This is a genomic window from Streptomyces sp. NPDC002104, from assembly GCF_053593795.1.
Map to the genome: position 1 here is coordinate 1 of NZ_JBSFDF010000060.1, position 42768 is coordinate 42768.

The following is a 42768-nucleotide window of genomic DNA, read 5'->3' on the forward strand; positions in this document are numbered from 1 at the left end:
CCCCGCACACCCGCGGGCCCCCCCTTGACCGGGCCAGGACACGGGGCGACCGGCGTTCCGGGGGAGATGCGGTTCGGGCGCCCAGCGGACTTCGGGCGCCCAGCGGACTTCGGGTGCCCAGTGGATTTCGGGCGCTCAGTGGATTTCGGGCGCTCAGTGGATGCGGCGGATGTCCCGGCGGCGCAGGGCGTAGCCCAGACCGACCAGCCCGCCGAGGACGAGCCCCGCTCCGGCGCCGAGTTCCAGGGGATCGAGCCGGGCGATGCTGCCGCCGAGGCCGCCGCGTACGCCGAGGGTGGCCGCGCGCGAAGCGCCCGTACCGGTGCCGGTTCCAGTACCTGTGCGCGTACCGGCTGCCGTGCTCGCGCTCGGGGTCCTGCGGGCGCCGACGGTGGAGCTGGTCGTGGGCCTGCCCGTGCCGCCGGAGACGGTGAGGTCGGCCGAGCCGGTTTCGCCCGCGCAGGTGAAGGAGACGGAGTACTGGGCTCCGCGCCGCGCGTCCCGGTCCACGGTGACCCGTGCGGTCTTGCCCCGTTCGATGCTCACGGTGTCGAAGATGCCGGAGGAGACGGTGGCGAAGGCGGCGTTGCAGCCGGTGACGGACAGCACCACCTGGCCGCCGGGGGCGACCGTCGAAGGGGTGATGGCGAAACCGAAGGAAGTGATCGGCGCGGCCTCGGCCGCACGCGCGGCGGGGGCGGCCACTGCGCCGCAGAAGAGGAGGGCGCCCGCCGCGGCGGCGCCCAACAGGGCTGTGGGGGAGGTGGGTATCGCGCCCATGGATGATTCTCCGGATCCCCGAGGAGCAGCCGCGGAACGGTTTCCGCACGTGGGGGGTCGTGCGCCTCGATGTCCGCCACGCTAGGTCCGGGCGCGGCGACCCGCGATCAGGAACGGGCGAATGGGGCATGGCCGTAGGCCGAACCGGGGACGGGAGGCCCGTCCCCGGTTTGCCGTCGCCGGTTTGCCGCCGCCGGGCCCTGCCGGGGCGACGTGGCGTCAGTCGCCCAGGCCCAGATGCGGGAACTGGGAGAGGAACGGCTCGGCGGTGGCGGCGATGCCCCGCCCGAAGGGTGCGTCGAAGTCCCAGATGAGGAACAGCAGGAACGCGATCAGCGCGCTGAACAGCCCGGCGAGCAGCAGTTCCCGGAACGAGCGCCTGATCTGCAAGGTGAAGATCAGCCCCACCGTTACCAGGGCCCCGGCGATCAGGCCGAACCAGACCACCCCGGGCATGGTGGCCCCGGCGCTCTGGCCGCGCGCGTTGCGCGCGTCGTCGACCACGGCGACCTGGTCCACGAGCGGCTGGTACGCCTGGCCCTCGTGGTCGGTCCGCGGTTCGTAGTCCGTCACATCACGGCGGATGCGTTCCAGCAGCTCCCCGCTGCGGTCCGTCAGCTCACCGTTCTCGGCCATCTCCTTCCATTCGGTGTCGACGACGTAGCTGACGTAGGCGTCCACGTCGGCCCTGATCTTCTTGCGCACGTCGGCCGGGTAGACCTCGGAGCGGACGCTGATCTCGTGCAGGGCCTGCGATTCCTGGCGCACGTATTCCTGGGCGGCCCCACGGCCCTCCCAGACGCCGGCGATCGCCAGGCCCAGCACGATCGCGTAGATCACGCCGATCATCATCGTCATGTACTCGATGACGTCCGGGGTCTCGCTGGGATCGTCGTCCTCGCCGATCCGGCGCTGGTTGAAGAAGGCGATGGACAGCACCACGGCACACGCGGCGGCCATCGCGAGGGACAGGACGAGCCATTCCGACAAGATGACTCCCAATCGATTACGGGGGTGGAATGCGGCGGCTCTAGCGCGGGCGCAGCGCGACGATCGCGAGCACCGCGGGGGCCGCGGTCATCAAGGTGAAGGTCACCGGTGAGATGTGGTGCTCGAGCGGCTTGCGGGCCGCCGCGTGGTAAGCGGGGCGCGCGACCGGCTTCTTGGGCGCGGCCACGTTGATCACCGGGGGCGGCGGAGCCGGTGGCTCCGCGACGGGTTCCGGAATCGGCTTCGGGGCCGGCTTCGGAACCGGCTTCGGAACGGGCTTCGGGGCCGGCTTGGCGGCCGGGGGAGCGGGGGCCGGGCGCGCGGGGGGCGGGGCCGGTGCGGGGGGTTCGGGCACCGGCTTCGGAGCGGGGGGTGGCGGTGGTGGGGGAGGCGGTGGCGGGGTCGGGACGGGCGTGGGCTTCGGGTGGGGCGGGGGAGGAGGAGGTGGTGTGGGCTTGGGCGGGCACGGAGGGGGAGGCGGCGGGGGCGGAGGGCAGGGCGGGTGGCCGTGGTGGCCACCGTGCCCACCACCGTGGCCGTGCCCGCCGCCGTGGCCGCCGCCGGGTCCGCCGTGGCCTTGACCATGGCCTTGACCATGACCTTGACCGGATCCGCCCCGGTTGTCGCGATCACCCCGGCCGTCCTGGTTGCCCCGGTTGCCGTGGTCGCCCGGGCCGCCCTGGCCGGCCCGGTCACCGTGACGTCCGCCACCTCGGATGCCCCCGGTCGCGCCGTCCAGGGCGGACAGGGCCTGCCGGACGGCGGCCGTCCCGTCGCCGGGGTCGATCGTCGCGTATGCGCTGCTATCGGCCATGGCCGGTGTCGTGGACAGGGCCGCCCACAGGAGGACCGGTACGGCCAGCAGACGCCTGGAAGAGGCTCTTTTCACCCGGGGATCATGGGGTCGCGCGCGCCCGCGCGCGGGAAGGTTGCCCTTGGTTCGCCTGAACGGGTGAGGCTTTGGCTACGGAGGTTTGAGCCAGATTCGCTTCGCCTCCGATCGTTCATCGACCTTTTCTCAAAAGGTATTTGTCGGTTTCGATCATTCCCTGGGCGACGGCCGTCCGGTCTTTGACGTGTGACGAAGAACGGATCGCCAATTTCCGCTTTCGCTCGCTCCGTTGGGCAATGATCAGTACATTCGGCTCGGACAGGAGTCCGATCCGTCCGGACCGCTGCAGGACTACGGCTTGGAGACCCCGATGGAGCGCCCCGCCTGGGCCCCGCCAGGCATCGACATAACGGTGCCGAGCGTGTCCCGCATCTACGATTACTACCTGGGCGGCTCCCACAATTTCGAGGTCGACAGGCAGGCAGCCCGTCGGGCCATGGAATTCATGCCGGGCCTGCCCAAGATCATGCAGGCGAACCGGGCATTCATGCGCCGGGCCGTCCGCTACGCCGTCGCCGAGGGCGTGACGCAGTTCCTCGACATCGGCTCCGGCATCCCCACCTTCGGCAACGTCCACGAGATCGCCCAGGCCGCCTGCCCGGAGGCGCGCGTGGTCTACGTCGACCACGACCCGGTGGCCGTCGCCCACAGCCAGGCCGTCCTGGCCGGCACCGAACGGACCGGGGTCGTCGCCGCCGACCTGCGCAAGCCGCAGGACATCCTGGCCGCCCCCGAAGTCGTGCAGGGGCTCGACCTGAGCCGCCCGGTCGCGCTGATGCTGGTCGCCGTCCTGCACTTCCTGGAGGACTCGGACGAGCCCTACGCGGCGGTCTCCGAGCTGTGCGACGCGCTGGCACCCGGCAGCCTGCTGATCCTCACGCACGCCTCGTACGAGGGGATCCCCCTCTCGGAAGAGGTCGCGAGCGGCACCGTCGGCGTCTACCGCGAGATCCGCAACCCGCTCGTCATGCGGGACGCGGAGCAGATCCGGCGGTTCTTCGACGGCTTCGGCCTGATCGAGCCCGGGCTGGTCTCCATGCCCAACTGGCGGCCCGACACGACCGGCGGGCAGGAGGGCGAGTCCGCGGACGAAGACCCCTACGCCTTCTCGGGATTCGCGGGCGTGGGACGCAAGGCGTGAGACTGCCGACGCAGACGGCGGAGGACCCGGCCGCGCCACAGGGCGGTCTGGAGGACCGGATCGGGCGGTTCGCGACGATCTGGGGAAGAGCCATCTTCCCGGTCACCGCGACCTCGCTCACCCGTGCCGAATTCGAACGTCACCTCGTACCGCTCACCCGCACCCTCGTCGAGGCCCTGCGGGCCCGGCCCTTCGACTCCTCCGCCGGCCAGCGGGTCGGGGAGGAGCTCGTCGCGGTCCACTGCACCGACCCGGAGGCGCTCGCCGGCACCCTCGGCGTCGTCGAGTCCTACCTGGTGCTGTACTGCGGTCCCGGCGGCCCCGACGCCGAGAGCGTCGAGGGGACCGAGGAGTACCGGTCCCGCTGCGCCCGGCTCCAGCACGGCATCGCGGCCGGATTCGCCCGCGCCCTGCGCGAACGCACCCTCAAGGAGCAGGAGGCCATCGCCCGCTCCGCCCTCACCGCCCGCGCCGACGCCCAGCAGGCGCTGCACGCCAGCGAGGCCCGCTTCCGGGCGGTGTTCGAGGGGGCGGCCATCGGGATCGGCATCGCCGATCTGGACGGCAACGTCCTGGAGATCAACGACGCGCTGCTGCAGATGTTCGGCGGCATGGACGGGCACGTCCGCGGCCGCAACGTCAGCGAGTGGAGCCATCCCGACGACACCCCGCACGTGTGGCGGATGTACGGGGAGCTCGTGCGCGGCGAACGCGAGAGCTACCGCGTCGAGAAGCCGTACTACCGGCACGACGGAACCGTGCTGTGGACCAACCTGACGGTGTCGCTGCTGCGCGACGCCGATGGCGTGCCGCAGTACCAGCTGGCCCTGATGGAGGACACCACCGAGCGCCGGCTGCTCAACCTGCGCCTGCGCTACGAGGCCACCCACGACGCCCTGACCGGCCTGCCCAACCGGACGCTCTTCTTCGAACGCCTGGAGAAGGCCCTGAGCGGGGCCGGCGGCTCCCGCTTCGGCCTGTGCTACCTCGATCTCGACGGTTTCAAGGCCGTCAACGACAGCCTCGGCCACTCGGCCGGCGACCGGCTGCTGGTGGAGGTCGCCGACCGGCTGCAGAGCTGCGCGACCGGACCCGGCGAGGTGGTCGCCCGGCTCGGCGGTGACGAGTTCGTGGCGCTGACCACCGGCCCCGACACCGAGGAGAAGGCCACCGAACTGGCCGTCCGGATCCTCTCCGCGCTGTCCGTCCCGATCCGGCTGGAGGGCCGCGAGCTGACGGTCCGGGGCAGCATCGGCATCGTCGAGGGCCCGGCCCGCGAGCGCACCCCCGCGGAGGTGCTGCGCAGCGCGGACATCACCATGTACCGGGCCAAGGCGGCCGGCGGCAACCGGTTCGAGTTCGCCGACGCCGCCGCCGACGCGCGCGCCATCACCCGGCACGGGCTGACCAACGCCCTCCCCGCCGCGCTGGAACGCGGCGAGTTCTTCATCGAGTACCAGCCGCTGGTCCACATGCACGACGGCAGCGTGCACGGCGCCGAGGCGCTGGTGCGCTGGTCGCACCCGCAGCACGGGGTGCTCGGCCCGGACCGGTTCATTCCGCTCGCCGAACGCACCGGACTGATCGTGCCGCTCGGCCGCTGGGTCCTGGAGGAGTCCGTCCGCCAGGCCCGCGCCTGGCAGCACCAGCAGGGCGGCGCCACCCTGCGGATCAACGTCAACCTGTCACCGACCCAGCTGCACCATCCCGGCCTGGTCGCCGACACGATCCGCGTCCTGGAGTCCTCGGGCCTGTCTCCCGGCACGCTGTGCCTGGAGGTCACCGAGTCGGCCCTGATCGGCGCCGACGACGAACTCCTGGAACCGCTGCGCCGGCTCGCCGCTCTGGGCGTGGACATCGCCCTCGACGACTTCGGTACGGGCTACTCGAACCTGGCCAATCTGCGCCGCCTGCCCGTCAGCGTTCTGAAGCTGGACCGCTCCTTCACCAAGGGCATGCAGCAGCACCCGGCCAACCCGGTCGACGTCAAGATCGTGGAAGGCATAGTCGCCCTGGCCCACAGTCTCGAACTCGCCGTCACCGTCGAGGGCGTGGAGACCGGCGCCCAGGCCGCCCAGCTCAGGGCGCTGGGCTGCGATACGGCCCAGGGCTGGTACTACGCCCGCCCGGGCGCCGCGGACCGCATCCACACCCTGTCGCTGTCGGACGCCGTGCCCACCCTCTGACCCCGTCCCGGGCCGGCCGCCGACTCCCGCACGCCCCGCCGGCCTGGGCGGGCCCGGCCCGCGCGGTCCGTGAGCAGCCGGGGGTCCGTGAACAGGGTGTCCGTGAGCAGGGGGTCCGTGGGCCGTTCCGGGGTCACTCCAGGCCCGCCTCCGTGCCCCGGCCCGGTTCACGGACGGCCGCCACGACCCGCTCGTAGCGCCGTGCCGTGTCGGCCAGGAGCTCGGCGGCCACCGGCAGCCGCTCCGCCTGGTACGCCTCGAGCGCTTCCTCCCCGGCCGCCCCGGAGAGGACGGCGGTCAGGGCCCGGCCGAGGGCGGCGGCGTCCTGGATGCCGGTGTTCATCCCCAGCCCGCCGGCTATGGGGTGGACGTGTGCCGCGTCGCCCGCGAGGAGGGCCCGGCCCTCCCGTATCCGGGTGGCCATGCGGACGTTGACCCGCCAGGAGGAGAGCCAGGTGGGCTCGGCCAGCCGGATCCCCGGCATCCGCGCATACCGGTCGAAGAGCCGCTGGAAGCTCTCCAGCGAGGGTGGCAGCGACTCGCCCCGATCGTCCGTCTCGGGCGGGGCCTGCAACTGGAAGGTGTCCGTCCCCGGCATCGGGCAGAGCAGGATCCCGCCCCCGTCCGACGTGAACCACTGGTGCCAGAACGCGCGGCTGAGCCCCGGCGCCCTGACATCCCCGAGCACCATCGCCGGCTCCACCTCCCCGCTCCCCTCGAAGGGGATGCCGAGGAGCCCCCGGGTGGAGCTGTGCCCGCCGTCGCATCCCGCCAGGTACCCGGCCCGGATCGTGGCGCCGTCCTCCAGATCCGCCCGGACGCCGGCCGCGTCCTGGGCGATTGCGGTGAGCCGGGACCCGTACTCGACGCGCACGCCGAGCTCGGCCAGCCGTTCGCGCAGGACCTCCTCCACCTGCCACTGCCCTACGAGCAGGCCTCCCTCGACGGCCGTGTCCCTGACGTGCTCCCCGTCGAAGTACTTGCGCAGCACCACGCGCTCGCGCCCCCTGGCGGTCACGGCCGCGGCCACACCGAGTTCCTCGAAGACGCCGAAACTGCCGGCCTGGAGCCCCTTGCCGCGCGATTCGCGGTGCGGTGCGGTCCGGCTCTCCAGGACCCGTACCGCGATGCCCCGCAGGGCCAGGTCGCAGGCGAGCGTGAGCCCGGTCGGCCCGGCGCCCACGACCAGTACGTCCGGTGCTTCAGGCGGCCGGACCGGACCCTGCCGTCGCTTCGTGTCGGTCGTCATCGGATGTCCCCTCGTCGTCGATGTCTCAAGGAAAGCGCGTCATGACAGAAAATGCAACCCGGTTACGAATTTAACTGGGTCACTCATTCGTGTTATGCTTTGCCCATGGAGAACACGTCGGGTCTGCGCGAGAACAAGAAGCTCCGTACGCGCCGCCAGCTGGCGGCCACGGCGCTGGAACTCTTCCTGGAGCGGGGCTTCGACGCCGTCTCGGTGGCGGACATCGCGGCCGCGGCGGAGGTCTCCAAGCCGACGCTGTTCCGCTACTTCCCGAGCAAGGAGGACCTGGTCCTCGACCGCTTCGCCGACCACCAGGACGAGGCGGCACGGATCGTGCGCGACCGGGCCGTGGGCCAGACCCCGGTGGCGGCCGTGCGCGCCCACTTCCTTGCGGCGCTCGCCGAGCGGGACCCGATCACCGGCCTCTGCGACCACCCGAACGTGCTCGCCTTCCAAGGGCTGCTCTACGGCACCGCCAGCCTGGAATCCCGGCTGGCCCACTACACCGCCCGCGAGGTGGAGCTGCTCGCCGCCGTGCTCGAAGCCGAAGCGGTCGACCCGCTCACCGCCCGCCTGTCGGCCGGATACCTGGTGGCGGCCCGTCAGGAGCTGGGCCGGGAGAACTGGCGCCGCATCGACGCCGGCCGGAGCGCCGACGAGGCCCACCCGGCCGCCGTGGCCGACGCGGAGCGCGCCTTCGCCCTCCTGTCCGACGGCCTGGACCGCACCCTCCCGGCCCGCCGGGCGCACTGAAGCCACGGCGCGCCGCCTGCGAACCGGTCCCGCGAACCGGTCCAGTGGATCGCATCACCGGACTGCACCGGACTGCACCGGATTCATGTGATTCACCGGATTCACCGGATTCGCCGGACTTCACCGGTCCGCGGCTGCCCGCGGAACGGGGCCCGGGAGGCCCCGGTTGTCGGACCGGTGTGTGCCTGGCCCTGGCAGGGCCAGGCAGCCATCCCTCCCGACCGGCCACAATCCTCGTATGAGCACAGCCATTCACCTGGGCGAGTTCCTCCGCTCCCGCCGCGCCCTCCTCCACCTCGACGACGTGGCCCTGCCGGACTTCGGAGGCCGGCGCCGGGTCGCGGGCCTGCGCCGCGAGGAGATCGCGCAACTCGCCGGAGTGAGCGTCGACTACTACACCCGGATGGAACAGGGCCGCGTACCCAACCCCTCGGGCGCGGTGCCCGACGCCCTGGCCCGCGCACTGCGGCTGGACGGGGATGCCGCACGGCACCTGCACCGCCTCGCCCGGCCTGAGCCCTCCGCCCGGCACGCTCCCCGGAGCCAGGACCGGCCGCAGCTCGTGCGCCCCATGCTCCAGCGGCTGCTGGACGATCTGGTGGACATGCCGGCGATGGTGATGGGCCGGCGCATGGACGTACTGGCCTGGAACCCGGCGGCGGCCGCCCTCTTCGGCGACTACGCGCCCCTGGACCGGTCCGAGCGCAACATCGCCCGGATCACCTTCCTCGACGAGGCGTCGCGGGATCTCTACGCCGACTGGACCGCCTGCGCCCGTGAGAACGTGGCCTACCTCCACATGGACGCGGGACGCCACCCCGAGGACCCGCGGCTGGCGAGCCTGATCGGCGAACTGTCGATGAAGAGCGCGGACTTCCGCCGCTGGTGGGCCGAGCATCCGGTGCAGGACAAGACCTCGGGAACCAAGCGGTTCCACCATCCGGTGGTCGGCGACCTGGAACTGGCCTACGAGACCCTGCGCGCGACGGACGATCCCGATCAGGCCCTGATCACCTACGCCGCCGAGCCGGGCACCCCGTCGCACGACGCCCTGCGGATGCTGCTGGCCTGGGCCACCGAGGATCCCTCCTCCGTGCCGGAGGACGGCCACGCGCGCTGACCGTCCCTCGGCGTGGTCAGCCCAGCAGGATGCGTTTCAGTTCGCGGGCCGCCCGCGGGGGTGCCACGTCCGTGCGGTGGGCCAGGGCGATCGTGCGGCGCAGCGGGGAGCCCGCCAGGGGGGTGGAGCGGAGCCCGGAGCCCGCGTTGCCCACCACCATCGCCGGGACCACCGCGATGCCGAGCCCCGCGCGGACGAAGCCCAGTACGGCGTCCATCTCGCCGCCCTCCACCGTGAACGCGGGCTCGAAGCCCTCCGCCCGGCAGGCCGCCACCGTCAGGTCCCGCAGGTCGTAGCCGTGCCGGAACATCACCATCGGCTCGTCGCGCAGCGCGGCCACCGTGAGCGGACCACCGCCCGCCGGAGGCGGCAGGGCCGCCGAGGAGACCACCACCAGGTCCTCCGTCAGCAGCTCCATCGTGGTCAGCGCCGGAGCCGAGGGGGGCAGCGGCAGGGCGATCAGCGCGAGGTCCAGGGACCCGCGCGCGAGCTCCCGTACGAGGTCCAGCGAACCGCTCTCCTCGATCAGCAGCTCGATCCCCGGATGGGCGGTGTGGAAGGCGCGGAGCACGCCCGGCAGCAGGCCGGTGCACAGGCTGGGGGTGGCGCCCAGACGGATCCGGCCGCGCCGGAGCTGCGCCAGCTCCTGCACCTCCAGCCGGGCCGTGTCCGCGTCCGCGAGGATCCGCCGGGCCAGCGGCAGCAGGGTCTCGCCGGCGTCGGTGAGGGTGATGTTCCCGCGCGCCCGGCTGAAGAGCTCGGCGCCCAGTTCCCGTTCGAGCGCCTTGATCTGCTGCGACAGGGAGGGCTGCGCCACATGCTCGCGCTCGGCCGCGCGGGTGAAGTGCCGGGTCTCGGCGACGGCGACGAAGTAGACCAGCTGCTGGAACTGCATCACCCCAGGCTAGCGCCTGCATAGGTGCAGGCTATCGACTTCAGCTCCGCCATGTCTTGGACCTTTCGGGACCTTGGTCCTTACCGTCGGTGTCATGGCTCTGGCAACGCGGACGGATCGACGGCCGTCCACCACGCGCACGCTCTGGGACTCCTCCGTCGGCAAGAAGTCCGTGATGGCCGTCTCCGGCCTGATCATGCTCGGCTACCTCGTCGTGCACATGCTCGGCAACCTCAAGATCTTCTTCGGGGCGGACGAGTTCAACGGCTACGCCCACTGGCTGCGCACCCTCGGCTCGCCCTTCCTGCACCACGAGTGGGCCCTGTGGATCGTCCGCGTGGCGCTGGTCGCGGCCGTCGTCGCACACGCTGTCTGCGCCTACCAGCTCAGCCGCCGCGACATCAAGGCGCGCCCGGTGAAGTACGCCCACAAGCGCCGCCGCGCGAGCTACGCCACCCGCACCATGCGCTGGGGCGGCATCATCCTTGCCCTCTTCATCGTCTGGCACCTGCTCGACCTCACCACGCTCACCGTGAACGAGCGGGCCTGGGCCGGGCACCCGTACGAGAACGTCCTCGCCACCTTCTCCACCTGGTACGGCAACACCATCTACATCGTGGCGATGGCCGCCCTCGGACTGCACGTCCGCCACGGCTTCTGGAGCGCCGCCCAGACACTGGGCGCGGGCAACGCCCGGCGGGACAGGACGCTGAAGTTCCTGGCCAACGCCCTCGCCCTCGTCCTCTTCGCGGGCTTCGTGTCCGTGCCCGTCGCCGTCATGACCGGAGTGGTGAGCTGACATGAGCAACGATTACGCCGACTACACCACCGGGGCCCCGATCGCCGACGCCAAGGCCCCCGAAGGCCCCATCGCCGAGCGCTGGGACCGCCGCCGCTTCGAGGCCAAGCTGGTCAACCCGGCCAACCGGCGCGGGCACACCGTCATCGTCGTCGGCACCGGCCTGGCCGGCGGCGCGGCCGGGGCCACCCTCGCCGAACAGGGCTACCACGTCGTCCAGTTCTGCTTCTCCGACTCCCCGCGCCGCGCCCACTCCATCGCCGCCCAGGGCGGCATCAACGCGGCCAAGAACTACCGCAACGACGGAGACTCCGTCCACCGGCTGTTCTACGACACCGTCAAGGGCGGCGACTTCCGCGCCCGCGAGTCCAACGTCCACCGACTCGCCCAGATCTCCGTCGAGATCATCGACCAGTGCGTGGCCCAGGGCGTCCCCTTCGCCCGCGAGTACGGCGGTCTCCTCGACACCCGATCCTTCGGCGGCGTCCAGGTCTCCCGCACCTTCTACGCCCGCGGCCAGACCGGCCAGCAGCTCCTGCTCGGCGCCTACCAGGCGCTCTCGCGGCAGATCGCCGCCGGCAACGTCGAGATGCACGCCCGCACCGAGATGCTGGACCTGATCACCGTCGACGGCGTGGCCCGCGGCATCGTCGCCCGGGACCTGGTCACCGGCAAGATCGACACGTACTACGCGGACGCCGTCGTCCTCGCGAGCGGCGGCTACGGCAACGTCTTCTACCTCTCCACCAATGCCATGAACTCCAACGCGACCGCCGTCTGGCGGGCCCACCGGCGCGGCGCGTACTTCGCGAACCCCTGCTTCACCCAGATCCACCCCACCTGCATCCCGCGCACCGGCGACCACCAGTCCAAGCTCACCCTGATGAGCGAGTCCCTGCGCAACGACGGCCGCATCTGGGTCCCCAAGGCCAAGGGCGACACCCGCCCCGCCGCCGACATCCCGGAAGCCGAACGCGACTACTACCTGGAGCGGATCTACCCCTCCTTCGGCAACCTCGTACCCCGCGACATCGCCTCCCGCGCGGCCAAGAACGTCTGCGACGAGGGCCGCGGCGTCGGTCCCGGCGGCCAGGGCGTCTACCTCGACTTCGCCGACGCCATCCGCCGCATGGGCAAGGAGAAGGTCGCGGAGAAGTACGGCAACCTCTTCGACATGTACGAGCGGATCACCGCGGAGAACCCGTACGAGGTCCCCATGCGGATCTATCCCGCCGTGCACTACACGATGGGCGGACTGTGGGTCGACTACGACCTCCAGACCACCGTCCCCGGCCTGTTCGCGATCGGCGAGGCCAACTTCTCCGACCACGGCGCCAACCGCCTCGGCGCCTCCGCGCTCATGCAGGGACTCGGCGACGGCTACTTCGTGCTGCCGTCCACCATCAACGACTACCTCGCCCGCCATCCGCACCGGGACACCGTCGACGACACCCACCCCGAGGCCGCGGCAGCCGTCCGCGAGACCCGCGACTGCCTCGCCAAGCTGCTCGCCGTCGACGGCGACCGCACGCCCGACTCCTTCCACCGGGAGATCGGCGAACTGATGTGGGAGTACTGCGGAATGGCCCGGACCGAAGAGGGCCTGCGCAAGGCCCTCGCCCGGATCCCCGAGATCCGCGAGGAGTTCTGGCGGCGGATCAAGGTGCCGGGAAGCGGCGAGGAGTTCAACCAGTCGCTGGAGAAGGCCAACCGCATCGTCGACTACCTGGAGCTCGCCGAGCTGATGTGCCTCGACGCCCTCCACCGCGCCGAATCCTGCGGCGGCCACTTCCGCGAGGAGTCCCAGACCCCGGACGGCGAAGCCGCCCGCCGCGACGAGGAGTTCGGGTACGCGGCCGCCTGGCAGTACACCGGAACCGGCGCCGCGCCCGTCCTGCACAAGGAAGACCTCGTCTTCGAGTACGTCCACCCCACCCAGCGGAGCTACGCATGAAGCTCACCCTGCGCGTCTGGCGCCAGAAGAACGCCGACGCCCCCGGCGCGATGGCCTCGTACGAGGTCGACGGCATCTCGGAGGGCATGTCCTTCCTCGAAATGCTCGACACCCTCAACGAGGACCTCATCTTGAGCGGTGAGGACCCGGTCGCCTTCGACCACGACTGCCGCGAGGGCATCTGCGGCGCGTGCAGCCTCGTCATCAACGGCGACGCCCACGGGCCGGAGCGCACCACGACCTGTCAGCTCCACATGCGCTCCTTCGACGACGGCGACACCATCGACGTCGAACCGTGGCGGGCCTCGGCCTTCCCCGTGGTCAAGGACCTCGTCGTCGACCGCGGCGCCCTCGACCGGGTCATCCAGGCCGGCGGCTACATCACCGCCCCGACCGGCTCCGCGCCCGAGGCGCACGCCACGGCCGTCCCCAAGCCCGACGCCGACTACGCCTTCGAGCACGCCGAGTGCATCGGCTGCGGGGCGTGCGTGGCGGCCTGCCCCAACGGCTCGGCGATGCTCTTCACCTCCGCCAAGGTCAACCACCTGAACGTCCTCCCGCAGGGCTCGCCGGAGCGCGAGACCCGGGTCCTGGACATGGTGGCCACCATGGACGCCGAAGGCTTCGGAGGATGCACCCTGACCGGTGAGTGCGCCACCGCCTGCCCCAAGGGGATCCCGCTGCCGTCGATCGCCGCCATGAACAAGGAGTGGCTGCGGGCCGTCCGCCGGGGTCCCCGCTGACGGGTCCGCCGATCGGATGATCGCAGCGGTTCCCGTCGCGCCGTGCCCGGACGCCCCCGCGGGCATGGGTGACAGTGGGCGCATGCCTCACGCCACTGCCGGACCCGGGCCGCGCCGCCGTACCGTGCTGGCCGCCGCGCTCGCACCGCTGGCGGCGGCCGGCTGCGCCGGGGAGGGACGGGACCCCGCGCCGCGCCCCGGCCCCGAGGCCGCCAACGACGTACTGGTCATGATCATCCGGCATGCGGAGAAGCCGTACGCCGGAGACACCGGCGAGGACGACGACGGCAACGAGACCCCCGGTGCCCTCGCCGTCCGGGGCCTGCGCCGCGCCCAGGAGCTGCCCGCCCTCTTCCCGCCGGCCAAGGGCGCCGCCCTGCCCCGGCCGGGAGCCGTCTTCGCGGCCGGCGGCAAGGAAGGGGCGCCCGCCCGGTGCCGCCAGACCGTCGAGCCGCTCGCCACCGCGCTGGGTACGCCGGTCCGCGCGGAGTTCGCCCTCGGAGCCGAGGCCGCCCTGGCGAGGGCGGTCCTGGCGGCGCACCTGCCCGTCCTGGTCTGCTGGGAGCACCAGGGGATGCCGCGCCTGATCCGGGGCCTCGGAGCCCAGGACGTACTGGGGCTCCCGGCCGCCTGGCCCGACCGCTACGACCTGGTGTGGATGCTCAGCCGGAGACAGGGCCTCTGGAGCTTCCGCGAGCTTCCGCAGCACCTGCTCCACGGGGACGCGTAGCGGCCCCCGCAGGGGCGTACGCTGAGAAGTGGACTCGGGGCAGTCGTGCGCCGGAGGGTGGGCGATCATGTCAGGAATCGTGCGGCGGGCTTTCGATGCTGCCGATGAGACACGTCCGTTCGAGGACGGCATGGGCAGGCTCGACCTGCTGGAAACCGAGCAGGGACTCGTGGGGCGAGCCGTGTTCGAGCCCGGATGGCAGTGGTCGAAGCACGTCAAGCCCATCGCGGGAACCGACAGTTGCGAGGCGCCCCACGTGGGCTACGTCGTCAGCGGCCGGATGAACATCGTCATGGACGACGGAGAGGACACCGAGGTACAGGCAGGGGACTTCATCCAGATCGCCCCCGGCCACGACGCGTGGGTGCTCGGCGAGGAGCCGTGCGTGGTTCTCGACTGGCAGGGATACGGGGACTACGCCAAGCGCACCTGAACTACCGCTGCGCGTCGAGGGCCCGGGCGAGGTAGGCGGCCGTACGGCTGCCCGTGGCACGGGCCACCTCGGCGGGCGTGCCGGCGGCCACCACCCGGCCGCCGTCCGCACCACCGCCCGGGCCCAGGTCGATGACCCAGTCGGCGCCCGCCACCACCGCCATGTCGTGCTCCACGACCACCACCGAGTGCCCGGCGTCCACCAAGCCGTGCAACTGCCGGAGCAGCACCGCGACATCGGCCGGATGCAGACCGGTCGTCGGCTCGTCCAGCAGGTACAGGGTGTGGTCCCGGCGCACGCGCTGGAGTTCCGTCGCCAGCTTGATGCGCTGGGCCTCGCCGCCCGAGAGTTCCGTGGCGGGCTGCCCGAGCCGCAGGTACCCCAGGCCGATGTCCGACAGCGCGCCGAGGCTGCGGGCCGCCGCCGGGACCCCGGCGAAGAAGGAGACCGCCGATTCCACCGTCAGGGCGAGCACCTCGGCGATGTTCAGTCCGGAGTGACGCACCTCCAGGGTCTCGGAGTTGTACCGGGCGCCCCCGCACTCCGGGCACGGGGCGTACGTGCTCGGCAGGAACAGCAGCTCCACCGAGACGAAGCCCTCGCCCTGGCAGGACTCGCACCGTCCGCCCGGCACGTTGAAGGAGAAGCGGCCCGCCTTCCAGCCCCGCGCCTTCGACTCCGGCGCCGCCGTGAAGAGCCGCCGGACCACGTCGAACAGCCCCGTGTACGTCGCCAGGTTGGAGCGCGGGGTCCGGCCGATCGGCTTCTGGTCCACCTCCACCAGCCGGCGCACCGGGAACTCCGCTTCCGCCAGCCGCTCGTGGACCTCCTGGGCCAGCGCCTGGCCCACGAGCGTGGACTTCCCGGACCCCGACACCCCGGTCACCGCCGTGAACACCCCGAGCGGGAACTCCGCGGCCACGTCCCGCAGGTTGTGCCGGTCGACACCGCTCAGCCGGACCGATCCGGTCGCCTTCCGCGGGGTCCCCGAGCGCCACTCGTCCGGCCGGCGGCCCCCGAACAGGTAGGGGGCCGTGGCCGACTCCGCCACCGCGGCCAGAGCCTCCGGAGGGCCGCTGTGCAGCACCCGCCCGCCGTGCTCACCGGCCAGCGGGCCGACGTCCACCAGCCAGTCCGCGTGCCGCACGACCGCCAGATCGTGCTCCACCACGAACACGGTGTTCCCGGCCTCCTTGAGCCGGTCCAGGACGCCGAGCAGCGCCTCCGTGTCGGCGGGGTGCAGCCCCGCCGACGGCTCGTCCAGTACGTACACCACCCCGAACAGCCCCGAGCGCAACTGCGTCGCCAGCCGCAGCCGTTGCAGCTCTCCCGCCGACAGGGTCGGGGCGCCGCGGTCCAGGCTCAGGTAGCCCAGTCCCAGCTCGGTGACCGGGCCGATCCGGGAGCGGAGGTCCTCCGTGAGCACCCGCGAGGCCTCGCCGCCGCCACTCGCGGCGGCCAGTACGCCGTCCAGCTCCGTCAGTGCCAGGGCCGCCAGCTCAGCGATGGTCCGGCCCGCGAAGGTCACGGCCAGGGCCTCCGGACGCAGCCGCCTGCCCTCGCACACCGGGCACGGCGCATGGCTGAGGAAGCTCTCGGCGCGGGCCCGCAGGGTGGGGCTCTTGCTGTCGGAGAAGGTCCGCATCACGTACCGGTGGGCGCTCATGTACGTGCCCTGGTAGGGCCGTTGGATCCGGTCGGCCTCCCGCACCGGGTGCACGGTCACCACCGGCTGCTCCTCGGTGAACAGGATCCACTCGCGGTCCGCCGCCGGGAGCTCCCGCCAGGGCGCGTCCACGTCGTGGCCGAGGGCCTCCAGGATGTCGCGCAGGTTCTTGCCCTGCCAGGCTCTCGGCCAGGCGGCGATGGCACCCTGACGGATCGACAGGCCGGGCTCGGGCACCAGCAGTTCCTCGCTGGTGGCGTGCACACGGCCCAGGCCGTGACAGGAAGGGCAGGCCCCCGCCGCGGTGTTGGGGGAGAAGGCGTCGGAGTCCAGGCGCTCGGCGCCCGCCGGGTAGGAGCCCGCCCGCGAGTACAGCATCCGCAGCGAGTTGGACAGCATGGTCACCGTCCCGACCGAGGACCGGGAGCCGGGGGAGGAGCGCCGCTGCTCCAGCGAGACGGCCGGCGGCAGTCCGGTGATCGAGTCGACCTTCGGCGCGCCGATCTGGTGGATCAGCCGGCGGGCGTACGGTGCCACGGACTCGAAGTACCGTCGCTGGGCCTCGGCGAAGAGGGTGCCGAAGGCCAGCGAGCTCTTCCCGGAGCCGGAGACCCCGGTGAACACCGTCAGCGCGTCGCGCGGAACGTCCACGTCGACCCCGCGCAGATTGTGCTCCCGGGCTCCGCGGACGCGGACGTAGGGATCATGGGCGTGCGGGGTGGCGGACTGGTGCATTCGCCCTAGTTTAGTGTCCCGGTCTCCGGGAGGCCCGCGAGCTCGGCGAGCCGCTCGAAGGAGTCCAGCAGCGCCGTCCGGTCGTACGTGGACGTGGTGACCAGGAGTTCGTCGGCCCCGGTCAGCTCCGCGACCTCGGACAGCTCCGCCGCGACCTGCTCCTGCGTGCCGTGGATGTGGCCGGCCAGGGCGCCCTCGTACAGCTCCCGCTCCTTGTCGCTCATGGGCAGGGCCTCGATCTCCTCGGCCGGGCGCAGGGCCGGGAAGCTGCCCCGGGTGCGGGAGTACGCGAGCGCCCAGGCCTCGGGCACCAGGATCCGCCGGGCGGCCTCGGCGGTCGCGGCCACCGCGACCGTGCCGGAGGCCACGACGTAGGGCCGCGCGCCCCAGGGCGACGGCCGGAACTCCTCGCGGTACGCCGAGATGATCTCCGCGACCCGGGCCCGGCTCCGCAGGTCCCCGACGACCAGCGGCAGTCCGGCGCGGGCCGCGATCCCCGCCCCCTCGCCGGTGGCCAGTACGTACGCCGGGATCCGCGTCCCCTCCGCGGGGAGCGCGTGCACCTCGGGGTGCGCCCGCTGCGAGCCGTCGAACCAGCCCAGCAGCTCCGCGAGCTGCTCCTCGAACCGGTCGGCGTCGGCGGTGTCCCGCCCGAGCGCGCGGCGGATCCCGCCGGTGAAGCCGACCGAGCGGCCGAGCCCCATGTCGATCCGGCCGGGGAACAGCGACTCCAGGACCCCGAACTGCTCCGCGACGATCAGTGGCTGGTGGTTGGGCAGCATCACGCCCCCGGTACCGACCCGGATCCGGGACGTCGCCCCGGCCACGGCCGCGGCGAGCACCGTGGGCGCGGATCCGGCGACCCCGGGCACGCTGTGGTGCTCGGAGACCCAGAACCTGCGGTATCCGAGCCGCTCGGCGGTGCGCGCGAGCTCCACGGTGTCGCGCAGGGCCTGCGCCGCGGGGTGCCCCGCGCGGGTGCGGGACCGGTCGAGTATCGAGAGGGAGCGGATCACACAGGGATCAACGCACGGAGGGCGTCAGGATTCCCCGGGCGCCGGGAATTCCGGGCGCCAGGGTTCCCGGCGCCCGGATTCCCTCGCCTCAGCGTTCCCCGGGCGCCGGGCCGGCGGCGGTCCGGCCGCGCAGCCAGCGGGCCGCGGCTTCGAGCGTCCGGTCCTGGCCGCTGCCGAGGTCGCGGGAGTCGTCCGGGACCTCCTCGTCGGGCGGGAGGGGGCCGTTGTGGATCCGGCCCGTGCGATCCGCCTCCCGGGCCTGGGTGAGCAGGATGAGCGCGCCGTCGGGGAGGGCGTGGGAGTCGTTGCCCGTGGGGACGCCTCGGGTGGCCTGTCCGAAGCTGCGGGTACCGGGGCGGCCGCGGAAGGCGATGGTCACGGCCTCGGCCGCGCTCGCGGTCCGGCTGCTGGTGAGCACCGCCACGGGAGGCGCCGCATGTGCCAGCGGCTCGGCGGGGCCCCAGGTGGCGAGGTACTGGCGCGGCGTACCGTTCTCGATCGTCCACGGAGTCCGCTTTCCGTCGGCCTCCACGAACGCCCCGACGACCCCGTCGCCCAGGACGGACCCCGCCGCGGCCAGCGGCCCCCACATGTCCCCGCCCGGGTTGCCGCGCAGGTCCACGATCCACCCCAGGGCCCCCTGTCCGTCGGCCTGCGCGACGGCCTTGCGGCCCTGGCGCACGTAGGCCGCCGCCGCCCGGTCGGAGGACACCGCCGGCAGGGACAGGTATCCGAGGGAACCGGCGAGCACCTTCGCCATGGGCACCTCGGTGCTACCGGGTGCCGGGCTCAGCGCCCGCTCGGCCTCCTGCGGGGTCATGAACTGGCTGTGCCGGTCGCCCAGGGCCCGCAAGGCCTCCTTGACGGCCCCGTACGTGTCGGCGGGGACCTGCGCGCTTCCCGCGCGGGCGAAGGCCTCGCGGCGTACGGCCGTCCAGTCGATGTCCGCCGCGAAGAGCGAGTTGCCCTCCATGACGTCCAGCGCGCCGGTGAGGTATCCGCGCGCTTGCGACGACATGGCCGTTCCCTCCGCCCCGTCCCGGCCGGCGCAGCCCGTCGTGGCGAGGAGGACCGCCGCTGCCGCGCCGATCAGCCGGCGGCGGGCCAGTGGCTCCGTGGTACGTGTCATGCGGATCAGCCGTCCTCCCGCCGTGCGGGCCGGCGAGGTGTGCCCAGGTCAGGCCAAAGATACCGAAGGGTCCGACGCGCTCACCGGCCCGTCCCGGCTTCGCGGTCGACCGACGGCGCCAACGTGGCCACGAGCCGCTCGATCACCTCGGGATCCAGAGCGGGATTGGCCGCGGCCGCGTGGGCCAGTTCCTCGTCGTCGAGGAGTTCCGCCAGCCGGGCTCGCGGAAGGTTCGGGTGGCGTGCCAGCGCGCCGCGCACGGCGGGGTCCGGGTCCCGGGTGAGGCGCTCCACGGTCGCCGGCGCGGTGTCGGGGTCGCGGGCGGCCAGGGCGCGGACCTCGGGGTCCGCGTGGTCGGCGAAGGCCGCCAGGCCGGCCGTGGGGAAGTTGGGCCGGGTGGTGAGGTGTGCGCGCTGGTGGCCGGTGTACTCGAGGAAGCTGCGCAGCAGGAGCGGGGCCGGGGCGTCCGGATGGTACTGGGCCAGCAGGACGCGTACGCCGAGATCCTCGTCGGTGCCCAGGCGTTCCAGCAGGTCGGGCGGCAGAGCGCGGTCCTCGGCCGCTCTCCGGCGCATCAGCGGGTGCCCGGAGTTCGCGTCGCGGCGCACGTCCCGCGGGTCCCGGGGCTCCAGGGGCCCGGGCCAGGCTTGGAAGGGGCCGTCCACGGGGACCTCGTAGTCGATCGCGGCCCGTTCGCGCTCGCTCAACTCGGGGTGCACGGACAGGGCGAGGCGCACCTCCGGAGCGGGGTCCACGGCGAGCGCGCGGCGTTCGGCGGGGCCGAGGTCCGCGCGGTACGCGATCCGCTCGCGCACGGCGGGGGCCGGATCGCCTGCCAGGAGGACCACCACGTCGGCGGGCAGGCTGGGGTTGCCGGCGATGGCCTCCCGTTCCTCCCCGGCGTCCGGGTTGGTCAGGATGGTGTCGACGACGGTCCTGCTCAGGGCCTGGTACATCAGCATGTTCCAGCGTGCGTGGCACGGATGGCCGGGCAGTTCGCGCTCCACCCACGCCGGATCCCGGGATTGCGCGGAGAGCTCTGCGCTGTCCCGCGCGCTCTGCCGGACCTCCTTGTCGGGATCCGCCAGCAGCGCGGCCTGGATCTCGCCGGGCAGCGCGTCCCACCGGCCGATCCCCCAGCGGCGGACCTTCGCGACCGGGTGGGTGGGCATGGACCGCTGCAGCGCGGTGGAGATCTGGCGATAGAGGGTGCCGTGCAGGCTGTCGTCGTCATAGGTGTCGATCATGCGGACCACGGTCTCGTCGGGCAGCGGCCTGCACGTACTACCGAAAGGCAGCTCGGGACCATTGGCGAGGTGGGCGCGGACGAACCACTCCGGATCGTCGACCAGTCGTGCCCGTTGGGCCGGATCGGCGTGGGGGTTGCGGGCGAAGAAGCTACGGGTACGGGTGTCGGGGTGCCGGAGCACGGCCTCGACGACGGCGTCCGGCAGGATCCGGTCCCGGCACAGCACCATCCGTACGGCCGGCGGACCGTCGGCGAGCAGGCGCAGCAGCACGTCCTGCGGAGAGGACGGATTGAGGGCCACCCCGGCGAGCCGGCGCGCGGGCAGGTCGGCTGCCTCCCAGATGTCCTGCGGCGTGGGCATGTGCCGTGACCCCCGTGTGTCGGGCCCTCCCCCGGGACCACCAGGTCAGGACCCTACCGGCCGTCCCGGCTGCTTAGGCTGGCGGAGTGACCGAGACTCAGAACCGAAGGCCCCTGGCCGTCTTCGACATCGACAACACCCTGGCCGACACCGCCCACCGCCAGCACTTCCTGGAGCGCCGGCCGCGCGACTGGAGCGGCTTCTTCGGGGCGGCCCCGGCCGATCCGCCCCTCGCCCGCGGGATCGCGCTCGCGGTGGAGAGCGCGGCCGACTGCGAGGTCACGTACCTCACCGGCCGCCCGGAGCGGTGCCGCGCGGACACGGAGGACTGGCTCGTCCGGAACGGGCTGCCCGAGGGGCGGGTGTGGATGCGCGGGAACCAGGACCGGCGGCCCGCCCGGACGACCAAGCTGGAGGTCCTGCGGCGGATCTCGCGGGGCCGCGAGGTGCGGATGCTGGTGGACGACGACGAGCTGGTGTGCCAGGCCGCGCGAGCGGCGGGCTTCCGGGTGGTCCTGGCGAACTGGGCGGCGGACGCGCCGGAACTCAAGGACGCGCAGGAGGGCGAGGGGCGCACCTGACGGGCCACCCGGGCGCCCGGGTGGCCCGGCGCGCCCCGGGTGACTCCGGGCGTCCGCGGTGACTCTGGGCGTCCGCGGTGGCTCCGGGCATCCGCGGTGCTCCGGGCGTCCGTGGTGGCTCCGGGCGTTGCGGCGAGCCCGGGCCCGCGGCGACCCCGGCGGGCACCGCGGGTGCCCCGGGGAGCCCGCGGGCCCGTACCGCCCCGGGGATCGGCTCTCAGGCCTCGTCGGCGCCGTCGAGACGGAAGCCGACCTTGATCCCCACTTGGTAGTGCGCGATCTCGCCGTTCTCGATGTGCCCCCTGATCTGAACGACTTCCAGCCAGTCGAGATGGTGGAGGGTCTCGCCCGCGCGCGCGATGCCGTTGCGGATGGCCTGATCGATGCCCTCGTGGGACGTGCCCACGATCTCGGTCACCCGGTACGTGTGATTGGACATGGGGGTCTCCCGACACTGGGGTGGCTGTTGCCTTGTTCTACGGTGCCCCAGTAAGTCCGGGTCCGCGAACTATGCGTGAACAATCCATAGCGATACCCCCTTGACCCACCCATTGGTCTATGCCAATTTCAAGCCATCTGAGATCAATCCCCCAGAAGGTGACCCCTCGTGAAGATGCGCTTCCTCGCCGTGTCCACCGCTCTCGCGGCCGCGACCGCCCTCACCGGCTGCAGTTTCACGGGGTCGGGCGGGGGTGCGCAGAAGGTGACGCTCTGGCTGATGAAGGGCAGTGCCTCCGAGGAGTTCATAGGCAAGTTCACCGCCGCCTTCGAGAAGGAACACCCGGGTGTGGACCTCGACGTGAAGATCCAGGAGTGGAAGGGCATCGGCGACAAGGTCAACGCCGTCCTGTCCGGCACGGGCGAGGAGAGCGCGGACGTCATCGAGGTCGGCAACACCCAGGTCGCGCAGTACGTGGAGGGCGGCGGAGTCTCCGAACTCACCCTGGAGGCCCTGCGCGAGTGGGACGGCAAGGACTGGCTGAAGGGCCTCTCCGAGCCCGGCAAGGTCAACGGGGCCCAGTTCGGGGTCCCTTGGTACGCCGCCAACCGCGTGGTGATCTACAACAAGGACCTCTTCGCGAGTGCCGGGGTCAAGGCGCCGATCAAGACCCGCCAGGAATGGATCCAGGCCACGCAGAAGCTCGACAAGGGCAGCCAGCAGGGCATCTACCTCGCCGGGCAGAACTGGTACGTCCTCGCCGGGTTCATCTGGGACGAGGGCGGCGACCTCGCCGTCGAGAGCGGCGGCCGCTGGATCGGCACCCTCGACGAGGAGAAGGCCCTGGCGGGCATGGAGTTCTACAAGCAGCTCCAGGCCCTCGGTGACGGCCCCAAGGACGCCGACGAGGAGACGCCCCCGCAGTCCGACGTCTTCGCCCGCGGCGGGATCGCCCAGATCATCGCCCCGCCCGGCCAGGCCGCCGCCATCGAGGCCGCGAACCCGGACCTCAAGGGCAAGCTCGGCTTCTTCCCGATCCCCGGGAAGACCGCCGACAAGGTCGGCTCCGTCTTCACCGGCGGCTCGGACCTGATCATCCCCGCGAAGACGAAGCAGCGTAAGCACGCCGTCGACGTGATCACGGCCCTGGTCAGCGAGACGTGGCAGACCGAGCTGGCCGCCACCATGAGTTACGTCCCCAACAAGAGCACCCTCGCGCACGTGGTCGCGGGCAACGAAGGTGCCACGGCGATGGCCCCCGGCGCCGCGCAGGGCCGCGCCACCCCGCAGTCCCCCTTCTGGGCCGAGGTCGAGGCCAAGAACCCGATCAAGCCGTTCATGACGGCCGTCCTCACCGGCGGGGATCCCGAGAGAGCGGCGAAGGCGGCCTCCGACACCATCAGCAAGGTCCTCAGCTCCGACCGCTGATCCCGGGGCACCGGTGGGCGGGCGGGCCCCGCGGGGAGACGGCCCCGGAGAGGGCCCCGGAGGGGTCCGCCCGCCAAGTTCAGCGTCCGCACATCCGAGGGCCGCGAAGCGGCCATGTCGAATCCAGCCGGTCACGGAAGAAGTAAAGAAGCCAGGCCACACACCTGCCGGCCTGGCTTCCCGTGCCGGACCAGGAGCCGTCATGACCATCGCCCCGCTGTCCCCGTCGGTCGTCGCCCCCACCTCCACCGTGCCCCCCGCCTCGGTCTTCACCCCTGCCCAGGCGCCCGCCCCGCAGGCGGCGGAGACTCCCGCACCGCGCTACGCCGTCCGTCTCGCCCGCGACGAGAACGAGGTGCGCGCCGCCCAGCGGCTGCGCCACCAGGTCTTCGCCGGAGAGCTCGGCGCCCGGCTCGACGGCCCCGAGCCGGGCCTGGACTCCGACGCCTTCGACGCCTACTGCGACCACCTCCTCGTCGTGGAGGAGGAGACCGAGCAGGTCGTCGGCACCTACCGGCTGCTGCCCCCGGAACGCGCCGCCATCGCCGGACGCCTCTACTCCGAGGGCGAGTTCGACCTCTCCGCCCTCGCTCCGATCCGCCCCGACCTCGTCGAGGTGGGCCGCTCCTGCGTCCACCCCGACCACCGCAACGGCGCCGTCATCGCCCTCATCTGGGCCGGCCTCGCCCGGTACATGGACCGCTCCGGGCACAACTGGCTCGCCGGCTGCTGCTCCGTACCGCTCTCCGACGGCGGGGTGCTGGCCGCCGCCACCCGGGAGAACGTCCTCACCCGCAGCCTCGCGCCCGTCGAGTACCGGGTCACCCCGCACCTCCCGTGGAACCCCGAGGGCATCACCTTCCCCTGCCGGATGGAACTGCCCCCGCTGCTGCGCGGATACCTGCGCCTGGGCGCCTGGGTCTGCGGCGAGCCCGCCCTGGACGCGGAGTTCGGCTGCGCCGATCTGTACGTCCTGCTCTCGCTGCGGCGCACCAACCCCCGCTACCTCAAGCACTTCCTCGCGCTCGCCCCGGCCGCATGAGCGCCTGGCTCCCGACCTCGCCCTGCACCCCCGAGGACTGCGCCGGCCACGAGGGACGCACGGCGAGCGTGCCGCGCGCGGTACTGCGGCTCGCCGGCGCCATCGCCCTGGTCCTGCTCGGGATCCTGGGCGCCCCGCCGCTGCGGCTGCTTCCGGAGCGCCCCCGGCACGTCCTCGTACGGTCCTGGGCCGCCGCCCTGCTGGGTTCCCTCGGCCTGCGGATCACCGTGCACGGGACACCCGGCCCCGGCGGTGGCCGGCTGATCGTCGCCAACCACATCTCCTGGCTGGACATCCCGCTCGTGGCCGCCGTCCTGCCGTCCCGGATGCTGGCCAAGAGCGACATCCGCGGCTGGCCGGTCCTCGGACCGCTCTCCCGGCAGGCCGGCACCCTCTACATCGAACGCGACCGGCTCCGGAGCCTGCCGGCCACCGTCGGCCTCCTCGCCCGGGCCCTGGCCGACGGCGACCGCGTCACCGTCTACCCCGAGGGCTCCACCTGGTGCGGACGCGCCCAAGGGCCCTTCCGCCGCGCCGCGTTCCAGGCCGCGCTGGACGCGCGGGTGCCCGTACAGCCCGTACGGATCAGCTACCTGCTCGATGACGGGGGGCCCGCCGGGGCGCCCGCCTTCGTCGGGGACGATCCGCTGACCGCCTCCTTGTGGCGGATCGCGCGGGCCCGCGGGGTGCGGGCCGAGGTCCGGCTGCTGCCGCGGATCCCGCCGGGCCGGTACGCGCACCGGCGGGACCTCGCGGCGGCGGCTCAGACGGCCGTGCTCGCCGAACCGGTGCCCGCGTCACCCGCGTCACCGACGGCATCCGCGTCACCGACGGCACCCGCGTCACGGCCGGCGCGGCTGCTGCCCGGCGTGCCCTCCCAGCCGTCGGTTCCGATACCGTCCGCCACCGACAGCGACAGGGCGAAACGGCCCCCCGCATCCGTCCACCAGTGGGTCAACTCCAGTCCAGCGGAAGCGAGTTCCCTACGGACGCCCTCCTGACGGAACTTCGCCGAGATCTCCGTCAGGATCTCCTCGCCCGCCTCGAAGGGCACCTCCAGATCCAGTGCCCGGACCTTCACCACCGACTGCCTCCGCGCCCGCAGCCGCATCTCGATCCACTCGTGCTCCTGATTCCACACCGCCACGTGGTCGAAGTCGGCGGTGTGGAAGTCCGCGCCCAACTCCCTGTTGACCACGGTCAGTACGTTCCTGTTGAACTCGGCCGTCACTCCCTGGGCGTCGTCGTACGCCGAGACCAGGACGGCCGGGTCCTTCACCAGGTCCGTGCCCATCAGCAGCGCGTCCCCGGGCGACAGCATCGCCCGTACGTCCGCCAGGAACACCGCCCGCTCCGCAGGCAGCAGGTTCCCGATCGTGCCGCCCAGGAACACCACCAGCCGGGGCCCGGGGGAGTCCGGCAGCCGCAGGGCGCGGGTGAAGTCGGCCAGCAGCGCGTGGACGCGCAGCCCCGGATGCTCCTCCAGCAGGATCTTCGCCGCCCCGGCCAGCGCGCTCTCGCTCACGTCCACCGGTACGTACGTGTCCAGCGCGGGCAGCGCCTCGATCAGGTGCCGGGTCTTCTCCGAGGAGCCGGAGCCCAGCTCCACCAAGGTGCGGGCTCCGCTCACCGAGGCGATCTCCCGGGCGCGTTCGAGCAGGATCTCCCGCTCGGCGCGCGTCGGGTAGTACTCGGGCAACCGGGTGATCTCCTCGAAGAGTTCACTGCCCCGGGCGTCGTAGAACCACTTGGGCGGAAGCGACTTGGGGGACCGGGTCAGGCCGTCGTGCACATCCGCGCGCAGCGCCGTCTCGGCGGCGTGCTCGTCGAGGGTGCGGGTCAGCTGGAAGTCGTTCACTGGCCGTCGTCTCCTTGGTGCGGTGCGTGCGGTGCGTGCGGTGCGTGCGGTGCGTGCGATCCGTGCGGTGCGTCGGCGGGGGTCTCCTTCAGCGGGACGAGGTCCACCCGGGTGCGCGTGGCGGTCAGCAGGGTCCGGTCCGGCACCTCGCACCAGCGCGGGTCCTCGTCGTAGGGCTCCGAGGCCACCACCGTCCGCTGCGCCGCGGTGTCGGCCAGGTACCACAGGGAATCCCCCCAGGCGGTCGCCGCGACGGCCCGGCCGTCGGTCAGCAGCAGGTTCAGCCGCGATCCGGGCGCGGCCCCGGCCAGCTCCCCTACCGTCCCGGCCAGCGCCGCGCCGAGGTCCGGGTCCTTCCGCAGCCGGTGCAGGACCAGCGCCCAGATCAGCGCCGAGTCCGTCCGGGCGGCCAGCGACAGCAGCTCCTGGGGAGGCAGCCCGGCCGCGACCGGGGCCACGGCGTCCGGCCAGTCCCGCAGCGAGCCGTTGTGGCTGAACAGCCAGTGCCCCTCCGCGAAGGGGGCGGCCGCCGCCTCCCCGTCGGCGCCGGGCCGCGTGGCGTCCCGTACGGCGGCCAGTACGGCCCCGCTGCGGATCACCCGGGCGAGGTCGCCGAAGGTGAGGTCGCCCCAGATCGGCCCGGCCCGGCGGTAGCGGGCGGGCACCGGGTCCCCCTCCGCGTACCAGCCGACGCCGAAGCCGTCGGCGTTGACCGTGCCCGAACGCTGGCGGCGCGGCTCCCAGGACTGCCGCACCAGCGAGTGCTCGGGCTCGCTCAGCACCCGGCCGAGGCTCACGGGCGCCCCGAGATAAGCGAGGTGACGGCACATCAGGCCTGCCCGGCGGAGCCTGCGGGGACGGCGCCGCGCGCGGTCCGGAACCCGGAGAAGATCTGCCGTCGCACCGGCAGGTCCCAGTTGCGGAAGGTGCCCCGGCAGGCCACGGCGTCCACGGCGAAGGAACCTCCGCGCAGCACCTTGTGCTCCGGGCCGAAGAACACCTCCGAGTACTCGCGGTACGGGAACGCCCGGAAGCCGGGGTAGGGAAGGAAGTCCGAAGCCGTCCACTCCCACACGTCGCCGATGAGCTGGCGCACTCCGAGCGGGGACGCCCCCGCCGGATAGGCGCCCGCCGGGGCCGGCCGCAGGTGGCGCTGGCCGAGGTTGGCATGCGCGGGCGTGGGGTCCGCGTCGCCCCACGGGTAGCGGGTGGAGCGCCCGGCCCGCGGATCGTGGCGGGCGGCCTTCTCCCACTCCGCCTCGGTGGGCAGCCGCCGCCCCGCCCAGCGGGCGTACGCGTCGGCCTCGTACCAGCTCACGTGCAGCACCGGCTCGTCCCCGGGCACCGGCTCGGTGACCCCGAACCGGCGGCGCAGCCAGGTGTCGCCCTCGCGGTGCCAGAACAGCGGCGCCTCGATCCCGTGCCGCCGGATCTCCGCCCAGCCGGCCGGCTCCCACCACCGCTCCTCGCGGTAGCCGCCGTCCGCCATGAACTCCTGGTACGCGGCATTGGTCACCGGAACGGTGTCGATCCAGAACGCCTCGACCTCGCGCTGGTGCGCGGGCCGCTCGTTGTCCAGCGACCAGGGCTCCGCGGAGGTGCCCATCGTGAACGGGCCCGCGGGTACCAGCACTTCGGCGGCGGCAGGCGGCGGGCCCTGCGGGGGCCGGGGGTCGGGCGCCGTCAGCACCGGTGCGCCCTGCCTCAGCTGATGGGTGATCAGCATCGTTTCGTCGTGCTGCTGTTCGTGCTGGGCGATCATCCCGAAGACGTAACCGCCGTCCAGCAGTGCCGTGCCCTCCAGGGGGGTGCGCTCCAGCAGGTCGAAGACCCGGCCGCGCACCTCGGCGGCGTACGTGCGGGCCTCGCCGGGGCTCAGCAGCGGCAGCTTCGGGCGCTCCGCGCGGGGATGCTCGAACGCGTCGTAGAGCGGGTCTATCTCGGGGTGCATGGACTCGCGGCCCGCCACGTTGCGCAGCAGCCAGAGTTCCTCCATGTTCCCGATGTGCGCGAGGTCCCAGACCAGCGGGGACATCAAGGGGGAGTGCTGGGCGGTCAGGTCCGCTTCGTCGACGGGATCGGTGAGCCCGGCCGTGCGGACGCGCGCCGCGGTGAGGGCGGCGGCGGCCCGCTCGCGCAGGAGCTCCGGGTCGGCGGTCATGAGCGTGCCTCCTCGCCCGTCGGCTGCGGTCGCGTTCGCGGGTGCGGGCGCGCGGGCTGCTGCGCCTGCTGCGGATGGGGATGCGGGCCGGCCTGCGCGTGCTGCGGTTCGGCCCGGTCGTCTGCTCGGTCGTCTGCGCGGTCGTCCGCCGGGCAGCGGCCGCGGGACACGTAGCGCTCGGTGAACTCGCCGACGGTGTCGAGGACGTGGCCACTGGCTCCCAGCCGGGGCAGCGCCGAGACCGCGGCCCGGAAGCAGGTGCGGGCCGCGGACCGCAGTTCCGGATCGGACAGCGCGTCACGGGCGGCGGAGCGCCACAGCGGATTGCGCGGCGCGGGCCCGGCGCCGTAGGAGTCGGCCAGCCCCTTCGCCACCCGGTACGCGGTCTCCGCGGCCTCCGGGTCGTCGAACAGCGCGTGCACCACCGCCACCGGGACCAGCCAGCCGTCCTCGCCGGGCTGCGCGTCGATCATCCGCAGCTCCAGATGGCCCCGGGGCCGTACCGGCGGGAAGAGGGTGGTCAGGTGGTACTCCAGATCGGCGGCGGTCGGCGGCCGGTGGCCCCCGTCGGAGCGCAGCCAGTCGCGGAAGGTCAGCCCGCGCGGTACCGCCCAGGGCGCGCCCTCCTCGAGCGTCCGCACGCACATCACCTCGGTGTCCAGCGCCTGCCGCGTCCACGCACCGCGCGGCTCCGCCTCCAGTGGCGGGGCGAGGGAGCGCCGGGTGTCGATGTCGCTCCAGATCCCCTGGCGGGAGCACCGCCAGCCGGCGTACGGACCTTCGTGCGCGGGGGAGTTGGCGAAGGAGGCGACCAGTACCGCACCGAGGAGGTGGGCCAGGCGCCAGCGCCTGCCGTGGCCCAGCGGGCCGGGCTCCTCGTGACCGGCGTCCACATTGACCTGGACGGACGCCGAGGCGCGCATCATGGCGCGCCCGGCCGGGCCGGTGCGGTCGAAGTAGGTCTCCATCGCCTCGTACCGCGGGCTGGCCAGCATCCGCCGCAGGGGGCGGCGCGGATCGTGGCCGAGTCCGCGCAGGACCAGCCCCTGCTCGCGCAGGGCGCCCCGGACAGCGGTCAGATCGGCCTGGAGGTCGTCGACGCAGCCGGTCAGGGAGCCGGCGGGGGCCGAGCTGAGTTCCAGCTGGCCGCCGGGCTCCACGGTGACGCCGGAACCGAGCGGGAGGGCCCGGGCCGCATCGTGCGCGGCGGCGAGGCGGTCGTGGGAAACGGGCCGGCCCGGTTCCTCGGCGTCGAACACCAGCCATTCGAGCTCCGCGCCCAGCAAGCGGGGCGGGCCGGTCTTGAAACAGATGCCGTGGATCAGCTCCTCGGCGGAGGTTTCGGTCAGTCGGGTGAGTGAGTCCTGGGGCATGACGGGGCCCTCGTCTCCTGTCGTCGGTTCTGACATCACCCGTGCCTACCCGTCCTTTGGGGCACAAACCGCTGGGGCACAAATCCATTGCGAGCGCCCTGCCGAAGCGCCGAGGATCACCACATGAGCGGCAGATTGCGCGAGATCGCGCGGGAAAATGCGGAGATCGTGGCGGCCGGTGGGTACCGGACGCGGTCGGGACGGCAGGTGTCGATCGCCGCCGCCGTGGCGGAGGCCAAGGCAGGAACCAGAATATATGGCCCAAACCGTGTCATTCCAGGCGAGCCGGACGTGCGGGGGCCCCACCGGACCGTCGTCGAGGTCACCGGCGAGAGCAGCACGGCCGCCGCCCGCAGGCTCGCCGGGGACCACCCCGGAACCGTTTCGGTGGCCGTCCTGAACTTCGCTTCGGCCCGGAATCCCGGGGGCGGCTACGTCCGCGGGGCCAAAGCCCAGGAGGAGGCCCTGTGCCGCGCCTCGGCGCTGTACGAGACCCTCCTGGAGGCCCCGGAGTACTACGCGATCCACCGCGCGGAGGTCAGCACCTTCTACACCGACCGGGTGATTCACTCACCCGGGGTCCCCGTCTTCCGCGACGACCGGGGCACCCTGCTGGACACCCCCTTCCGGGCCGGGTTCCTCACCTCGCCGGCTCCGAACGCGGGCACCATCCGCCGCCAGGAACCGGACCGCGAGCCCGAGATCCCCGCCGCCCTGGCCCGCCGCGCGCAGCTGGTGCTGGAGGTGGCCGCGCTGCACGGGTACCGGGGGCTGGTCCTGGGTGCCTGGGGGTGCGGGGTCTTCCGGAACGACCCCGCGCAGGTGGCGGAGGCCTTCCGCGGCCTGCTGGCCGGCCGGTTCGCGGGAGTCTTCGAACGGGTGGTGTTCGGCGTCCTCGACCGCGATCCGAAGCCCCGGGCCACGTTCGAGCGGGTCCTGGCGGGACCGTGGTCTCCCTGATGGTTCCGATCCTGAGGAAGATCCGCGACGCCGGCCAATGACGGGCGCGCACAAACACAGAACAGGTGATCGAGGATGTCCTTCTTCATTCCCGACTTCGACGACTCCGTCGTCGTACGGGCAGCCGACGCCGAGCTCATCGGAGACGGCGCCCCGGTCCAGAACCACCTGCTCGTGGACAGCGCCCAGGTGGGCGGCGCGCTCTCCACGATGCGGGTGACCCTGGCCAAGGGCGCGAACGGGGCCCGTCCCCACCATCACGGCAAGTCCGCGGAGATGTTCTACGTCCTCGACGGGACCGCGCAGCTGCTCGCCGGCGACCAGGTCGTGACGGCCGAGCGCGGCGACGTCGTCGTGGTACCGCCAGGCATGCAGCACGCCTTCGCCGCCGCCCCGGGCGAGATCGCCGAGATGCTCGTCATCATCACGCCGGGCGTCGAGCGCTTCGAGTACTTCCGGCACCTGGAGCGGATCCGGTACGGGAAGGTCCCGCCCGAGAGCCTCCTGGAGGTGCAGGAGCTGTACGACTCCTACTTCGGCACCAGTGCGCTCTGGGAGGCCACGCGCAACGGCTGACGGAGCCGGGGCCCGGGCCCCGGCTCCGTCCGACGGCTACCGCCAGCCGTACCGCTCGCGCAGCCGGTCCACGACGAGCTGGAACCGGCCCCGGTCCAGCGCGCACGCTTCGCGCCGCATGCCGTCCTCGTGGACGCGCAGCACCCGGTCCACGTCCACCCAGGACTCCCGTCCCGCGCCGTCCCAGGGTCCGGTCCCGATGGGGACCCACTCCCGGTCGTGGTCGTGCCGCTTGCTGGACAACTGCACGGCCAGGAGCGTGCCGCCCTCCTCCCGCGCCACGACCAGGACGGGCCGGTCCTTGCCCCGCCCGTCGTTCTCCTCGAAGGGAACCCAGGTCCAGACGATCTCGCCGGGATCGGGATCCCCGTCGCGATCGGGGGCGTACGAGGTCTGCACCGGCCCGATGGCGTTCGGATCGGCCTCGGCGGTCGCGGTGACCCCGTCCCGCCCGGGCTGCTCGACGTGACCGTTGCCGTGATGCGAAAGTGCCGTCATTCGGGCGAGGTTACCGGGTGCCGGGGTGCACGTGGGAGCGTGTGCCGGCGGGTCGGGGGGCGGGTGGCGGTCCCCCCTTCAGATCCACCCCTCCAGCGACGCCATGAAGCCGTCGAAGTCGTCCCGGTGGATGGTGTGGCCGGCGCCCGGAACCGAGCGGACCTCGAAGCCCCGCTCCTTGAGGAGCGTCGCCCGCTCCGGCGTGATCAGGAAGCTCGGGTCCGCCAGTTGCACGAGCGAGGGGACCACCGGTGCGGCCGGCAGCAGGTCCGTGCCCGTCAGCGGAAGCAGGCCCAGGGCGGTCGCCTCGTCCCAGAGGGCCAGGGTGGCCAGTTCGACGTCCACGTCGGCCTCCTCCCAGCGCGGGTTCATCGCCTGGATCTGCTCCTTGGGGGCCGACTTGAACCGGGCGAACATCTCGGGGCCGAAGCCCTCGGGAAGCTCCGCCAGGTGCCAGGCCGGGTCGGAGAACACGGCGCGCTTCGGCTTCAGCCGGTCCACGGCCTTCGAGAGGGTCAGGCCGCCCAGGGAGTGGCCGATGGCGAGTTCGGCGCCGGCCGGGAGGGTTTCGGCCACGTCGTCGGCGAAGGCCTCCGGGCTGTACTCGCCCCGGCCGCTCGCGCCGTGGCCGCGCAGGTCCACCGCGATGACGCGGTAGCCGCGCTCGGCGAGGGCGGGGCCGACCCGGCGCCAGGTGCGGTGGTCGGCCATGATCCCGTGGATCAGGAGGGCGATGCGGTCGCCCTCGCCCCAGGTGTGGGTGTGGAGCTGCACGGTGGTGCCTTTCGTTTTCGTTTCTGTCTTCGTCTTCAGGGGTGACGCAGTCTTCAGGGGTGACGCACGAGGCGTCGGTCAAGGGGAACGGGGTGGCGGGCAGGGCTCGCCCGCCTCAGCGGACGCCGCGGATCGGCTTGACCGCCAGGGCGCCCGCCACGGCGAGGGCCGCGGCCGCGATGAACAGGGCCGTGTAGCCGCCGCTCACGGAGACGATCACCGAGGCGATGAAGGGGGCGACGATCTGCGGGCCCGCGTTGGCGATGTTGAGCACGCCCATGTCGCGGGCCGCGTCCTCGGCCTTGGGGAGCACCATCGTCACCAGTGCGGTGTCCACCGCCATGTAGCAGCCGAACGCGAGGCCGTTGATCACGGCGAAGGCCAGCATGGCCGTCCAGCTGGTCGACAGGGCCGGGATCACCAGGGCGATGGCGGACAGCAGGGCGGAGGCGCCGACGAAGAGCTTGCGGCGGTCGTACTTGTCCGAGAGCCAGCCGCCGAGGACGGTGGAGACGACCATCGCCACGCTCGTCAGCGGCATCAGGACGGCGACGGCCGCCTCCGGCTTCATGCCCTCGGGCAGCACGGTGTGGTCCTGGAGGATGTACAGCTGGTAGCCGCTCACCGCGAAGTAGCCGAGCACCAGCAGCGCCCGCCCGATGAACGCCCAGCGGAAGTCGTGGTCCTTGAGGGCGCTCGCGAAGGCGGCGAGCTGCTCCTTGACCGGCATGGAGGGCTTGGCCGGGCGCCGTTCCTCGCGGGTGCAGACGGTGAACAGGACGGCGGCGCCGGCGACGAGCGCGCCGAAGACCAGGTACCCGGTGCGGTAGTCGTCCGAGAACGCCGCGCCGATCAGGGCGCCGACGGTCGAGCCCAGCGGCAGGCCGAGGCCGACGGCGGCGGAGGCCTTGCCGCGGGCGCTCATGGGCACCCGGTCGGGGACCACGGAGGTGATGGCGGCCTGGTAGATGTTCATCACGGCCTGGCCGAGGCACCAGGCGATGGTGATGAGCAGGATCGTGTCCGCGACGCCGAGCAGGAACATCGCCGGTATCGCGGCGAGCCCACCGCCCAGGATCCAGGGGTTGCGCCGTCCGCTGCGGTCGGACAGGGCGCCCGCGACCGGGTTGAAGACCGTCGCGAAGATCGCCGAGACCCCCGCGATCAGGCCGAAGTTGGAGACCTTGTTCGCCGCGTCGATGTCTTCGACCTGGAGGGCGAGGAGTACGCCGGCGACGCCGATGTACAGGGCGTACATGGCGCCGTTGCCGACGAGCAGCAAGGGCAGCAGACCGCGCCGGGAGGCGGGCGCGTCGGTGGTGGCGGCGGCGGTGCCGGTGCCGGGGGAGGAAAGGGCCACGGTGCCCTCCTGGGCAATTGGGAAGGGGCGAGGGGTGGGAGGTGCGCTGAGGGGTGTGGGGAGGAGCGGGGGGACGCGTGGGGAGGAGTGCGCGCCGCCCTGTCGCGACGGCGGGGGTGCGACGGAACGCGGCAGGGCGGCGGCACGGCTGGGCACGCCACGGACACGTGGGGAAACACCTGTGATGACGCCGGGATGACGCCCTGGTTACACGTGTCAGTGATTCGTGTAACCACTGTGTAGCATTGGTTTCCGGCCATCCGCTAGCCCCCGGGCACAAACGGTCTGGAAAGATGCCACGGCAATGTCTCAGTCATCGAAGCCCCCCACACCGCCGTCGCAGTCCCAGCCGCCCGTGCCGACCAGCGCCGACGTCGCCCGGCTCGCCGGCGTGTCGCGCGCGACGGTCTCGTACGTCCTGAACAACGCGGAGGCCGTACGCATCAGCGAGCCGACCCGCCGCAAGGTGCGCGAGGCCGCCGAAGAGCTCGGCTACGTACCCCACGCGGCCGCCCGCAGCCTGCGTGCCGGGCACACCCGCATCGTGCTGCTGCCCACCTCGCACGTCCCGATCGGCCCGCTCTACAGCACCTTCCTCAACGAGTTGCAGTGGGCGCTGCGCGCCCTGGACTACACGGTGGTCCAGTACGGCAGCCTCGGCCTCACCGGGGACGAGGCCGCACGGGCCTGGGCCGAACTCCGGCCGGTCGCGGTGCTCTCCCTCGGCGAGATCACCCTGTCCGCGCACAACGTGGCCACGCTCAAGCGGGCCGGGGCGCGCGCGGTGCTGACGATGGGGCCGGAAGCCGTCTCCGGGGCGCACGCGCTGGTCATGGACCAGGCGGAGGTCGGCGCCCGGGCGGCGGAGCACCTGGTGGAGCGGGGCCGGCGGCGGATCGGCGTGGTCGTTCCGGAGGAGGAAGGGCTCGGGCTGTTCTCCACGCCCCGGCTGGAGGGCGCGCGGTCCGTGGCGGGGGCGGAGATCACCGCCCTGTGGATGGCCTACTCGGAGGAGTCGGCCGCCGAGCTGGCGCAGCGGTGGGAATCGCTCGGTCTGCAGGCCGCGTTCGCGTACAACGACGAGTACGCGATGCTGCTGATGCGGGCGTTCCAGGACGTGGGTCTGCGGGTGCCGCAGGACGTGGCCGTCATGGGCGCCGATGACCTGCTGATCGGCCGGCTGCTGCGGCCGAGGCTCAGCACGGTGCAGATCGAGATGCCGACCGGGGAGCGGCTGGCGGCGCTGGTGGACCAGGCGGTACGGGAGCCCGCGGCGGCCGTGCGCAGGCACGAGCTGATGGCGGCCGTGGCGGTCCCGCGGGACTCGACGTGAGCCCGTCGCTCCGCTCGCGCCGGCGGGGCTGAAAAACGCCCTGCGGGGCATCCGGCCGAGCGGCGCCGGCGTGCGGCAGGCGCAGGTCGGGGCCCCGGCGGGGCCTGGTGACCGTTGACAGGGGGGCCGGGGGGACGGAGACTTCGGGCGCGCCCCACCGGGCGCGGGCGGAGCGTGCGCCGGGCCGGACAGTGGCGTCGGTGTGCCGCGCCGCCTCCCGCTCGCTCCGGAGGGACTCCATGAGCATCCGTACCGTCCGCGACGTCTACGTCGTCGACGCCGTCCGCACCCCGATCGGGAAGTTCGGCGGCGCCCTCGCCGGGATCCGCCCCGACGACCTGGCCGCCCACGTGGTGCGCGCGCTCGTGGACCGTACGCCCCAGCTGGACCCGGCCCGCATCGACGACGTCGTCTTCGGCGACGCCAACGGCGCGGGCGAGGACAACCGCGACGTGGCCCGGATGGCGGTGCTGCTCGCAGGACTCCCCGTGACCGTGCCCGGGGTCACCGTCAACCGGCTCTGCGGCTCCGGGCTCGAAGCCGTCGTCCAGGCGGCCCGCGCCATCGCGCTCGGTGACGCCTCCGTGGCCATCGCCGGAGGCGTCGAGTCCATGAGCCGGGCCCCCTGGGTGGTGCAGAAGCCGGAGCGCGCCTTCCCCGCGGGGCACCAGCAGATGTGGTCCACCACGCTCGGCTGGCGGATGACCAACCCCCGGATGCCCGCGGAGTGGACCGGCTCCCTCGGCGAGGGGGCCGAGCTCGTCGCCGACAAGCACGGCATCACCCGCGAGGCGCAGGACGCCTTCGCGCTGGAGAGCCACCGCAAGGCGGCCGCGGCCTGGGCGGCGGGGCAGTACGACGCGGAGGTGGTTCCGTACGCGGCCGTGGACCTGCTGCGCGACGAGTGCATCCGCGAGGGTTCCGGCCCGGAGGCGCTCGCCCGTCTGAAGCCCGCCTTCCGCACCGACGGCACCGGCACGGTCACGGCGGGCAACGCCTCGCCGCTCAACGACGGAGCCGCCGCGCTCCTGTTGACGGACGAGGAGGGCCTCGCCGCCACCGGGCGGGAGCCCCTGGCCCGGATCAGTGCGTCGGCCGTCACCGGGATCGAGCCCCAGCTCTTCGGTCTGGGTCCGGTGGAGGCCGTCGAGCGCGCGCTCGCCAAGGCGGGCCGCGGTTTTGCGGATCTGACCTCCTTCGAACTCAACGAGGCCTTCGCCGCGCAGGCGTTGGGATGCCTGGCCGCCTGGCCCGAGCTGGATCCGGCCGTGGTCAACCCGCGCGGCGGGGCCATCGCGATCGGGCACCCGCTCGGGGCTTCGGGCGCCCGGCTGGCCGGTTCGGTGGCGCACCAGCTGGCGGCGGCCGGATCCGGTACCGGGATCGCGGCCCTGTGCATCGGCGTGGGGCAGGGCATCGCCCTCGTGCTGGAGCGCTGACCTGACCCGGCTCCGGGCGGTCGATCGTTTCCGGTCATAGTCGGGCGTCAACTGCTCTGCAACTGAAGAGAATTGGTGCCTCCGGGGCGGTGGTGGTGGCACGATGGCGCGTGCTGCCGCCCCCCGCGCCACGCTCACCGCACCCGGAGGCCCCGCGCCATGCCGCTCCTCGATCCGACGCTCTGGCAGGACGGACCCACCCTCACCGGGGGTACCGCCCCGGTCCTCGAACCCGCCACCGGCCAGACCCTCGCGACCATCGACCTGGCCGCCCCGGCCGATGTGGCGGAGGTCGCCGTACGGGCCCACGCGGCCCAGCGGGACTGGGCGCGGGCCACCCACCTGGAGCGCGCGGCCGTGCTGCGCCGGGCCGGGGACCTGTTCACCGCCCACGCCGGCGAACTGCGGGACTGGCTGGTCCGGGAGTCCGGGTCCATCCCCGGCAAAGCCGACTTCGAGCTGCACGTCGCCGCGCAGGAGTGCTACGAGGCCGCGGCCCTGGCCTCGCGTCCGGCCGGCCAGGTGCTGCCGAGCGAGGCGCCTCGGCTGTCCTTCACCCGCCGCGAACCGGTCGGTGTCGTCGGGGTGGTGGCGCCCTTCAACGCGCCGCTGATCCTCTCGATCCGCTCGGTCGCGCCCGCGCTCGCCCTCGGCAACGCGGTGCTCCTCAAGCCGGACCGCCGCACCGCGGTGAGCGGCGGGCTCGCACTGGCCGCCGTCTTCGCGGCCGCAGGCCTGCCGGGAGGGCTGCTGCACGTCCTGCCCGGCGGTGCGCAGACGGGCGCGGCGGTGATCGCCGATCCCCTGGTCAGGGTGGTGTCGTTCACCGGATCCACCGCGAGCGGCCGGCTCGTCGGCGAGCTGGCGGGGCGTCATCTCAAGCGCGCGCACCTGGAGTTGGGCGGCAACTCGGCGCTCCTCGTGCTGCGTGACGCCGATGTGGAGGCGGCCGTCGCGCAGGCCTCCTGGGGCTCCTTCTTCCACCAGGGCCAGATCTGCATGACGGCCGGCCGGCACCTCGTGCACGCCTCGCTCCACGACGAGTACGTCGAGCGGCTCGCGGCGCGCGCGGAGGAGCTCGCGGTCGGGGACCCCTACCGGGAACGGGTGCACCTGGGGCCGCTCATCGACCGGGCCCAGCTGGACCGGGTCCACGGTCTGGTCGAGGCCAGCTCCGCGCAGGGCGCCAAACTCGTCACCGGAGGCTCGTACCAGGACCTCTTCTACCGGCCGACGGTGCTGGCGGGCGCCGGTGACGACAGCCCCGCCTACGCGGAGGAGGTCTTCGGGCCGGTGGCGCCCGTACGGTCCTTCGCGACGGAGGACGAGGCCGTGGAGCTCGCCTCCGCCGGCCCCTACGGGCTCTCCCTCGGGATCGTGACCGGCGACGCGGCGCGCGGGCTGGACCTGGCGGGGCGGATCCCGGTCGGGATAGCGCACGTCAACGACCAGACGGTGAACGACGAGGCGGTCGCCCCCTTCGGCGGCGTGGGCGCGTCCGGGACGGGCGCCCGGTTCGGCGGGGAGGCGAACCTCGACGCCTTCACCGAGCTGCGCTGGACCACGCTCCGCGCCACCCCGGGCGGGCATCCGTTCTAGGCCGTCTCCGGGTCCACCTGGCTCATGAGGTACTCCTCCCGTCCGTCGGCGGGCTCCTCCGAGCCGTCCCCTTCCCGTGACCGGCCGGCCCGGGTGGCCTCGGCGACGAGGGCGCGCAGGCCCGTACCGTCGGTCCGGACGCCCCGGGCCGCCCGCTGGGGGCCCTGGGCACATGGTGCGCATGGCGTGCATCGTGCGCGGTCAGGAATGCTTCGAGCCGGTCGTTCGTTCAGCAAAGGCAAGCAGCACAGCACTCTGGAGGTCTGGAATACCGTGGCTACTGTCGAACTCACCAAGGAGAACTTCGACCGGACGGTGAGCGAGAACCCGTTCGTCCTGATCGACTTCTGGGCGGGCTGGTGCCGTCCGTGCCTGCAGTTCGCCCCGGTGTACGAGAAGGCCGCCGAGGCCAACCCCGATCTGCTCTTCGCCAAGGTGGACACCGAGGCGCAGCAGGAGCTCGCCGCGGCCTTCCAGATCAGCTCGATCCCGACGCTGATGATCGTCCGGGACCAGGTCGCGATCTTCTCGCAGCCCGGCGCGCTGCCGGAGGCGGCGCTGACGGACCTCATCACCCAGGCCAGGGCGCTGGACATGGACGAGGTGCGGATGAAGATCGCAGCCGAGCAGGCGGGCGCGGCCGGCGCCGCGACCGAGGAGCCCGGGACGCCGGGGGCCTGATCCCGGCACGCCGGACACCCGATTACGTGACGGGCCCGCGCCGTGCGGTGAGACTGGCCCGATGAGCGAAGCGGTGGAGTACGACGTAGTGGTCCTCGGTGGGGGGCCGGCCGGCGAGAACGTCGTCGACCGGACCCGCGCCGCCGGGCTGAGCACGGCACTGGTCGAGAGCGAGCTGGTGGGCGGCGAGTGCTCGTACTGGGCCTGCGTCCCCAGCAAGGCGCTGCTCCGTCCGGCGCTGGCCAGGGCGGACGCGCGCCGGGTGCCCGGTCTGGCGGGGGCCGTGGCCGGCCCGCTGGACGCGGAAGCGGTCCTCGCGCACCGCGACTACTGGACCGGAAGCTGGAAGGACGACGGCCAGATCGACTGGCTGGAGTCGGTCGGCGCCCACGTGTACCGGGGTCACGGGCGGCTGTACGGGGTCCGCAAGGTCGCCGTCACCAGCCCGGAGGGGGAGCACCACGTGCTCTCCGCCCGGCACGCGGTCGTCGTCGCGACCGGTACCCGGGCCGTGATCCCGGAGCTGCCGGGCATCGAGGAGGCCCGGCCGTGGACCAGCCGCGAGGCCACGTCGGCGCAGGCGGCGCCGGGCCGGCTGCTGATCGTGGGCGGGTCGGTGGTGGCCGCGGAGATGGCCACGGCCTGGCAGGCGCTCGGCTCCCGGGTGACCCTGCTCGTACGGGGCTCCGGGCTGCTGCCGCGCATGGAGCCCTTCGCCGGGGAGCTGGTCGCCGAGGCGCTGCGCGAGGCGGGCGCGGAGGTCCGTACGGGCGTGGCCGTCGAGTCCGTCGAACGGGACGGCCCGACCGGGCCCGTCACCGTGGTGCTCGAAGGCGGCGAGCGGCTGGAGGGCGACGAGCTGCTGGTGGCGACGGGGCGCGCCCCGCGCACCGAGGACATCGGTCTCGACACCGTCGGGCTCGCCCCGGGCGGGTGGATCGCGGTGGACGACAGCTGCCGGGTCCCGGGGATCGACTGGCTGTACGCGGTCGGCGACGTCAACCACCGGGCGCTGCTCACCCATCAGGGCAAATACCAGGCCCGGATCGCGGGCGCGGTCATCGCCGCCCGCGCGGCGGGCAACGCGGCACTGGACACCGGCCGTTGGGGAGCGCACGCGGCGACGGCCGATACGCAGGCCCTCCCGCAGGCCGTGTTCACCGACCCCGAGGCCGCGTCGGTGGGCCTGACCCTCGCGGAGGCGGAGCGCGCCGGCCACCGGGTCCGGGCCGTGGACTACGACCTCGGCAAGGTCTCCGGCGCGGGTCTGTACGCCGACGGTTACCGGGGCCGGGCCCGCATGGTGGTGGACCTGGACCGCGAGGTCCTGCTCGGTGCCACCTTCGTCGGCCCGGGCGCGGCCGAGCTCCTGCACGCGGCGACGATCGCGGTCGCGGGCGAGGTGCCCATCGAGCGGCTGTGGCACGCGGTCCCGGCGTTCCCGACGATCAGCGAGATCTGGCTGCGGCTGCTGGAGGCGTACAGGGGGTAGCCGCTGCCGCCCAGGGCCATCCCGGTGATCCGGAGGGAGCGGCGCCGGGACCGGGACCACCGGGCGGGCCGTACTCGACCCGGCCGGGACAGCCCTTAGCATGCGGGGATGGAGATCCGCGCGGGCCGGGTGGCGGTCCACTCCGTGGAGCACGGGACCGGCCGGCCCGTGCTCGTACTCCACGGTGCCGGCGTCGATCACCGCGAGGCCGAGGCCTGCTTCGAGCCGGCCCTCGAGGGAGTCGCGCGGCTGCGGCGGATCTATCCCGATCTCCCCGGAATGGGCCGGACGGCCGCTCCGGACACGCTGCGCAGCGCCGACGACGTCCGCGACCTGCTGCTCGACTTCGCCGACGAGGTCACGGGCGGCAGCCCGTACCTCCTCGTCGGCCACTCGGCGGGCGCGTACTTCGCGCGGGCGATGGCCGCGCGGCGCCCGGCGCGGGTCGCCGGGCTGGCGCTGGTCTGTCCGCTGCTGCCGGGGCTGCGCGAGGTCCCGGAGCACCGTGTCGTCGCCGGATCGGGTGAGATCGGTGACGACGTGTTCCGGAGCTACTTCGTGATCCAGACCCCGGAGATGCTCGAACGGTACGAACGCCATGTCGCCCCGGCCGCCGCGCTCGTCGACGAGGCGGCGCTGGAGCGGATCGGCGAACGCTGGGAGTTCACCCCGGAGCACGCACCGGCCTACGCGGGCCCGACCGTGCTGGTGGCGGGGAGGCTGGACTCGACGGTCGGATACGCGGCCGCTTGCGACCTCGCCGGCCACTACCCGCACGCCTCGCTCGCCGTGGTCGACGACGCGGGCCACGCCCTGCCCCACGAGCAGCCGGAGCTCCTGCGCGCGCTCCTCGCCGAATGGCTCGTGCGGGTGGAGCGCGCGCGATGACCTCGTGACTCCGACCGGCAAGACCGCGCACCGCCCGCTCGGGGTACCGGCGGGGACGCCGGACGTCCGCCGGGATCAGAAGATCATGCAGGTGGTGGTCGCGTGGGCGATCAGCTTGCCCTGGCCGTCCAGGACCTTGCCCTCGGCGGTGGCGGTACGGCGTCCGGCGTGGATGACCTTGCCCTCGGCGGTGAGCACCTGTCCGTCGGTGCGGGCGGCGCGGATGTAGTTGACCTTGAGTTCGAGGGTGGTGTAGCCGGTGCCGGCGGGGAGCGTGGTGTGGACGGCGCAGCCCATCGCGGAGTCGAGGAGGGTGGCGGCGATGCCGCCGTGAACCGTGCCCAGGGGGTTGGCGAAGTCGGGGCGGGTGTCGAGGGAGACGACGATGCGGCCGTGCTCGACCTCGTCGAAGCGCATGCCCAGCAGCCGGCCGATGGAGGGAATGTCGGTGGGGCGTTCCGTCTGCACCCAGCGCATCAGTTCCAGGCCGGTCATGGAGGTGAGGTCGGCGGTGGTCACGTTCGTTCTCCTGTGGACGTGTGCGGTCTACGGACGGGGGGAGGGCTCGGACGCGCCGCGCTCGCGCAGGGCGTACCGGAGCAGCTCGTGGATCTCGGCAGCGGCCGCCTCGATCGGCTCGGTGCTCCGCTCGGCCCGGCACATGATCACCGCGCCTTCGGCCGCGGCGATGATGAGGGAGCCGAGTGTGCGGCTGCGTTCCTCCGGCAGGCCGTGCCGGACGAACAGGGCCGCGAGGGCATCGCGCCAGCGGGCGAAGACGGCGGCCGCGGAGCGGACGAGTTGGGGCGCGTCGTCGTTGGTCTCCACGGCCACCGCCACGATCGGACAGCCGGCCCGGAAGTCGCTGTCCACGAGCCGGTCACGCCACAGGACGAAGAACGCGTCGACGGCGGCCACCGGATCACCGGCCCGCGTCATGGCATCGATCAGACCCGCGATGAAGTCCCCGGCGAGCGACACCGCTTCGTCGATGAGCTGGGTCCGCCCGCCGGGGAAGTGGTGGTACACCGAGCCCCGGGGTGCTCCGCTGTGGGCGAGGACCCGGTCGATGCTCGTACCGCTCGCCCCGTACTCGGGCAGGAGGGCGGCGGCACTGAGGACCATCCGGTCGCGACTGTCACTTCTGCGCGGACTCACTCGCTCCACCGCCTTCCCGAAGCCGATGCGGGCCCGTCCAGCCGGGCTACCTGCCGGTAATCTATGGTCTATGGCATAGAACATGCAAGGGTTCACGTCACTCGAAGGCGGCGGCCACCAGGCCCAGGGCGCGCAGTCACCGAGCGCGGCCGCCAGGCGGGTTGGGCGCGAACGCCGGTGCGGCGGCGGTCCGGGAGTCGGCCGTCGGAGTGGAGCAGGGCCCTCACGGCCGTCGGCGCAACCGTATTCAGCAAGGGCTGTCCGTCGTCGCCTCGCCCGACCGCGATCTTGTCGTGCTCCCGGAACC

39 protein-coding genes and 1 pseudogene are annotated in these 42768 nt (G+C 73.0%); 21 read left to right on the plus strand and 19 right to left on the minus strand.

What is annotated here, in order from left to right:
• Window positions 1-153 precede the first annotated feature (153 nt).
• The 3 genes from ACWCP2_RS33145 to ACWCP2_RS33155 all read right to left on the minus strand — a co-directional run bounded on the left by ACWCP2_RS33145 (window position 154) and on the right by ACWCP2_RS33155 (window position 1966).
• Window positions 154-780, minus strand: coding sequence for a hypothetical protein (locus ACWCP2_RS33145; protein WP_450912265.1), 627 nt, complete (start codon window positions 778-780; stop codon window positions 154-156).
• Between the two features lie 219 nt (window positions 781-999).
• Entirely contained in the window at window positions 1000-1770 is a 771-nt protein-coding gene (locus ACWCP2_RS33150; protein WP_450912266.1) for a bestrophin-like domain, read from the minus strand.
• 40 nt (window positions 1771-1810) lie between these two features.
• Complete coding sequence (locus ACWCP2_RS33155; RefSeq protein ID WP_450912267.1) at window positions 1811-1966, minus strand: hypothetical protein; 156 nt, start codon at window positions 1964-1966, stop codon at window positions 1811-1813.
• Between the two features lie 1006 nt (window positions 1967-2972).
• On the opposite strand from ACWCP2_RS33155, the gene ACWCP2_RS33160 reads away from it, so the two are divergent.
• Both ACWCP2_RS33160 and ACWCP2_RS33165 read left to right on the plus strand, forming a co-directional pair.
• Window positions 2973-3803: an SAM-dependent methyltransferase gene (locus ACWCP2_RS33160; protein WP_450912301.1), complete on the plus strand. Its 831-nt coding sequence runs from the start codon at window positions 2973-2975 to the stop codon at window positions 3801-3803.
• Complete coding sequence (locus ACWCP2_RS33165; RefSeq protein WP_450912268.1) at window positions 3800-5989, plus strand: putative bifunctional diguanylate cyclase/phosphodiesterase; 2190 nt, start codon at window positions 3800-3802, stop codon at window positions 5987-5989. Before ACWCP2_RS33160 ends, ACWCP2_RS33165 begins: the two co-directional genes overlap by 4 nt.
• 133 nt (window positions 5990-6122) lie before the next feature.
• On the opposite strand, the gene ACWCP2_RS33170 is transcribed toward ACWCP2_RS33165, so the two are convergent.
• Window positions 6123-7238, minus strand: coding sequence for an FAD-dependent monooxygenase (locus ACWCP2_RS33170; protein WP_450912269.1), 1116 nt, complete (start codon window positions 7236-7238; stop codon window positions 6123-6125).
• Between the two features lie 105 nt (window positions 7239-7343).
• Here ACWCP2_RS33170 and ACWCP2_RS33175 point away from each other — a divergent pair, with 105 nt between their 5' ends.
• Both ACWCP2_RS33175 and ACWCP2_RS33180 read left to right on the plus strand, forming a co-directional pair.
• Window positions 7344-7991, plus strand: a complete 648-nt coding sequence (locus ACWCP2_RS33175; RefSeq protein WP_450912270.1) for a TetR family transcriptional regulator — start codon at window positions 7344-7346, stop codon at window positions 7989-7991.
• 238 nt (window positions 7992-8229) lie between these two features.
• Window positions 8230-9111 (plus strand): helix-turn-helix transcriptional regulator, encoded by an 882-nt coding sequence (locus ACWCP2_RS33180; RefSeq protein WP_450912271.1) that lies wholly within the window; start codon window positions 8230-8232, stop codon window positions 9109-9111.
• 16 nt (window positions 9112-9127) lie between these two features.
• Here ACWCP2_RS33180 and ACWCP2_RS33185 read toward each other — a convergent pair whose 3' ends face one another.
• On the minus strand, window positions 9128-10006 hold the full coding sequence (locus tag ACWCP2_RS33185) for a LysR family transcriptional regulator (RefSeq protein ID WP_450912272.1): 879 nt from the start codon (window positions 10004-10006) through the stop codon (window positions 9128-9130).
• A gap of 94 nt (window positions 10007-10100) precedes the next feature.
• Here ACWCP2_RS33185 and ACWCP2_RS33190 point away from each other — a divergent pair, with 94 nt between their 5' ends.
• The 5 genes from ACWCP2_RS33190 to ACWCP2_RS33210 all read left to right on the plus strand — a co-directional run bounded on the left by ACWCP2_RS33190 (window position 10101) and on the right by ACWCP2_RS33210 (window position 14665).
• Window positions 10101-10805: a succinate dehydrogenase gene (locus tag ACWCP2_RS33190; protein WP_450912273.1), complete on the plus strand. Its 705-nt coding sequence runs from the start codon at window positions 10101-10103 to the stop codon at window positions 10803-10805.
• A gap of 1 nt (window position 10806) precedes the next feature.
• Complete coding sequence (locus ACWCP2_RS33195) at window positions 10807-12759, plus strand: fumarate reductase/succinate dehydrogenase flavoprotein subunit (protein ID WP_450912274.1); 1953 nt, start codon at window positions 10807-10809, stop codon at window positions 12757-12759.
• Window positions 12756-13502, plus strand: a complete 747-nt coding sequence (locus tag ACWCP2_RS33200; protein WP_254380746.1) for a succinate dehydrogenase/fumarate reductase iron-sulfur subunit — start codon at window positions 12756-12758, stop codon at window positions 13500-13502. The genes ACWCP2_RS33195 and ACWCP2_RS33200 overlap by 4 nt, the downstream gene beginning before the upstream one ends.
• Before the next feature lie 82 nt (window positions 13503-13584).
• A complete protein-coding gene (locus ACWCP2_RS33205) occupies window positions 13585-14232 on the plus strand; it encodes a hypothetical protein (RefSeq protein ID WP_450912275.1) in 648 nt (215 codons plus the stop codon).
• Window positions 14233-14299: 67 nt separating this feature from the next.
• Entirely contained in the window at window positions 14300-14665 is a 366-nt protein-coding gene (locus ACWCP2_RS33210; RefSeq protein ID WP_450912276.1) for a cupin domain-containing protein, read from the plus strand.
• 1 nt (window position 14666) lies between these two features.
• Here ACWCP2_RS33210 and ACWCP2_RS33215 read toward each other — a convergent pair whose 3' ends face one another.
• The 4 genes from ACWCP2_RS33215 to ACWCP2_RS33230 all read right to left on the minus strand — a co-directional run bounded on the left by ACWCP2_RS33215 (window position 14667) and on the right by ACWCP2_RS33230 (window position 20821).
• Entirely contained in the window at window positions 14667-17066 is a 2400-nt protein-coding gene (locus tag ACWCP2_RS33215) for an ABC transporter (RefSeq protein WP_450912277.1), read from the minus strand.
• Window positions 17067-17071: 5 nt separating this feature from the next.
• Complete coding sequence (locus ACWCP2_RS33220) at window positions 17072-18082, minus strand: LLM class flavin-dependent oxidoreductase (RefSeq protein ID WP_450912278.1); 1011 nt, start codon at window positions 18080-18082, stop codon at window positions 17072-17074.
• A gap of 88 nt (window positions 18083-18170) precedes the next feature.
• Window positions 18171-19217: a S41 family peptidase gene (locus ACWCP2_RS33225; RefSeq protein WP_450912302.1), complete on the minus strand. Its 1047-nt coding sequence runs from the start codon at window positions 19215-19217 to the stop codon at window positions 18171-18173.
• 74 nt (window positions 19218-19291) lie between these two features.
• Window positions 19292-20821: a hypothetical protein gene (locus ACWCP2_RS33230; RefSeq protein ID WP_450912279.1), complete on the minus strand. Its 1530-nt coding sequence runs from the start codon at window positions 20819-20821 to the stop codon at window positions 19292-19294.
• An 86-nt stretch (window positions 20822-20907) separates the two neighbouring features.
• Between ACWCP2_RS33230 and ACWCP2_RS33235 the strand changes: the two genes are divergently transcribed.
• The gene (locus ACWCP2_RS33235; protein WP_450912280.1) at window positions 20908-21402 is read left to right on the plus strand and encodes a phosphatase domain-containing protein; all 495 of its coding nucleotides are present in this window, start codon (window positions 20908-20910) and stop codon (window positions 21400-21402) included.
• Between the two features lie 217 nt (window positions 21403-21619).
• Here ACWCP2_RS33235 and ACWCP2_RS33240 read toward each other — a convergent pair whose 3' ends face one another.
• On the minus strand, window positions 21620-21841 hold the full coding sequence (locus ACWCP2_RS33240; protein ID WP_450912281.1) for a dodecin: 222 nt from the start codon (window positions 21839-21841) through the stop codon (window positions 21620-21622).
• A 168-nt stretch (window positions 21842-22009) separates the two neighbouring features.
• Between ACWCP2_RS33240 and ACWCP2_RS33245 the strand changes: the two genes are divergently transcribed.
• From ACWCP2_RS33245 to ACWCP2_RS33255, 3 genes and pseudogenes are all read left to right on the plus strand, one after another.
• On the plus strand, window positions 22010-23269 hold the full coding sequence (locus ACWCP2_RS33245; RefSeq protein ID WP_450912282.1) for an extracellular solute-binding protein: 1260 nt from the start codon (window positions 22010-22012) through the stop codon (window positions 23267-23269).
• A 202-nt stretch (window positions 23270-23471) separates the two neighbouring features.
• Entirely contained in the window at window positions 23472-24311 is an 840-nt protein-coding gene (locus ACWCP2_RS33250) for a GNAT family N-acetyltransferase (RefSeq protein ID WP_450912283.1), read from the plus strand.
• Window positions 24308-24841 (plus strand): annotated as a pseudogene (locus tag ACWCP2_RS33255) (lysophospholipid acyltransferase family protein); the annotation flags it as partial. The gene ACWCP2_RS33250 and the pseudogene ACWCP2_RS33255, both read left to right, overlap by 4 nt.
• A gap of 233 nt (window positions 24842-25074) precedes the next feature.
• On the opposite strand, the gene egtD reads toward ACWCP2_RS33255, so the two are convergent.
• Genes egtD through egtA form a run of 4 tightly spaced genes read right to left on the minus strand, consistent with a single transcriptional unit; the run spans window position 25075 to window position 29739 of the window.
• The gene (gene egtD / locus ACWCP2_RS33260; RefSeq protein ID WP_450912284.1) at window positions 25075-26169 is read right to left on the minus strand and encodes an L-histidine N(alpha)-methyltransferase; all 1095 of its coding nucleotides are present in this window, start codon (window positions 26167-26169) and stop codon (window positions 25075-25077) included.
• Entirely contained in the window at window positions 26166-26999 is an 834-nt protein-coding gene (gene egtC, locus ACWCP2_RS33265) for an ergothioneine biosynthesis protein EgtC (RefSeq protein ID WP_450912285.1), read from the minus strand. The genes egtD and egtC overlap by 4 nt, the downstream gene beginning before the upstream one ends.
• Complete coding sequence (egtB, locus tag ACWCP2_RS33270) at window positions 26999-28330, minus strand: ergothioneine biosynthesis protein EgtB (RefSeq protein ID WP_450912286.1); 1332 nt, start codon at window positions 28328-28330, stop codon at window positions 26999-27001. The genes egtC and egtB overlap by 1 nt, the downstream gene beginning before the upstream one ends.
• The gene (egtA, locus tag ACWCP2_RS33275) at window positions 28327-29739 is read right to left on the minus strand and encodes an ergothioneine biosynthesis glutamate--cysteine ligase EgtA (RefSeq protein WP_450912287.1); all 1413 of its coding nucleotides are present in this window, start codon (window positions 29737-29739) and stop codon (window positions 28327-28329) included. Before egtA ends, egtB begins: the two co-directional genes overlap by 4 nt.
• An 87-nt stretch (window positions 29740-29826) precedes the next feature.
• On the opposite strand from egtA, the gene ACWCP2_RS33280 reads away from it, so the two are divergent.
• Together ACWCP2_RS33280 and ACWCP2_RS33285 are read left to right on the plus strand one after the other, a co-directional pair.
• Window positions 29827-30663, plus strand: coding sequence for a TIGR02452 family protein (locus ACWCP2_RS33280; RefSeq protein ID WP_450912288.1), 837 nt, complete (start codon window positions 29827-29829; stop codon window positions 30661-30663).
• 75 nt (window positions 30664-30738) lie between these two features.
• On the plus strand, window positions 30739-31239 hold the full coding sequence (locus ACWCP2_RS33285) for a cupin domain-containing protein (protein WP_450912289.1): 501 nt from the start codon (window positions 30739-30741) through the stop codon (window positions 31237-31239).
• Window positions 31240-31275: 36 nt separating this feature from the next.
• Here the strand turns inward: ACWCP2_RS33285 and ACWCP2_RS33290 are convergent, their stop codons facing one another.
• The 3 genes from ACWCP2_RS33290 to ACWCP2_RS33300 all read right to left on the minus strand — a co-directional run bounded on the left by ACWCP2_RS33290 (window position 31276) and on the right by ACWCP2_RS33300 (window position 33871).
• Window positions 31276-31737 (minus strand): type II toxin-antitoxin system PemK/MazF family toxin, encoded by a 462-nt coding sequence (locus ACWCP2_RS33290; RefSeq protein WP_450912290.1) that lies wholly within the window; start codon window positions 31735-31737, stop codon window positions 31276-31278.
• Between the two features lie 78 nt (window positions 31738-31815).
• Window positions 31816-32511 (minus strand): alpha/beta fold hydrolase, encoded by a 696-nt coding sequence (locus tag ACWCP2_RS33295; RefSeq protein ID WP_450912291.1) that lies wholly within the window; start codon window positions 32509-32511, stop codon window positions 31816-31818.
• A gap of 115 nt (window positions 32512-32626) precedes the next feature.
• A complete protein-coding gene (locus ACWCP2_RS33300) occupies window positions 32627-33871 on the minus strand; it encodes an MFS transporter (RefSeq protein WP_450912292.1) in 1245 nt (414 codons plus the stop codon).
• Window positions 33872-34175: 304 nt separating this feature from the next.
• Here ACWCP2_RS33300 and ACWCP2_RS33305 point away from each other — a divergent pair, with 304 nt between their 5' ends.
• From ACWCP2_RS33305 to ACWCP2_RS33330, 6 genes are all read left to right on the plus strand, one after another.
• Window positions 34176-35204 (plus strand): LacI family DNA-binding transcriptional regulator, encoded by a 1029-nt coding sequence (locus tag ACWCP2_RS33305; protein ID WP_450912293.1) that lies wholly within the window; start codon window positions 34176-34178, stop codon window positions 35202-35204.
• A 239-nt stretch (window positions 35205-35443) separates the two neighbouring features.
• Entirely contained in the window at window positions 35444-36643 is a 1200-nt protein-coding gene (locus ACWCP2_RS33310; RefSeq protein WP_450912294.1) for a thiolase family protein, read from the plus strand.
• A gap of 159 nt (window positions 36644-36802) precedes the next feature.
• A complete protein-coding gene (locus ACWCP2_RS33315) occupies window positions 36803-38242 on the plus strand; it encodes an aldehyde dehydrogenase family protein (protein ID WP_450912295.1) in 1440 nt (479 codons plus the stop codon).
• A gap of 273 nt (window positions 38243-38515) precedes the next feature.
• Window positions 38516-38923 (plus strand): thioredoxin family protein, encoded by a 408-nt coding sequence (locus ACWCP2_RS33320; protein WP_450912296.1) that lies wholly within the window; start codon window positions 38516-38518, stop codon window positions 38921-38923.
• Between the two features lie 61 nt (window positions 38924-38984).
• A complete protein-coding gene (locus ACWCP2_RS33325; RefSeq protein ID WP_450912297.1) occupies window positions 38985-40415 on the plus strand; it encodes a dihydrolipoyl dehydrogenase family protein in 1431 nt (476 codons plus the stop codon).
• A 108-nt stretch (window positions 40416-40523) separates the two neighbouring features.
• A complete protein-coding gene (locus ACWCP2_RS33330) occupies window positions 40524-41303 on the plus strand; it encodes an alpha/beta fold hydrolase (RefSeq protein WP_450912298.1) in 780 nt (259 codons plus the stop codon).
• 75 nt (window positions 41304-41378) lie between these two features.
• On the opposite strand, the gene ACWCP2_RS33335 is transcribed toward ACWCP2_RS33330, so the two are convergent.
• Entirely contained in the window at window positions 41379-41822 is a 444-nt protein-coding gene (locus tag ACWCP2_RS33335; RefSeq protein WP_450912299.1) for a PaaI family thioesterase, read from the minus strand.
• Window positions 41823-41849: 27 nt separating this feature from the next.
• The gene (locus ACWCP2_RS33340; protein ID WP_450912300.1) at window positions 41850-42428 is read right to left on the minus strand and encodes a TetR/AcrR family transcriptional regulator; all 579 of its coding nucleotides are present in this window, start codon (window positions 42426-42428) and stop codon (window positions 41850-41852) included.
• Window positions 42429-42768 lie beyond the last annotated feature (340 nt).

Coding starts and splice junctions, on each gene's coding strand:
- ACWCP2_RS33145 (WP_450912265.1), bottom strand. CDS start 780: ATGGGCGCGATACCCACCTCCCCCACAGCCCTGTTGGGCGCCGCCGCG.
- ACWCP2_RS33160 (WP_450912301.1), top strand. CDS start 2,973: ATGGAGCGCCCCGCCTGGGCCCCGCCAGGCATCGACATAACGGTGCCG.
- ACWCP2_RS33170 (WP_450912269.1), bottom strand. CDS start 7,238: ATGACGACCGACACGAAGCGACGGCAGGGTCCGGTCCGGCCGCCTGAA.
- ACWCP2_RS33175 (WP_450912270.1), top strand. CDS start 7,344: ATGGAGAACACGTCGGGTCTGCGCGAGAACAAGAAGCTCCGTACGCGC.
- ACWCP2_RS33180 (WP_450912271.1), top strand. CDS start 8,230: ATGAGCACAGCCATTCACCTGGGCGAGTTCCTCCGCTCCCGCCGCGCC.
- ACWCP2_RS33185 (WP_450912272.1), bottom strand. CDS start 10,006: ATGCAGTTCCAGCAGCTGGTCTACTTCGTCGCCGTCGCCGAGACCCGG.
- ACWCP2_RS33190 (WP_450912273.1), top strand. CDS start 10,101: ATGGCTCTGGCAACGCGGACGGATCGACGGCCGTCCACCACGCGCACG.
- ACWCP2_RS33195 (WP_450912274.1), top strand. CDS start 10,807: ATGAGCAACGATTACGCCGACTACACCACCGGGGCCCCGATCGCCGAC.
- ACWCP2_RS33200 (WP_254380746.1), top strand. CDS start 12,756: ATGAAGCTCACCCTGCGCGTCTGGCGCCAGAAGAACGCCGACGCCCCC.
- ACWCP2_RS33205 (WP_450912275.1), top strand. CDS start 13,585: ATGCCTCACGCCACTGCCGGACCCGGGCCGCGCCGCCGTACCGTGCTG.
- ACWCP2_RS33210 (WP_450912276.1), top strand. CDS start 14,300: ATGTCAGGAATCGTGCGGCGGGCTTTCGATGCTGCCGATGAGACACGT.
- ACWCP2_RS33215 (WP_450912277.1), bottom strand. CDS start 17,066: ATGCACCAGTCCGCCACCCCGCACGCCCATGATCCCTACGTCCGCGTC.
- ACWCP2_RS33230 (WP_450912279.1), bottom strand. CDS start 20,821: ATGCCCACGCCGCAGGACATCTGGGAGGCAGCCGACCTGCCCGCGCGC.
- ACWCP2_RS33240 (WP_450912281.1), bottom strand. CDS start 21,841: ATGTCCAATCACACGTACCGGGTGACCGAGATCGTGGGCACGTCCCAC.
- ACWCP2_RS33250 (WP_450912283.1), top strand. CDS start 23,472: ATGACCATCGCCCCGCTGTCCCCGTCGGTCGTCGCCCCCACCTCCACC.
- egtC (WP_450912285.1), bottom strand. CDS start 26,999: ATGTGCCGTCACCTCGCTTATCTCGGGGCGCCCGTGAGCCTCGGCCGG.
- egtB (WP_450912286.1), bottom strand. CDS start 28,330: ATGACCGCCGACCCGGAGCTCCTGCGCGAGCGGGCCGCCGCCGCCCTC.
- egtA (WP_450912287.1), bottom strand. CDS start 29,739: ATGTCAGAACCGACGACAGGAGACGAGGGCCCCGTCATGCCCCAGGAC.
- ACWCP2_RS33280 (WP_450912288.1), top strand. CDS start 29,827: ATGAGCGGCAGATTGCGCGAGATCGCGCGGGAAAATGCGGAGATCGTG.
- ACWCP2_RS33285 (WP_450912289.1), top strand. CDS start 30,739: ATGTCCTTCTTCATTCCCGACTTCGACGACTCCGTCGTCGTACGGGCA.
- ACWCP2_RS33290 (WP_450912290.1), bottom strand. CDS start 31,737: ATGACGGCACTTTCGCATCACGGCAACGGTCACGTCGAGCAGCCCGGG.
- ACWCP2_RS33305 (WP_450912293.1), top strand. CDS start 34,176: ATGTCTCAGTCATCGAAGCCCCCCACACCGCCGTCGCAGTCCCAGCCG.
- ACWCP2_RS33310 (WP_450912294.1), top strand. CDS start 35,444: ATGAGCATCCGTACCGTCCGCGACGTCTACGTCGTCGACGCCGTCCGC.
- ACWCP2_RS33315 (WP_450912295.1), top strand. CDS start 36,803: ATGCCGCTCCTCGATCCGACGCTCTGGCAGGACGGACCCACCCTCACC.
- ACWCP2_RS33325 (WP_450912297.1), top strand. CDS start 38,985: ATGAGCGAAGCGGTGGAGTACGACGTAGTGGTCCTCGGTGGGGGGCCG.
- ACWCP2_RS33330 (WP_450912298.1), top strand. CDS start 40,524: ATGGAGATCCGCGCGGGCCGGGTGGCGGTCCACTCCGTGGAGCACGGG.
- ACWCP2_RS33340 (WP_450912300.1), bottom strand. CDS start 42,428: ATGGTCCTCAGTGCCGCCGCCCTCCTGCCCGAGTACGGGGCGAGCGGT.